The organism is Thermus caliditerrae (assembly GCF_021462525.1).
Taxonomy (GTDB): Bacteria; Deinococcota; Deinococci; order Deinococcales; family Thermaceae; genus Thermus; species Thermus caliditerrae.
In genome coordinates, this window is sequence record NZ_JAKEDT010000019.1 from 1 (window position 1) to 50,447 (window position 50,447).

The following is a 50,447-nucleotide window of genomic DNA, read 5'->3' on the forward strand; positions in this document are numbered from 1 at the left end:
GCTATTTCCTGTTCCCCCTCATCCCCAGGAGGCAAGGGATGTCCGAACTTAGAGGGAGAGCTCAGCGGGGGTGGTACCCTTCCCCCGTGGACAAACCCGCCCTGCGCCGCCGCGCTCTCAGCCTGTGGCGAAGCCTGGACCGCGAAGCCCTCTCCTCCCAGGTCCTAAAGGCGCTTCTGCCCTGGCTGAAAGTCATGGGGTTCCAGGACATCCTCCTCTACCATCCCCTCCCCCATGAGCTGGATCTTCTGGCGCTACCCCAGCGCTACCCGGCCCGCTACTACCTGCCCAAGGTGGCGGGAAAGGGGCTCACGGTCCACCCCTGGGGCCCCCTGGCCCCAGGCCCCTTCGGCCTCCTGGAGCCCACCACCCCCGCGGTGGACCCCGGGGTCTTGGACCTGGTGGTGGTGCCGGGGCTGGCCTTCGATCGGGAGGGCTACCGCCTGGGCCACGGCAAGGGGTTCTACGACCGCTTTCTGGCCTCGGTGGGGGCGGAAAGGGTGGGGGTGGTACCCGAAGCCCTGCTCTTTCCCCTTCTTCCCCACGATCCCTGGGATGTACCCGTGGAGTACCTGGCCACAGAAGGGGGGGTTCGTGGGGTTAGATGACCCAAGGAGCATGGCCCAACGGTGCTAGACTCTAGGCCATGCGGGGAGCGCTTCTGGACCGGGACGGCGTTCTCCTCCTCATGGACGAGGAGGCCCTTTACAAAAAAGCCCTGGAGCTTTCCATCCACGGGGCGGGGTTGGAAAAGGCCCTGGCCGCCCTGGCCCAGGTGGTGCACGAGATCAACGAAGCTGTGCGCCACCTCCAGGTGCGGACCCTCGAGGAGGAAGCCCGCTTCTGGCGGAAGCAGGTGTTGCGGGTTTCCCAGGAGCTTCGCGTGCCTGAAGCAAAGCTTCTTTCCCTGCGCTACTACCACTTCATGCGCCAAGCCCCTGGGGCAGAGGCGCTGCTCCGGAACCTCAAAGCCCAGGGGCTCAAGGTGGGGGTCCTCTCCAACACCCTCCCAAGCCTTCGGGAAAGCCTGGCCTACCACGGCCTAGCCCCTTACGTGGACGGCTTCTTTGCCTCCTGCGCCCTGGGGGTGGCCAAACCCGACCCCCGGGCCTTCCTCCTTGCCCTGAAAGCCCTCAGGCTCGCGCCCGAAGAGACCCTCTACCTGGACGACGACCCCGAGAACGTGGCAGTCGCCCGGAGGCTCGGCCTCCGGGCGGAAATCTACGCCCCTTACCAGAGGGCGCTGGGCAGTTGAAGCCGCAAGACCTTGCCGGCAGCAGTGGTCAGGAGGCGGTCGGGCCCCTCAGCCGCTAGCCCCTGCGCTTCCCCCAGGGGCAGTTCCGCCACGAGCACTTTGGCCACCGGCCTCACGGGAAGCGGGTTCCGCTCCTCCAGACCCCCTTCGTCCCAAGCGCTAAAGGCAATGTCTTCTCCGGCATTGAGGTTGACCCGATACACCCTTGCCTTTCCTGAAGCGCTCTCCATCACCAAGAGGTTTTTGGATTCGGGCCATGCCACGCCCGCCACGTGGGCCCCAGGTTCGTCCAGAAGATAGAGGTACTCCGCATACAGGCCCACCGGGTTGGCCATCAGCAGAACCAGACGCACCACGCGGCTGGGACAGGAGCAAAGGGGCCGGGCGTTGGCCACCACCAGGTAGTTTCCCGTGGGGTCCAGGGCCAGATGGCCCTCCTTCATGCCCTTGAAGACCGCCGGAAGCACCCCCTTACCCCCTTCCGCACCCAAGGGCACGTAGCGTTGCTTCCCATCCTCGAGGGCCCCTTCCCGGAGCACCCAGGGGGGTAGCGCCACCGCACCCGAAGGTACAGGGCCGATCTCCTTGAAGGCGCCCCCTTCCAGCACCCAGACCTTTTCCCCAACCACCACCGTGCGACCCCGTGCGGTCCCAACCCAGTGGCCGGCCATCTCCAGGGGTTCCAACCCCACCCCGGCCTGGGTGCCTCCCGTCGGCACGGAAGGCCCTGCGCCCACCGCAGGCTTAGGGCGTTTGGCCTCCACCACGGGGTGAAGAATGGCTAAAGCCTTGGCCAGCTGGTAGCGGTTCACCGGGGCCTCGAGGCCAAACGAGCCGTCAGGGTTGAGGTCCATAACCCCAGCCCCCACCACCCTGCGCACCGCGGTCGCCGCCCAGTGCCCCTGGGGCACGTCCCAAGGCAGAGCCCCTTCCTTAACCTCACCCAAACGCTCCAGCAGTTTGGACAACACCACGGCCAGCGCCGCCCTGGAAAGGGGCTCCTGCCCCCGGAAGGTGCCGTCGGGATACCCCGACACCAGCCCCCAGGCCACCGCCAACGCCAAAGGCTCCGCAGCCCAGTGCCCCTGGGGCACGTCGGGGAAGGACACCGCCCGGGCCTCCACGCCCAGCTCCTTCAGCACCCGGCCCAAGGCGGCCGCCAGCTGGTAGCGGTTAAGGGGCTCCTGTCCCCGGAAGGTGCCGTCCGGGTAGCCCTGCATCCACCCCGCGGCCACCACCCGCTCCACCTGCTCGGCCAAAGTCCCCTGGGGAAGGTCAGAAAAGGCCGCCCACGCCAAGCTCATCAGGAACAAAGCCGCTGTCCCTATCCGTTTCATAGTGAAACCCCTGCCCAGAATACAAGGGGGCCTGGACCATGTCCAGGCCCCCCTCGGCGACCCTCAGAGCACCGGTAGCTCCGCCACGGTGAGCACCTCCAGGGTGGGGCTTCCTTGACGGAAGGCGGCGAGCCGCGCCACCACCTTGCCCCCCGCCCGCTGGACCATGCGCTCCATGGCCTTCATGGTCTCACCGCTGGAAACCACGTCGGAGACCAAGGCCACCTTCTGGTTCAAAAGCTTCTCGGCGAAGCGCCGGTCCAGCCAAAGCACCTCCCCCACCCCCAGGGTCAGGGTCTGCACCTCCTGGATGATGGGGTCTTCCATGTAGGGGCGGCGGCGGCGCCGGGCCACCACGTAAGGTAGCCCCATCTCCTCCGCCAGCACGTGGGTGAGGGGAATGGGGCTTGTTTCCGTGGTGAAGAGGACCTCCGTGCCCGCGGGCACCAGGGGCCTCAGGGCCTTGGCCGCAGCCCGCACCAGTTCCGGATCCCCCAGGAACTCCACCAAGGGGATGCGCCGCCCCGGAAGGGGCTCAATGAGGGGGACGTGGCGGGTGACCCCGCCGATGGTGATGGGATAGGTCTCCATATAGACCTCCTACTCGGGTTTGAACAGGGGAAGGTGGCCCAAGGCGATCACGTCCTGGCGTGGCGTACCCTCGGTGAACACCGCCAGCACCGCCACCACCTGCCCCCCCACGCTCTCAATCAGCTCCCGGAGGCCGGAAAGGGTGGAACCGGTGGACACCACGTCGTCCACGATGGCCACCTTTTTCCCCCGAATGAGGGGGATATCCGCCCCATCCAGCACCAAGAGCTGGGGTTTGCCCGTGGTGATGGACAGCACCTGGCGGCTCACGGGGTTGATCATGTAGGGCTTCTCCGTTTTCCGAGCCACCACGTAGGGGCGCTGGGCAATGCGGGAAAGGGCGTGGGCCAAGGGCACCGCCTTGACCTCGGGGGTAACCAGGGTTTCCACCTCCGGGGGCAGGCGCCTAGCCAGCTCCTCCGCGGCGGCCTCGGTGAGCTCGGTGTCCCCCAAAAGGTTCAGTAGGGCCACAGCCACGTCTGGCCCCACCTGGACGATGGGAAGCTCGCGGCGCACCCCGGCGATCTCCACAGGGTAAGTCCTCACGCCGCCCAGTCTATACTCAAAGTATGCTCAGCGCCAAGATTGAAACCCTGGGCGTGGACCCCCAAAACGGCAGCGTGGTGGTCCTGCTCAGGACGGAGAACGACAAGCTTCTGCCCATCGTGATTGGCCCCCTCGAGGCCCATCACATCGTGGTGGCCCTGCAGGGGGAAAAGCCCCCCCGTCCCCTCACCCCCGACCTCCTCCTCTCGGTGATGGACATGCTCCAGGGCAAGCTGAAGCGGGTGGAGATCACCGACCTCCAAGACGGCACCTTCTACGCCCGCCTCATCCTGGAACACCGGGGCATCGAGCTGGAGGTGGACGCCCGCCCCTCCGACGCCATGGCCCTGGCCCTGAGGGCCCAGGCCCCCATCCTGGTGGCGGAGGAGGTGGTGGAGAAGGCCGGGGTGGAGGAAGCCACCCTCAAGCCCCACGGGGCTGCGGAAGCCTAGTGCGCCGCACCCTGGCCCTCCTCCTTCTCCTGGGCCTGGCCCAAGCGGAGCGCCTGGCGGTGATGGGGGACTGGGGGCAGGACACCCCAGGCCGGGCCCAGGTGGCCGCCCTCCTGCGCCAAGAGCACGCCCGAAGCCCCCTGGCCGCCCTCCTCACCGCTGGGGACAACTTCTATCCCAAAGGCCAGGTGGTGGAGCGCTTCCTCCAAGAGCTCCCCCCCGTGCCCCTCTACCCCGCCTTCGGAAACCACGATGCCCCCAACCTGCCCAACCAGCTGAAGCGCTTCGGCTTGGAACGACCCACCTACCGGGTGCGGCTTGGGTCCCTCGAGGCCTTCATCCTCTACACGGAAGGGGACCTCTTGGCCCAGCGGCGCTGGCTGGAAGAAGCCCTGGCCACCTCCCAAGCCCCCTGGCGGATGGTGGTCCTGCACCGCCCCCTCTACTCCTCGGGGCTCCACGGGGGAAGTCCCACCCTGCGGAGCCTCCTGGAACCCCTCCTCCTGCGCTTCCAGGTGCCCCTGGTCCTGGCCGGGCACGACCACCACTACGAGCGCCTGGAGGTGGGCCCCACCGCCCACCTGGTGGTGGGGGGCGGCGGCGCGAGCATTTACCCCACCAAACCCCCTTCCCCCCAGAGCCGGGCCGTGGCCGTGGCCCACCACGCCCTCTTTCTAGAAGTCCAGAAAGGCGCCCTGGTGGGCTATGCCCTGAGCCCCGATGGGCGGGTGCTGGACCGCTTTACCCTCAGGAAGGGCTCCCCATGACGTGGACGTGCACGTGGAAGACCTCCTGTCCCCCCTTTGCCCCCACGTGCACCTGTACCTTGTAGCCCTCCAGGCCCAGGAGCTTCGCCACGCGGTTGGCGGTGCGGAAAAGGGCCCCAAGTTGCCTTTCCCCCTCCTCGGTGTCGGGGTAGTCGGAAAGCTTCTCCACGTGCTCCTTGGGCACCACCAGGACGTGCACCGGAGCCTTGGGCCTTATGTCGTGGAAGGCCACGAAGCCCTCGTCCTCGTACACCTTCCTCGAGGGCAACTCCCCCCGGATAATCCGGCAGAAAACGCAGTCCATGGGGAAAGTCTACCCTAGAGGGAGTTCCAGGGGCAGGGAGGCCGCCTCCTTCACCCCCTCCACCCGGCCCAGGAGGACGTACCCTTCCACCCCCTCCACCTGGGCCCACACCGTCTCCCCCGGCCGGGCCGGGCCGGAGAGCTTAGCCTCGTAGTAGTCCGGGGTGTGCCCTAAGGCCAGGTTCCCCTGCACCCTTTCCACCAGCACCTCCACCCGGCTCCCGAGCTTAGGGCGGAGGCGCTCTTCCGCCAGGCGCTGGGCCAGGGCGATGAGCTCCTTGGTGCGCCGCTTCCTGACCTCAGGGGGCACCTGGGGCATGGCGGCGGCCCGGGTTTTGGGACGAGGAGTGTAGGTGAAGGCGTGGACCCGGGTGGGCCTGAGCTCCTCCAGGAAGGCCAGGGTCTCCCGGTGCTCCTCCTCGGTCTCGGTGGGAAGCCCGGCGATCACGTCGGTGGTGAGGGCGAAACCAGGAATGAGCTCGTAGGCCCTGGCCACCAGGGCGCGGTAGTAGGCCTTGTCGTAACGACGGCCCATGAGCCTGAGGAGGCGGTCGGAACCCGTCTGCAGGGAGAGGTGCAGGTGGGGCCGAACCTCAGGGGCGTGGCGGGCGAGGACCCGGAGGAGGTCTTCCCCGGTGTCCTCGGGCTCAATGGAGGAAAGACGCACCTTGGCCCCCAGGTGACGGAGGTCCTCCACCAGGCCCGCCAGGCCCCTGGGGTGGCCCCGGTAGCTGCCAAGCCGAACCCCGGTGAGCACAATCTCCTTCACCCCTACCCCTAGGAGGGCCTTGGCCTCCGCCAGGGCCTCCCGGTAGTCCCGGTGGCGCTCCTTGCCCCGGAGGCGGGGGATGATGCAGTAGGCGCATCCCGCCTGGCAGCCATCCTGCACCTTCAAAAAGGCCCTCACCCGGCTATTGAGTAGCCCCCTCTCCCCTGCCCCCCAGAACTCGTTGGGGGGAGTGGTGATGGGGTCCGCGGGGAGGCCGAAGTGCTCCAGGATCACCTTGGGAAGCTCCGCTTTGCGAGAGTTGGGCACCACGGCGTCCGCCCCCAGCTCCCGCACCGCCTCGGGGGAGAGCTCGGCGTAGCACCCCGTGACCACGATGAAGGCCTCTGGATTGGCCCGCCTGGCCCGGCGGATCTCCTTGCGTGCGTCCGCCTCGGCGGTGGTGGTCACCGCGCAGGTGTTGATGACCACCAAGTCCGCCCCCTCCTCCAGGGGAACCACCTCCGGCTCCAGGGCTTTGAGGAAGCCCAAGAGGGCTTCGGTTTCCACCTGATTTACCTTGCAACCCAAGGTGCGGAACGCCGCGCGCATCCTTCCCATTCTGGTAACCTTAAAGGGCTTCGTCAACGACCTTGGTCAGAGTGTGAGCCCCCCCACTTGCGGTGAAAACTCCATGGGTTGTAGCATTGCGAGCGTCTGCCCCAAGATATGGGGGAAAGCCCGCGGGGCAAGCGTCATTGCCCGCCCACACACCGGAGGCATTTATGGAGCATTTCTTTGACGAACACGCGCAAGCCATCGCCAAGCGCCAGTATTTGCAGGAGGGGGACGGGGACATCCTGGGCATGTTCCGCCGGGTGGCCCGGGAGATCGCCAAGGTGGAAAAACCTAAGGACCGGGCCTACTGGGAGGAGAAGTTCTACAACCTCATGGCCTCCAAGCGCTTCTCCCCCGGGGGGCGCATCCTGGCGGGGGCTGGCACCGCCCACGGCAACCTTCTGAACTGCTTCGTGCAAGGGGCCACGGAGAACCCCCCGGAAAGCTTTGAAGGCATCATGGAGGTGGCCAAGAAGCTGGCCCTGGTCACCAAGGTGGGCGGGGGCAACGGGGTCAACCTGGACCCCTACCGCTCCCGGGGCGGCCGCAAGCGCCAAGCGGTGCGGGGTGTGGCCTACCTCGCCACCGAGCACAAGGACGTGGAGGACTTCATCCGAGGCCTCATGCGTCCCCCCACCAACCCCGACGGCCCCAAGGAGGAGATCGCCCTTAAGAACTTCGTGCGGGTGGTCTACGGGGAGCTTCCCCCCGAGCTGAAGGCCCTGGCGGAACGCTACGGCGTGCTCACGGTGAAGGAACCTCCTCAGGAGCTCATCCGGGTGCCGGACGACATGGGAGGCATCATCGAGGCCGCCAAGGAGGCCGCGGACCTGGCCCGGCGGGGCCAGGAACCCCACGTGGACTTTAGCCTCCTAAGGCCGGAGGGAGCTCCCATCCGGGGCTCCGGGGGGACCAGCTCCGGGCCCGTGAGCTTCCTCTTTGAAATCTTTGACCACTTCCTGGAATGGGCCGCCCTGGGGGCAGAGGCGGCGGGCCCGGTGGCTACCTTGCGCTACGTGTACGCCCCGGTCCTCCGGGTGGTGCGCCAGGGGGGGACGCGGAGGGGTGCGGGAATGGCCACCCTCTCCATCGAGCACCCCGACCTCCTGGACTTCCTCACCGCCAAGGACCTGGACCGGGAGAAGGCCGAGGGGGACATCTCCACCTTCAACATCTCCGTCCTGGTCACGGACGCTTTCATGAAGGCCCTGGAGGCGGACGCCCTCTGGCCCGTGACCCCGGTGGAGGTGTCGGGCAAGTACTACCCCCACCCGGTGGAGGGCCCCTACACGGGGAAGGTGCCCGAACTCCCCGAGCGGGCGGACGGGGCCAAGCCCGTGCCCCTCTACAGCGGCCAGGTACCTGCCCGCTGGCTCTGGCACGAGATCGCCTGGCACGCCTGGGCCACGGGGGAGCCGGGGCTCATCTTCGTGGACCGGATCAATGAGCTTTCTGCCCTCAAGGGCTTGGGGGAGCGATACCAGATCCGCTCCACCAACCCCTGCTTCGTGGGCTCCACCCGTATCCCCACGGAACACGGCCTGGTACCCATCGCCGAACTCGCTGAGAAAGGGAGCTTTTTCCTGGTCACCGACAACCGCGCCCCCTTCGGAGGGGTGGGGCACCCCTTACCGCACACGGGCACCACGGTACGCCGGGCCGCCAAGGCCTTTTTCACCGGGGTGAAGCCTGTGGTACGCCTCAGGACCCGGGAGGGCCTCGAGCTCACCCTCACCCCCGACCACCTGGTCCTCACCCCAGAGGGTTACCGGGAAGTTGGCACGCTAAAGCCCGGAGACCGCGTTCTGGTACAAAGCGGCGAAGGGCTTTTCCCCAAGGAAGACCTCCTTCCCCCACCCGTTCTGGCGGTGGTCCGGGAACGGGTGGCCACTGCCGGAAGCCGAAGCGGGCAGGGCCGGGAGGACGTGAAGGCGCAGTATGCCCACCTGCCCACCCGTTGGAGCCAGGAGCTGGGCGTGGCCTTAGGCTGGCTCCTGGGAGACGGGTACCTGCGGGAAGACGGGGTAGGGTTCTACTTTTCGCGAAAGGACTTTGAGGAGGTGTCCTGGCTGCCCACCTTGCTCCAGGACTGGTTTGGCAGAGGAACCCTTCAGGAAACCCCCTTCAACACGTACCACCTGCACTTCAACCGAATCCCCGCGGAGTTCTTCCAAGCCCTGGGAGTCAAACCCGCCAAGGCCACGGAAAAGCGGGTCCCCGAAAGCCTCTTTCGGGCTCCTCGGGAAGCGGTGGTGGGGTTCCTGCGGGGCCTCTTCAGCGCGGACGGCTCGGTTCAGGTGAACCCAAGGAAGCAAGACGCCACCGTCCGCCTGGCCTCCTCCAGCCTGGGGCTTTTGCAGGACGTCCAGCTCCTGCTTCTCAACCTGGGTATCTACGGGAAAATCCACAGGCGGCGGGCCGCAGGGCACAAGCTCCTGCCCGACGGCCGGGGCGGGCGTAGGACCTATCCCGTGGCCGAGCAGTACGAGCTCATCCTGGGAGGACAAAACCGCGATCGCTTTACCGAGGCGGTGGGCTTTCTCCAGCCCGAAAAGCAGGAGAAGCTGCGTGCCTTTTTGCAGCAACGCTCCCGGGGTAGCTACCGCAAACCCTTTGTGGCCACGGTGGCCTCGGTGGAACCCGCTGGCACGGCACCTGTATACGACCTTACCGAGCCGGTCACCCACAGCCTGGTGGCCGAAGGCCTTGTCTGCCACAACTGCGGGGAGATCCCCCTCACCGTGGGCGAGCCCTGCGACCTGGGGGCTTTGAACCTGGCGGCCTACGTGAAGGACGGGGAGTTCCAGATGGCGGAGTTCCGGAAGGACGTCCCCACCGCCATCCGCTTCCTGGACAACGTTCTCGATGTCAACAAGTTCGCCCTTCCCGACAACGAGGAGGCGGCCAAGAAGCTCAGGAGGCTCGGCCTTGGGGTCATGGGCCTGGCGGACGCCCTCATCAAGATGGGCCTCCCCTACTCCTCGGAAAAGGCCAGGGAGAAGGTCTACGAGATCATCTCCGCCATGCGGGAGGAAGCCATCCGGGCCTCGGAGGCCCTGGCGGAGGAGCGGGGGGTCTTCCCCCTTTACGAGGAACACCGGGACTACTTCCAGGCCCTAGGGGTGAAGCCCCGGCGCAACGTGGCCGTCCTCACCGTGGCCCCCACCGGCACCACCTCCATGCTCATGGGGGTCTCTAGCGGCATCGAGCCCGTCTTCAGCCCCTTCGTCTGGCGCAGGATCGGCGGGGAGTACAAGCCCCTTCTGCACCCCCTCTTCGTGGAGCTCATGGAGGCCCACCCCCCAGCCCCCGGCTACGAGAAGGACGGCAAGTGGGACTGGGACAAGGTGATCGCCGCCATCCAGGAGGACGGGCACGGCTCGGTCAAGAACCTCCCCTTCGTGCCCGAGCCCATCCGGGAAGTCTTTGAGTGCGCCCACGACATCCACCCCTTGGACCATGTGCGCATGCAAGGGGTAGTGCAGCGGGCTTTCGACGCCGAGGGGTTGGCAGCCAACAGCCTCTCCAAGTGCATCGCCAAAGGCACCCTGATCCCCACCTCCCGCGGCCTGATACCCATAGAAGACCTCGCTCCCCCTCACCCGGAAGACACCTTTGCCCCAGTGGAGGGGCTCTACACCGCCGAAGGGTACCGCATCACGGCCCATTATGCCGCCGGGAAGAAGCGGGCGGTTAGGATCCGCCTGGATAACGGGGCGGAGCTCGTGGGGGCCTGGGAAAGCCACCGGGTGCTCACCCCCAGTGGCTGGCGGCTCATGCGGGACCTTGCTCCCGGGGACGTGGTGCTGGGCAAGCTGGTACCCTCTCACGGCCCGGGCGGCGCTCCCCTTCCGCAGGATTACCCTCTGCTGACCAACGCCAAGAACCTGCCTCTTCCCGAGCGTATGTCCCCTGATCTGGCCCTCTTCCTGGGCATGATGGCCGCGGACGGGTCCACAGTGGAGAGCACGGGCTTCGTGGGCATCGCCACCAAGAGCGAAGAGGTAGAGGCAGCCTTCCGAGATGTGGTCCAGAAGCTTTTTGCGACCCAACCCAAGTGCACTTTGGACAAGCGCACCGGGGTGCGCAACCTCTACTTGACCTCTCGGCGCCTGGCCCGCTTGGTGGAGGACTTAATCGGCAAAGGGGCCCGGAACAAGCGAACCCCCCAACAGATCCTGCAGGGCAGCCCCGAAGAGAAGCTGGCCTTCCTCAGGGGGCTCACCCTCGACGGGTACGCCCGGCCCGACCTTGGCCTGGTGGTCTATGAGGGGCGGAGCCAGCGCTTGGCCTACGAGGCAGCAGAGCTGGCCCGCAGTTTCGGCCTGCCCACGGTCTACCAAGGGCGCAAACGGGTGGAGGCGACGAAGGAAAGCTACTTCGTCTATTCCGCGGTGGTTTCGGGCCCCCTGCAGGACCTCATCGAGCCCATTGAGTCCCACAAGCGGATACCCAGGGTGGAAAAGCTCTATCGGGTCTTCGTTCCTGAAACCCTGGTAGCTGCCACCCGCGTGGGCCCGGACCATCCGGGTTACGCCAACCTGAAGTCCATACGCCACCGGGGGGTTCAGGTAGCCTACAACCGAACCGCGGATCGCCTGGGGTGGCCCACGGAGGTCCTCGCCTACCGGGTGGTGGAGGTGGAAGAGGTGGGCGAGGTGGAGATGTACGACATTGAGGTGGACGAGGTTCACAGCTATGTGGTCAACGGCATCCTCTCCCACAACACCATCAACCTCCCCAACCAGGCCACCGTGGAGGACGTGGAGGCCGCCTACGCCGAGGCCTACCGCACGGGGTGCAAGGGCATCACCGTGTACCGGGACGGCTCGAGGGAGTTCCAGGTGCTCACGGTAAGGAAGGAAACCAAAGAGGAGCAGAAGGCCGAGCCTGTCCCCGAGGCCAAAGAGGTCCAGGCGGCAGGCCCCTCGGAGGAGGCTCCCCCCGCCCCCTCCCGGCCCGGCCAGCCGGTCTACGAGCGCCCGGGGAGGCTTCTGGGCTTCACCGACATGGTCAAGCTTCTCTCCCCTGATGGGCAAAAGCGGAGCTTCCTGGTCACGGTGAACCTGCTGGGGGACAAGCCGATTGAGGTCATCCTCACCTCGGGCAAGGCGGGGGACGAGGCCAACGCCGACTCCGAGGCCCTGGGCCGGGTGGTGTCCATCGCCCTGCAGTACGGCGTGCCCCCAGAAGCCTTGGTGCGCACCCTCCGGGGCATCAACGGCGGTCTTTACGGCACCTACCAGGGCAGGCTGGTGTCCAGCAAGGCGGACCTCATCGCCGTGGCCCTGGAAACCATCCCGGAGGCCTTCAAGGGCGCACCTGCGGCCCCACCCCCACCGGTGGTGGAGCCCCTCCCAAGCCTCTCCGGAGGCGGCATCGAGCTGGCGGGCGCCAGCAAGTGCCCTTCCTGCGGGGAAAAAGCCCTGGTGCGGGAGGAAGGGTGCTGGAAATGCCAGGTCTGCGGCTATTCCAAGTGCGGGTAAGGCGCTGAGCGCCAGGGGCCGGGCCGAAGGGTCCGGCCTTATACTTCTCCCATGAGGGTCCGGGTGAAGATCTGTGGCCTCACCCGCCTCGAGGACGCCCTCCTGGCGGAGGCCCTGGGCGCCTACGCCCTGGGCTTCGTCCTCGCCCCGGGTTCCAAAAGGCGCATCTCCCCGGAAGCCGCCCGGATCATCTCCGGAGCCCTGGGACCCTTGGTGGTGCGGGTGGGGGTCTTCCGCGACCAGGAGCCAGAGGAAGTGCTAACGCTCATGGAGAAGGCCCGGCTCCAGGTGGCCCAGCTCCACGGCCAAGAGCCCCCGGAGTGGGCGGAAAGGGTGGGGCGCTTCTACCCGGTGGTTAAAGCCTTCTCCCTGGAAGGCCCGGCGAGGCCCGAGTGGGCCGATTACCCGGCCAACGCCCTCCTCCTGGACGGGAAGGCCCCCGGGAGCGGGGAGGGCTACCCCAGGGCCTGGGCCCTTCCCCTCTTGGGGACGGGAAAACTGGTCATCCTGGCGGGGGGCATTACCCCGGAGAACCTGGAGGAGGTCTTGTCCCTAGGGCCCTACGCCATCGACCTGGCCAGCGGGGTGGAGGAGGCCCCTGGGGTGAAAAGCCAGGCCAAGCTCAAGGCCTTCTTCGCCCGCTTGGAAGCGTGGAAGCCGGGGGTATGATGGGGGCGTGATCGGCAGGAAGCACCCCCTCTTTCCCTACCTCGAGGCCATGCTGGAGGCCGCCCACCTGGCCCAGGGCATCCACCGCTACTACCTGGAAAAGGGCTTCACCCAAGGCACCAAGTCCGGTCCCACCGACCTGGTAACCCAGGCGGACCGGGAGTCGGAGGAAGCCCTTAAGGCCATGCTCCTCTCCCGCTTCCCCGAGGCGGGCTTCCTGGGGGAGGAGGGGGGCAGCGAAGGCGGTAAGGCCTTGCGCTTCATCGTGGACCCCTTGGACGGCACGGTGAACTACGCCCACGGCTTTCCCTTCTATGGGGTTTCCATCGCCTTGGAGGTGGAGGGACAAGTTCAGGTGGGGGTGGTGATGGACACCAGCCGGGGGGAGGCCTTTTACGCGGTGCGGGGCGAGGGGGCTTACCTCAACGGGAGGCCCATCCGGGTCACGGAACGGAAAGAGCTTCTGGGAAGCCTCCTCGCCACCGGGTTCCCCTACGACGTGGCCAAGGACCCGGAGAACCTCACCTACTTCCAGCGGGCCCTTTCCAAAGGGCTTCTGGTGCGCCGCCCTGGGGCCGCCGCCTTGGACCTGGTCTACGTGGCCGCGGGGCGGCTGGACGGCTTCTGGGAGGTCAAGCTCAACCCCTGGGATGTGGCCGCGGGCTGGCTCATCGTGGAGGAGGCGGGGGGCCAGGTCACCGACCTGGAGGGGAAGCCTTACCGCCTGGGCCACCGCTACATCGTGGCCAGCAACGGGCGGATCCACGAGGCCCTGCGGAAGACCCTCTTGGCGGAAGGCTAGGTGCCCGCCCACGAAGCTGGCCCCATGGGCAAGGGCCGGAAGCGCCTTGTCCCGGGCCTTTCTTGGGCCTCTGTCGGGGTACTTAGGCCGCAACGGAGCGCTTAAAATGGGGGGCGGTATGGACCTCGAGGCCAAGAAGAAAGTCCTCCGGAGCTTCACCTACGGCCTGTACATCTTGACCGCCAAGGACGGCGAGGAGTACGCCGCGGGCACGGTGAACTGGGTAACCCAAGCCTCCTTTACCCCGCCCCTCATCGCCCTGGGGGTGAAGCGGGATAGCCGCCTGCACGAACTCATCGGGCGCACGGGGAAGCTCGCCCTTATGACCCTGGCCCAGGACCAGAAGGGCATCGCCCAGGACTTCTTCAAGCCCACCCAGCGGGAGGGAGACACCTTGAACGGCCACCCCTTTGCGCCCTCCCCCACCTTCGGGCTTCCCCTCCTCACCGAGCTCCCCTACTGGCTGGAAGCCGAGGTGCGCCACCTCTACGAGGGCGGGGACCACAGCCTGGTGGTGGCGGAGGTGGTGGAGGCGGGGGTGCGCTTTGAGGCCAAGCCCCTGGTCATGTGGGATACGGGTTGGTTTTACGGGGGCTAAGTACCCCGTCGTGGCTTGCGCCACGACGGGGACCCCAAAGAGGCCATGAGCAAGCCACTTTGGCTTTGACCGATGGAGCAACCTTTGGGTGCGGATGCTTAGGGCAACAAGGCCAGCGGCACCTCCTGCCCTTCTGGCAGGAGAAAAGCCCTAAAACCATCGGTGCCGAAGATGACGTAGGGCACCCGCCAGCGGGCCTCCTTGATGTCCGTGGGGCTGGGGAAGGCGGGGCCCCGGGGATGGGAGTGGTAGATGGCGAGGAGGGCAAGCCCCTCCCTCTCCAGCGCTTTCAGGGCCTTGAGGAGGGCCAAGGGCTCCGCCAGGTAGCCGGTAAGGGGCTCAGGGTGGGCGTTGGGTAGAGGGATAACCCGCTCCACCTCCCGCCTCCCCGCCCAAAGCCCCACCCCCTCCTTGGGCGCTTCCCGGGCCAAGTGGGCCCGGGTCGTCTCCAGAAGCCTTCTCGGGACGTAGAGCACTTGGGACAATCGCCCCCTCCTTGGCCCTATACTATGGGCACCTAGAAGGAGGGACCATGGCCAAGCTAGCTGCGCTGACCCGAACCGTCGCCCTGGTGGGCCACGCGGGAAGCGGCAAAACCACCCTCACCGAAGCGCTTCTCTACAAGACCGGAGCCAAGGACCGAATGGGCCGGGTGGAGGACGGCACCACCACCACCGACTACACCCCCGAGGCCAAGCTCCACCGCACCACGGTGCGCACCGGGGTAGCCCCCCTGCGCCACAAGGGGCACCGCATCTTCCTCCTGGACGCCCCCGGCTACGGGGACTTCGTGGGGGAAATACGGGGAGCCCTGGAGGCCGCGGACGCCGCCCTGGTGACGGTATCCGCGGAAAGCGGGGTACAGGTGGGCACGGAAAGGGCTTGGACCGTGGCCGAGAGGCTGGGCCTGGCCCGCATGGTGGTCATCACCAAGCTGGACAAGGGTGGGGATTACTACGCCCTTTTGGAGGACCTCCGGGCCACCCTGGGCCACATCCTGCCCATCGACCTGCCCCTTTTCGAAGGCAGGCGCTGGGTGGGGCTCATCGACGTCTTCCACGGCAAGGCCTACCGCTACCAGAACGGGGGGGAAGTGGAAGTGCCCCTGCCTGAGGGGGAGAAGGAGCGCGCCGAGCGCTTCCGCCAGGAGGTCCTCGAGGCCATCGTGGAAACCGATGAAACCCTCCTGGAGAAGTACCTGGAAGGGGAGGAGGTCACGGGGGAGGCCCTGGAGAGGGCCTTCCACGAAGCGGTGCGCAAGGGCCTCCTCTACCCGGTGGCCCTGGCTTCGGGCACGGAGGGCATCGGGGTTTTGCCCCTTCTAGACCTCATCCTGGAAGCCCTGCCCTCCCCCGAGGAGCGCTTCGGGGAAGGCCCTGCCTTGGCCAAGGTCTTCAAGGTCCAGGTGGACCCCTTCATGGGCCAGGTGGCCTACGTGCGCCTCTACCGGGGCCGGCTGAAGCCGGGGGACGCCCTCTTGAGCGAGGCGGGGTCGGTGCGCCTCCCCCACCTCTACGTGCCCATGGGCAAGGACCTCCTGGAGGTGGAGGAGGCCGAGGCGGGCTACATCCTGGGCCTGCCCAAGGCGGAGAACCTTCACCGGGGGATGGTCCTGTGGCAAGGAGAAAGGCCGGAGAGCGAGGAGGTGCCCTTCGCCCGCCTGCCCGAACCCAACGTGCCCGTGGCCATCCACCCCAAGGGCAAGACCGACGAGGCCAAGCTGGGGGAGGCCTTGAGGAAGCTTCTGGAGGAGGACCCCAGCCTCAAGCTGGAGCGCCAGGAGGAAACCGGGGAGTTCCTCCTGTGGGGCCACGGGGAGCTCCACCTCACCACCGCCAAGGAGCGCCTGTCGGACTACGGGGTGGAGGTGGACTTCAGCGTCCCCAAGGTGCCCTATCGGGAAACCATCCGCCGGGTGGCGGAAGGTCAGGGCAAGTACAAGAAGCAGACCGGGGGCCACGGCCAGTACGGGGACGTGTGGCTCCGCCTGGAACCCGCCCCCGAGTACAGCTTTGAGTGGCGCATCACCGGCGGCGTCATCCCCAGCAAGTACCAGGAGGCCATTGAAGAAGGGATCCTCGAGGCGGCCAAGAAGGGGGTCCTGGCAGGCTATCCGGTGATGGGCTTCAAGGCCATCGTCTACAACGGCTCCTACCACGAGGTGGACTCCAGTGACCTCGCCTTCCAGATCGCCGCCAGCATGGCCTTCAAAAAGGTGATGGAGCAGGCGAGCCCCGTTCTCCTGGAGCCCATCTACCAGATCAAGGTGGTGGCCCCCCAGGACCGGGTGGGGGACATCCTTTCGGACCTCCAGGCCCGGAGGGGGCGCATCCTGGGCATGGAGCAGGAGGGGGCCCTGGCCGCGGTGCGGGCCGAGGTGCCTTTGGCGGAGGTCTTGGAGTACTACAAGGCCCTCCCCAGCCTCACCGGAGGGGCCGGGGCCTACACCCTAGAGTTCAGCCACTACGCCGAGGTGCCGCCCCACCTGGCGCAGAAGATCGTGCAGGAAAGAAGGGCCGCCGAGGGGCAATAGGCCCTAGCACCGCTTCCCAAAACCCTCTAACCTGGGGAGAGGAGGCCATGGCATGGCGGAGGCTCCCCAGGCGCTTTCCCTTCTTCGGGAAGCCCTAAACCGGGTGCTCTTCGGGCAGGAGGAGGCCATAGAGGCCCTTTTGGCCACCCTCCTGGCCCGGGGGCACGCCCTTTTGGAAGGGGTGCCGGGCTTGGGCAAAACCCTCCTGGCGGAAAGCTTCGCCAAAGGAAGCGGCCTCAGCTACAAGCGCATCCAGTTCACCCCCGACCTCCTGCCCCAGGACCTCACGGGAAGCGAGGTCTTCCGCGAGGGGCGCTTCGAGTTCCTCCCAGGGCCCCTCTTCGCCCAGGTGGTGTTGGCCGATGAGGTCAACCGGGCCCCGCCCAAGGTGCAGTCGGCTCTCCTCGAGGCCATGCAGGAAAGGGCGGTGACCGCAGGGGGGGTGCGCCACCCCCTGCCGGAGCCCTTCTTCGTGGTGGCCACGCAAAACCCTTTAGAGCTCGAGGGCACCTACCCTCTGCCTGAGGCCCAGCTGGACCGCTTCACCGCCAGGATCCCCTTCCGCCCCCCCAGGCGGGAGGTGTGGCTCAAGATCCTCACGGAAGAGCCAAAGGTGCCCGAGCCCCAAAAGGTGGACTTCCTCAAGGCGCAGGCCGAGGCGCGGGAGGTGCGGGTGGCCAAGGAGGCCCTGGAGGCCATCACCCACGTGGCCTTCCTCACGGGGGAGGACCGGCGCCTCCGCATGGGCCTCTCCCCCCGGGGGGCCAAGGCCTGGCTGGCCTTGGCCAGAGCCCTGGCCTACCTGCGGGGCAAGCCCCTGGTGGACTGGAAGGAGCTCAAGGACGCCGCCTTCCTTGCCCTCCCCCACCGCCTCTTCCTCACGGAGGAGGCCCTCTACGAGGGGGAGAGCCCTGAAGGGGTGTTGAAGGAGGTTTTGCGGAAAGGAGGGATACCGTGAGGTGGGTGCGCTTTTTTACGGAAGTGGGCCTGGAGGACGTGCCCCTGGTGGGGGGAAAGAACGCCTCCTTGGGGGAGATGATCCGCGAGCTTGCCCCCTTGGGGGTCAAGGTGCCCGGAGGGTTCGCCACCACCAGCGAGGCCTACTGGCACTTCCTGGAACATAACGGCCTCCGTGAAGCCATCGCCCAGGAGCTTGCAGGGCTGGACGTGGAGAACCCCGCCGCCTTGCAAAGGGCCAGCCGCCGCCTGCGGAATCTGATCCTAAAGGGGAAGTACCCGGAGGACCTCGAGGAGGAGATCCGCCTCGCCTACCGGAAGCTTTCCGAGGAGGCTGGGGAAGAAGCCCTTCCCGTGGCGGTGCGCAGCAGCGCCACCGCCGAGGACCTCCCCACCGCCAGCTTCGCCGGGCAGCAGGAGAGCTACCTCTACGTCCAGGGGGAGGAAGACCTCCTTCTGCATGTGAAGCGGGCCATGGCCAGCCTCTTCACCGCCAGGGCCATCAGCTACCGGGCCCACATGGGCTTCGACCACCTGAAGGTGGCCCTTTCCGTGGGCGTTCAGCGCATGGTGCGGGCCGACACCGCCAGTAGCGGGGTCATCTTCACCCTGGACCCCGACACCGGCCACCCGGGCTTCGTCTACATCACCGCCATCTGGGGACTGGGGGAGAACATCGTCCAGGGGCGGGTGGGGCCGGACGGGTACTACGTGCACAAGGAGACCCTGAAGCAGGGGTACAAGGCCTTGGTCCACAAGCGCCTGGGCTCCAAGGAGCTCACCCTGGCCTTCGACCCCAGAGAGGGCCGCCTGAAAAACCGCCCCACCCCCCCCTACCTCCGGAACCAGTTCGCCTTGGCCGATGCGGAAGCCCTCCTCCTCGCGGACTGGTCCTTGAAGATCGAAGAGCACTACAGCCAAAAGCGGGGGGCTCCCACCCCCATGGACATCGAGTGGGCCAAGGATGGCCCCACCGGGGAGCTCTTCATCCTCCAGGCCCGGCCCGAAACCGTGCACTCCCAGAAGACCCCCGTCCTCAGGGTCTACCGCCTCCAGGAGCGGGGAGAGGTCCTGGCGGAGGGCTTGGCGGTGGGGGAGGCCATCGCCACGGGCAAGGCCCGGGTGCTCAAGGACCCCAAGGAGATGGACCGCTTCCAGGAGGGAGAGGTGCTGGTCACCGAGACCACCAACCCCGACTGGGAGCCCATCATGAAGCGGGCGGCGGCCATCGTCACGGAACGGGGCGGGCGCACCTCCCACGCCGCCATCGTGGCCCGGGAGCTGGGGGTGCCCGCGGTGGTGGGGGCTATGGGAGCCACGGAACGCATCCCCGACGGGGAAGCGGTCACGGTCTCCTGCGCCGAAGGAGAAACGGGCCGGATCTACCGGGGGGCGTTGCCCTTTGAGGTGGAAGAGGTGCGCCCCGACACCCTGCCCAAGACCCGCACCCAGATCCTGGTCAACGTGGGCACCCCGGACGAGGCCCTAAGGGCCAGCCTCCTCCCCACGGACGGGGTAGGGCTTTTGCGCATGGAGTTCGTCTTCGCCAGCCACGTCCGCGTCCACCCCCTGGCCCTTACCCGCTTCCCAAGCCTCCCCAAGGAGGTGCAGCGCCAGGTGGCCGAGCTCACCGAAGGCTACCCCGACAAACGGGCCTACTTCTTGGACCGCCTCGCCCAGGGCATCGCCCTCATCGCCGCCGCCTTCTACCCCAGGCCCGTCCTCCTGCGCTTTTCCGACTTCAAGACCAACGAGTACGCCCGCCTCATCGGCGGCCACCTCTTCGAGCCCAAGGAGGAAAACCCCATGCTGGGCTGGCGGGGGGCAAGCCGCTACTACCACCCGGACTACAAGGAAGGCTTCCTCCTCGAGGTGCAGGCGGTGAAGCGGGTGCGGGAGGAGATGGGCCTGAAGAACCTGATGGTGATGGTCCCCTTCTGCCGCACCCCGGAGGAGGGGAGGAAGGTGTTGGAGGTGATGGCAGAAGGGGGCCTGAGGCGGGGGGAAGACGGCCTCCAGGTCTACGTGATGGCGGAGATCCCCTCCAACATCCTGGAGGCCGAGGCCTTCTGTGAGCTCTTTGACGGCTTCTCCATCGGCTCCAACGACCTCACCCAGCTCGCCCTAGGCCTGGACCGGGACTCGGAGCGGGTGGCCGCCCTCTTTGACGAGCGCAGGCCCACAGTGCAGGCCCTGGCGGCCATGCTCATCGAGAAGGCCCACGCCAAGGGGAAGAAGGTGGGCATCTGCGGCCAGGCCCCTTCCGACTACCCTGAGTTCGCCGCCTTTTTGGTGGAAAAGGGCATCGACTCCCTAAGCCTTAACCCCGACGCCCTCCTGCGCACGGTGAAGAAGGTGGCGGAGCTGGAAGCCGCTTTGGGTCTGGTAGGCTAGGGCATGGTCCGCGAGCCCTTCAACGCCCTAAGCCACGCCCTGGGGGTGCCCCTGGCCCTTCTGGGAGGCCTCCTTCTCCTCCTTCTGGCCCCCAGGGCGTCCTGGCCCGCCCTCCTCCTCTTCGGCCTCACCATGGCCCTGATGTTTGGAGCCAGCGCCCTCTACCACGCCCTTCGCGTGGAGAAGCGGGCCTTGGCCTGGCTCAGGCGCCTGGACCACGCCGCCATCTTCCTCTTCATCGCTGGAAGCTACACCCCCTTCCTGGTGGAGGGGCTCCACGAGGGCTTCCGGCCCTTCGCCCTGGGCTTGGTCTGGGGCCTGGCCCTATTGGGCGTGGCCTTCCGCCTCTTCTTCCTCAAAGCCCCCCGCTGGCTCTACACCCTGGCCTACCTGGCCCTGGGGTGGCTTTCCGTCCTCTTCCTGCCCAGGCTCCACCTGCCCCTTTCCACCTTCGCCCTCATGGCCACCTCCGGCGCCTTCTACACCCTGGGGGCCATAGTGTACGCAGGCAAAAGGCCCAACCCCTGGCCGGAGAAGGTGGGCTTCCACGGGCTTTGGCACCTCCTGGTGCTCCTGGGGAGCCTCTTCATGTACCTGGCGGTCCTCAGCCTCTACACCTAGCTTTCTCATGAGAAAGTGAGTATCCTGGGGGGTATGGAACCCCCCCTGATCCTGATCGTGGAGGACGAGAAGGACATCGCCCGCTTCATAGAGCTAGAGTTGCAGGCGGAGGGCTACCGCACCGAGGTNCTGATGCTCCCCGTCATGGACGGGATCGAGGTGGCAAAGCGCATCCGCAAGACCTCCAACGTGCCCATCCTGATCCTCACCGCCAAGGACCGCGTCGAGGACAAGGTGGAGGGCCTGGACGCGGGGGCGGACGACTACCTGGTGAAGCCCTTCTCCATAGAGGAGCTCCTGGCCCGGGTGCGGGCCCACCTGCGCCGGGTGAGCCCGGCCATCACCGGGGAGATCCGGGTGGCGGACCTCATCATCAACCTCGAGGGCCGCGAGGTTTTCCGTTCTGGGCGGCGCATCGAGCTTTCCAACAAGGAGTTTGAGCTGTTGGAGCTCCTGGCCAAGAACCCGGGCAAGGTCTTCAGCCGCTACGAGATCGAGGAGAAGGTCTGGCCCGGCTACCAGGGCGGGAGCAACGTGGTGGACGTGTACATCGGCTACCTGCGCAAGAAGCTGGAGGCCGCGGGGGAAAGGCGCCTCATCCACACGGTGCGGGGGGTGGGCTACGTGCTCCGGGAGGACTAAGCCCCCTCCATGACCCTGCGCACCCGCATCACCCTCCTCACCGCGGGCCTCCTCCTCGCCACCCTGCTGGTTTTGGGGCTGGCCCTCGAGGGCCTTCTCCGAAGCTTCCTCTACCGCAACCTGCGCCTGGAGCTTCTGGAGGCCAGCAACCAGGTGGTGCGCCTCCTCAACCTGGGAGGGCAGGCCCTCCTGGAAGCCGGGCTTCCCGCAGGCCTCTACGCCGAGCTCCAGCTCCTCCCCGAGGAAGACCCGGCCCTTTTGGCCAGGGAGGGGGGCATCAGCCTGCAGAAGAGCCCGGCCCTGGGGAGCCAGCGCCTCCTCCTGAAGGAGGCCGACTACCACGCCCTCCTGAAGCAGGGAGAGGTCTGGGCCCACGCCGAGCTTCCCCGGGAAGGCCCGCCCCTGCGCCTTCTGGTCTACGCCCGCCGGGTGGAGGTGAACCTCTCGGGCACCACGTGGAAGGGGCTCCTCCTGGTGGGGCGCCCGGAAGACAGCCTGGAAAGCACCCTAGCCCAGTTTGCCCGCATCTACGCGGGCACGGCCCTTCTGGTCCTCCTCCTCTCCATCCTCCTGGCCCGGAACCTGGTGGCCCGGGCCCTGGAGCCCTTGGAATGGGTGGCAAGGCGGGCCGAGGCCATCTCCGAACGCCCCGAAGCCTTGCCCGAGCCCGAGGGGAAGGACGAGGTGGCGGCTTTAGTGCGGGCCTTAAACGGCATGCTCTCCCGCATGCAAAAGGCCTTTGAAGCCCAAACCCGCTTCCTCCAGGACGCCTCTCACGAGCTCCGCACCCCCCTTACCGCCATCCTGGGGCACGTGGGCTACCTCCTCCGGCGCACCCCCCTCACGGAGGCGCAGAAGGAAAGCCTGGAGGTGGTGAAGCGGGAGGCGGAGCGCATGGGGAAGCTGGTTTCCGACCTCCTGGAGCTCTCCCAAAGCGGCACCTGGCGCATGGAGCCCGTGCCCGTGCGGGTCTTGGACCTCCTGGAGGAGGTTAGGGAAGAGTTTGGCAAAAGCTTTGAGGGGAAGATAGAGGTGGAAGCCTCCCCGGAGCTTTGGGTGCAAGGCGACCCGGACCGGCTCCACCAGGTCTTGGCCAACCTTCTTTCCAACGCCATCAAGGCCAAGGCCCAGCACATCTGGCTCAGGGCCTTTGACCTGGGGGAGAAGGTGGTGGTGCGGGTGGAGGACGACGGGGAGGGCATCCCCAAGGAGCACCTCCCCCACCTCTTTGAGCGCTTCTACCGGGTGGACAAGGCCCGGGACCGGGAGCGGGGAGGCTCGGGCCTGGGCCTGGCCATCGTGAAGGCCATCCTCGAGGCCCACGGGGGGGAGATCTGGGTGGAAAGCGAGGTGGGCCAGGGCACGGCCTTCAGCTTCGCTCTCCCTTCAGCCGCGCCACCGCCTCCTCCACGGTGATCTCCCCCCGCCGCAGGGCCTCCAGCACCTCGAGGCGCTCCTCGCCCCTTTCCTCCTCCGCCTCGTAGCCCAGGGCCTTGAGGAGAGCGTCCAGCCGGGCCCGGACCGTGGGGTAGGAAACCCCAAGAACGCGTTCCACCTCCTTCAAGTTTCCCCGGGTCTTCACGAAAAGCCTAAGGAAGTCCAGGTGCTCCCTGGGCAACAGGGCGAACTCGTTCAGGGCGAACTGGCCGTGCACCTCGGTGCCGCATTGCGGGCAGAAAAGGGCCTTCACCGCCAGCGGCCCCTCGCAGGCCGGGCAACGCACGGGAACGGGCCTGATCACCATAGTCCCACCTTGACCTCCACCTCCTCGGCCGCTACCCATATCAGGGCCAGAGGCGGCAAACTCCGGAGGGCGAAAACCCCCTTCAAGGGCAGCCCCCGGAGGGGTCTCCCCCGGAGCAGGGCCTTGGTTTTGAGGAGGAAAAGCACGGCGAGGAGGGTCCACTCCAGGGCGAAGAGGGGAAGGAGCACCGGCAGGGGCCAGGGGAAAGGCCCCCGCACCACCAGGTAAAGGAACCGGGGACGCAAGGGGGGAAGCCGCCTCACACCACCTCCACCAGCACCTGCACCGGGTGGCCCTCCTCCTCGGCCTCGATCTCCACCAGCTTGCCCTCGGGCACCCCCTCCCGCACCAGGGCCAGGAGGTCCTTGAGGTTCACCCCCCGGCCCGCCAGGGCCAGCTTGGCCTCCTCGGGCAGGAACTTCTCCAGAAGCTCTACCAGGGCCAAAGGAAGGTTCACGTTCACCCGCACCGGCTTCCCCTTGTCCTGGGCATGGATGCGCACGCGCAAGAGCTTAGCCGCCGGCTTCGTGAGGGACTTGGGCCCCTCCACCGCCTCCAGGAGGGCCAGGGCCTCCTCCACCCCGATCTCCCCCGCCCTCAGCATCTCCAGGACCCGCCGCTTCTCCTGCATCTCAGGCCTCCAGTTCCAGGTTGCCCATGACCACCCGGGCCGTAAGCTGGGCCCGCCCCTCGCCCAGGAAGCCCCGGAAGCTTCCCGGGCCCGCCACCGGGCGCCAAAGACCCTCCGCCTCCACCTGCCCCAAGCGCACGTGGGCCTCCAGAAGGAGGTCCGAACCCGGCAGGAAGCGGAGCTCAGCGTTCCCCGCCCGGACCGAGAGGCGGTGCCCCCCCTCCCGGAGGAGGAGGCTTGCTTCCAGGTTGCCTCCCACCACCTCCAGGTCTAGCCCCACCAGGGCCTCGCCCTCCAGGTTGGCCCCCAGGGCCCGGCCCTTCAGGGCCACTCGGGAAAGCTCCACCTTACTCCCCTTGGCCTCCAAGACCACCCACGCCCCCTCCGGCACCCGGAGCGCCCCTTCGCCAAAGGCCACGCGGTACACGTAGCCTTCCCCTTCCCGCAGGAGGGCACCGCCCTCCGCCTCCGGCTCGGCCAAGCCCCCCAGCCCACGCACCTCCAGGTTAGCCCCCGTGGCCAGGATCCGGACCTGGGGATGGCCTGGGGCCGGGGGGGCCGCAGGCGCCTCCGGCCTTGGCTGCTTCTCGAGGACCGCCAGCAGCTCCAGGGCTTCCTCGGGGGAGAGGACCCCCTCCCGCACCATCTCCAGGATGCGCCGCTTATCCTCCATGCCGGACCTCCTCCATACCCCATCCCGCAGGCTTGGGCTCCAGCCATACGGCCAAGAGGCGGAACCAACGGGCGAGCCGCCTCCGCCAAGGGGTTCTAAGGGGCCGAAGAAGCCGCTCCCGCTGGGCTTCTGCAAGGAGCTCCCGGTACCGCTCCTTGGCCGCCTCCAGGTCCAGCCCAAACCCGCCCATGCCTCACCTCCTTACCTCAGAGTGTAAGGCATGGCTTTATAATCTGTCAAGTTTAGCTTGACATATCTAAAAGCCCAACCTCGAGGGGTGCCGGGACCCCAGGAAGGGCGCCCCCAAGAAGGCGAAGAGGAGGAGGGCGTAGGCCAGGAGGAGAAGCCCCATGCGCGGGTAGCCCCGAAGCCTTTCCTCCAAGAGGAAGTAGGCGGTGAGGAGGAGCCAGGCCAGGAGAACGGAGACCTCCTTGGGGTCCAGGGCCAGGGGGCTGCCGAAGTAGCCCCAGGCCCAGGCCATGCCGCTTCCCAGGCCCAAGGTGGTGGCCAGGTAGCCCACCTTGAGGTAGCCCTGCTCCAGGCGGCGCAGGCTCCAAAGGGGGGCAGAAAGCAGGGCCTTTTCCGGAGCGGCCCGGAGGCGCAGGTCCTGCAGGGCGCACATGGTCCCCGCCCCCACCCCCACCGCCAGGGCCAGGTAGGCCGTCAAAAAGGCCCCCGCGTGGACCAGGGTGAGGAAGAGGGGAAGGCGGCCAGCGTCGTGGGGCAGGGCCTTGAGGGCAAAAAGCCCCAGGAAAAGGGCAAGGAGGAGCAAGTAGCGACGCAAGGGGGCAAGCCTGGGCCGGAGGAGGAGGGTTTCCCCCCGTAGGGCCAGAAGCCCCCCCAGGACCAGGGCGGGCTGGGCCGGTCCAGCGAAGAACCCCTTGGCGAGGGCATCGGCCAGGGCGGCCCCCAGGTAGAAAGCGGCCCCCAGGGCCAGGCCTCGAGGCCAGAAAAGCCCCAGGGCCAAAAGGAGAAGCCCGGCGACAGCCAAGAAGGAGGGGAGGATCATGGCCTAGGTGGGCGGAAGGCCAAAAGGGGGCACTCCCTGGGGCAAGGAGGCCCCTGGAGGAAGTCCCGGCTCCTGGCCTTCAGGGCCAGGATCCAGGGATGGGCCCGGCGGCCCGCCTCCTTGTGCCAGGTGAGGGGGTCGGCGTGGGGGAGCTCCCGGGCCACTTCCCGGAAAAACCGCTCTTCCAAGGCCCGGATGGCCTCCCGCACCCGGTGGCCCGCATACCACTCCAAATAGTCTCCCAGGGCCTGCTCGATGAGGGCCTCCACCTTGGGCACCTCCCCCTGGCGGGCTTTTAGGTTCCTCTCCACCACCCTTTCCAGGTCGTCCAGGTTGTAGAGGTAGGCGTGGGGGAGCCTGCCTACCCCTGGGTGGATATTCCGGGGCAGGGCGATGTCGATGAGGAAGAGGGGCTTGGCCCTTCTGGGCAAGTCCTCCGGGCGCACCAGGTAGTGGGGCGCGGCGGCGGAGGCCACCACCAAATCCGCCTGGCGCAGGACCTCGGGGAGGGCGGTGAGGGGGTAGGCCTCCCCGCCGAAGCGCTCCGCCAGGGCCTCGGCCCTTTCGGGGGTTCGGTTCACCACCAGGACCCGGCCCACCCCTTGGGCCTTCAGGTGGGTGAGGAAGAGCTCGGCCATCTCCCCCGCCCCCAAAACGGCCACCACGAGCCCCGTGAGGTCCCCGTAGACCGCCAGGGCCAGGTCCAGGGCGGCGTAGGCCACGCTCACCGCCCCCGCCCCGATGCCCGTCTCGCTCCGGGCCCGCTTGCCCAGGGCGATGGCCGACTGGAAGGCCTTCTCCAGGAGGCTTTCCGTGGCCCCGTATTTCCGGGCCAAGAAAAGGGCCTCCCGCACCTGGCCCAGGATCTGGGCCTCTCCCACCACCAAGGAGTCCAGCCCCGCCGCCACCCGGAAGAGGTGGCGCAAGGCCTCCACCCCCTCCCTCACGTAGAGGTGGCGTCCCTCCACCCCCCGTTCCAAGAGGAGGGCCTTGGCGGCTAGCGGGCTTCCCAGTCCGTAGACCTCCGTGCGGTTGCAGGTGGAAAGGGCCACCCCCTTGCCCAGGGTCCTCAGGGCGGCGGGCAGGGCCACCACCGGGTCCAAGGCCGCCCGCTCCCGCACCTCCACGGGAGCGGTCTTGTGATTAAGGCCCACCAAGTAGAGGGGCAGGGCCATAGGCTCCCGCCAGTATACGCCATCCCAGAAGGAACGGAAATCCCTCAAGCCTTGAGGAAGCCCTTATGAAAGGGCCCGGAAGATGGCTTGAACAAGGCCCTCCAAGCCTGGGGGCTCCGCCGCCACCACGGGAAAGCCCAGCCGCCTGGCCTCTTCCGCGGTGCTGGGGCCGATGCAGGCCGCCTTGGGCCGCCTTGGGGTCCAGCGGGTGAAGGCCCTCACCCCGCTGGGGCTAAAGAAGGCCACCACCTCCGCCCGCTCCAGAAGGGCCACCTCTTCCGGGGCCAGGGCCCGCTCCCGGGTGGCGTAGACCTCGAGGCGCTCCACCGGGATGCCCCGCCCGCGGAGCCCCACCTCCAGGTCCCGCCCCGCCAGGTCCCCGGCCACAAAGAGCACCCTCTCCGCCTTCGGGAAGGCTTCTGCCAAGTCCTTGGCCGTGGCCCTTCCCGGGACGAAGGCCGGGGGGAGCCCCCCTGCCCGCAGGACCTCCCCCGTTCCCTCCCCCACCGCCGCCACCTTAAGGGGGGGCCTTCCCGCCCTTTCCCAGGCAAAAAGCAGCCGCCTGGCCCCCTCCTTGGAGGTGACGGCCACCCAGTGGGCCGCAGGGAGTTTTCCGGGTAGCTCCTTCAGCGCCGGCAGGTCCACCTGCTCCAACAGGGCCACCTCCACCGCCTCTATGCCCAAGGCGGCGAGCCTTTCCAAAAGCGCCCTATCCTTCCCCCTCGTGAGGAGCACCACGGCCCTTGAGCACCTTGTGAAAGAGCTTCATGGCGGCCAGCGCCCGGGGAAAGCCCAGGAAGAGGGCGGACTGCAGGATGGCCTCCCGCACCTCCTCCTCAGTGGCCCCCACCCGCAAGGCCCCCTCCAGGTGGGTGGCCAGCTCCTTGGGGCTACCCAGGGCGATGAGGGCGGTGATGGCGAGAAGTTCCCGGGTCTTCAGGTCCAGCCCTGGTCGGGCCAGGACCTCCTCGTAGGCGAAGTCCCGGATGTAGCGGAAGAGGTCCTCGTCCACCTCCCGCAGGGACCTCTCTATGGCCTCCTCCTTCTCCCCCCAGATGGCCCGCCGCACGCTCATGGCAGGTAGTCTAGCACCGCTTCCAGCCGGTGGAGGGCCTCCGGGTTCTCCCCCGAGGGGTCGAAGAGCAGGGGCCTGACCCCCGCCCCCCGGGCCCCCAGGAGGTCCGCCTCCGAGTCCCCCACGTGCACCGCCTCCTCCGGGGCCACGCCCAAGGCCGAAAGGGCCTCGTGGAAGAGCCTGGGATCGGGCTTGGCCGCCCCGGAAAGGGCGCTCACCGAAAGGTGCTGGAAGTAAGGTCTTAAGCCCACCACCTCCAGGATCTCCGGCAGGGTGGCGTCCCAGTTGGAAACCACCGCCAGGGCATAGCCCCGCCGCCTTAGGGCCTCCAAGGTGGCGTGGGCCCCGGGCACCACCGGCCAAAACCGCGGGTTCTTCCAGTTTTCCACCAGCTCGCGGGAGAGGGCCTCGGCGTGGGCCTCGAGGCCCATGCCCGTAAAGAGCCTGCGATGAAACTCCCGCCAAAGCCCTAGGGCCGTCTCCAGGTCGCGGGCCTCCAGGTGGTGCGCCTCGTAAAAGCGGAAAGCTTCCAAGGCCGCAGCCCTGGGGTCTTTGGCGGGTTTGAGTCCCCGCTCTTCCAGGAAGGGCAGAAGCCAGAAGCGGGGGCTGGCCAGAATGAGGGTGTTGCCCACGTCAAAGAACACGGCCCGGAGCATGGCCCAAGTCTATACCCGCCGCCTCTAACCCAAGGCTAACCAGCCCATGCTACGCTTTTCGTAGCGCCACAGGGGGTGATGGCATGCGATGGTTGGCCCTGGTTCAGGTCCTTTCCCTTACCGCCCTGGCCCAAAGTTTTGAGGTAGCCTCCGGGGAGGCTCGTTATCGGGTGCGGGAACAACTGGTGCAGATCGGCATCACCGATGCGGTGGGCACCACCAAGGCGGTGAGGGGCCAGGTGAGCCTGCAGGAGGGGCGGGCCAGCGGGGAGTTCGTGGTGGACCTGCGGGAGCTCAAAAGCGACCAAACCCGCCGGGACAACTACCTCAGGCAAAACACCTTGCAGACGGACCGCTTCCCCACCGCCATCTTCCGCCCCAAGGCGGTGGAGGGCCTGCCCAACCCCCTGCCCCAAAGCGGCAAGTTCCCCGTGCGGGTGGTGGGAGAGCTCACAATACGGGACGTTACCGAGGAGGTGGCCTGGGAGGGGGAGGCGGAGTTCAAGGGCCAGGAGGTGCGGGTGGTCCTTAGAACCGAGTTTCCCTTTGAAAAGTTCAAGCTGGTCCAGCCCAGGGTGGCGGTGGTCCTCAGCGTGGAGAACCGCATCCGGCTGGAGGTGGACCTCAGCTTGAGGCGAAAATGAAGCGGCGCTCCCTCTTAGGGCTTTTCCTTTCCCTGCCCCTGGCCCGGGCCCAGTGCCCGCCCACCCCAGCCCTCACGGAAGGGCCCTACTACCTTAGGGAGGTACCCCGGCGGAGGGACTTGAGGGAAGGGCTCCCCGGGATCCCCCTTCGGCTTACCCTCCGGGTGCAGGACCGCGCCTGCCGACCCCTCGAGGGCGCCCGGGTGGACCTCTGGCACACGGACGCCCTGGGCCGTTACTCGGGGGTGAACGCCCCCGGGGTCTTCTGCCGGGGCTGGCAGCCCACGGACAACCAGGGCCAGGCGGAGTTCCTCACCCTCTTCCCCGGCTGGTACCCAAGCCGCACCCCCCACCTGCACCTCAGGGTGGAAGCAGGAGGCCGAAGCTTCGCCACCCAGCTTTTCTTCCCCGAGGAAGCCCAGCGCCAGGTTTACGCCCAACCCCCTTACGCGGAAAGGGGAATGCCCCGCATCGGCAACCGCCAGGACGGGATTTTTCGCGCGGACCTGCTCCTTAACCTAAGGCCGGAAGGGGAAGGCTACCGGGCGGACTTCGCCCTCACCCTGCCCTTCTAGTACCCTTAGGGCATGGTGCCCCGCTACCAAACCCCGGAAATGGCCCGGCTGTGGTCGGAGGAAAGCCGCTACCGCACCTGGGCCCTGGTGGAGGCCTACGCCCTCGAGGCCTGGGAGGCCCTGGGCCAGGTGCCTAAGGGCCTGGCAGCCAGGCTCCTAAAGCGGCTTGAGGAAAAGCCCCTGGACGAAGGCTTCGCCCAGCGGGTGGCGGAAATAGAGGAAGCCACCCGCCACGACATCGTGGCCTTCACCCGGGCCCTGGTGGAGTGGACGGGAGACGAGGAGGTGGGGCGGTACCTGCACCTGGGCCTCACCAGCTCCGACGTGGTGGACACCGCCCAAAACGCCCTCCTGGTGCAGGCCCTGGACCTGATCCTGGAGGAGCTTAGGGGGGTGCAGGAGGAGCTCAAGCGCCTGGCCCTCCGCTACCGGCGCACCCCCGCCATCGCCCGCACCCACGGGGTCCACGCCGAACCCACCAGTTTCGGCCTCCGCTTCCTGAGCTTTTACGCCGCCTTTGGGAGGGACGAGGAAAGGCTAAGGCGAGCCCAGGAGGCCATCGGGGTGGCCATGCTCTCGGGCTCCGTGGGGAACTACGCCCACGTGCCCCCAGAGGTGGAAGCCCACGTGGCGAGGCGGCTCGGCCTAAAGCCCGAACCCCTTTCCACCCAGGTGGTGCCTAGGGACCGGCACGGGGAGGTGCTGGCCGCCCTGGCCCTCCTGGGAAGCAACCTGGAAAGGGTGGCGGTGGAGCTAAGGCACCTGCAGCGCACCGAGGTGCTGGAGGCGCAAGAGCCCTTCCGCGAAGGGCAGACGGGAAGCTCCTCCATGCCCCACAAGAAAAACCCCGTGGGCCTGGAAAACCTCACGGGGATGGCGAGGCTTCTCCGGGGCTACTTAGGGCCCGCCCTGGAAAACATCGCCCTCTGGCACGAGCGGGACATCTCCCACTCCTCCGTGGAGCGCGTCGTCCTCCCCGACGCCACCACCGCAGCCCACTACGCCCTGAGGCGGCTTAGGGGCATCCTGGCGGGCCTGGTGGTCTTTGAGGAAAACCTCAAGCGCAACCTGGACCTCACCCGCGGCCTCATCTACTCCCAGCAGGTGCTGAACGCCCTCATTCAGAAGGGCCTTCCCCGGGATAAGGCCTACGCCATCGTGCAACGCAACGCGCTACGGAGCTGGGAGGAGGGCCGGGACTTCCGGACGCTCCTGGAAGAAGACCCAGAAAACCCCTTGAAGGGGGAGGCCCTGAAAGCCCTCTTTGACCCGGAACCCTTCCTCAGGCACGTGGACGCCATCTACGCCCGCTTTGGCCTTTAGGGGTCTACCACAAGGCCAGCTGAAGGCTGCGACGGCCGCTTTGCCCTCCTGTGGGACTCACCCAAAGCCTCCCTTCCGGCGAAAGCTCCAGTTGATAGCCGCAATTGCGCTCCGAGAGGAGCCAAAGCTCCCTTTCCCCGATGGGGCGTAGAAGGTCCAGGGACAAGGGCATGCCTTCAGTGTAGCCCCTCCTGGGCTAAAATAGAGGCCAGACGGGACCCGAGTCCCTAAGGAGGCGCATGGAAAAGCTCTACGAGGGCAAGGCCAAGATCCTCTACCCCGAGGGGGAGGACACCTTACGGGTCTACTTCAAGGACGAGGCCACCGCCTTCAACGCCCAGAAGCGGGGCCTCATCCCGGGCAAGGGGGTGGTGAACAACAGGGTTTCCGCCGTCCTCTTCCGCTACCTGGAGGGCCACGGGGTAAAGACCCACTTCCTGGAGGAGCTCTCCGAGCGGGAGATGCGGGTCCTAAGGGTGGAGATCCTCCCCCTCGAGGTCATCCTCCGCTTCCGGGCGGCGGGGAGCTTCGCCAAGCGCTACGGGGTGCAGGAGGGCATCCCCTTGAAGAACCCCCTGGTGGAGTTCTCCCTCAAAAGCGACGCCCTGGGCGATCCCTTGATCTGCCCGGAGGCCATTTTGGCCCTGGGGCTGGCGGAGGAGGAGGAGCTCGCCCAGGTGAAGGCCACCACCCTGAGGGTGGGGGAGCTCCTTCGGGCCTTCTTCGCCCCAAGGGGCCTGGACCTCATCGACTTCAAGCTGGAGTTCGGCAAAAGGAATGGGGAGATTCTCCTCGCCGACGAGATCTCCCCCGACACCATGCGCCTTTGGGACCAGAAGACGGGGGAACCCATGGACAAAGACCGCTTCCGCAAGGACCTGGGGGGCGTGGAGGAGGCTTACCAGGAGGTGCTCAGGCGCGTTCTTTCCGAACCCGAAAAGGTCTAGCCATGCCGAGATACCAAGCCACCTTGCTCATCGAGCTGAAAGAGGGCATCCTGGACCCGCAAGGCCGGGCGGTGGAGGGCGTCCTAAAGGGCCTCGGCCACCCGGTGGAAGGGGTGCGGGTAGGAAAGGTCCTGGAGGTGGTCTTCCAGGCGGAGAACCTCCTGCAGGCCGAGGAAAAGGCCAAGGCCATGGGGAAGCTCCTCGCCAACCCGGTGATGGAGGTCTTTACCCTGGAGGCCTTAAAGGAACTCTCATGAAGTGGGCCATCGTCCGCTTCCCCGGCTCCAACTGCGACGAGGACACCCGCTTCGCCCTCACCAAGGCGGGCCTCAGGGCGGAGTACGTGTGGCACACGGAAACAAGCCTAAAGGGCTTTGACGGGGTCTTCCTCCCCGGGGGCTTCAGCTACGGGGACTACCTCAGGGCCGGGGCCTTGGCCGCCAAGAGCCCGGTGATGGCGGAGGTGGCCCGCTTCGCCCGGGAGGGGAGGCCGGTCATCGGGGTGTGCAACGGCTTCCAGGTCCTCACCGAGGCCGGGCTTTTGCCGGGGGCGTTGCTGGCCAACCTGAACCTGCACTTCACCTGCAAGGAGGTGGGGGTGCGGGTGGAGCGCACCGACCTCCCCTTCACCCGCCTCTACCAGAAGGGGCAGGTCCTGCGCCTGCCCATCGCCCACGCCGAAGGGCGCTACTACGCGGACCCCGAAACCCTGGAAAGGCTGGAAGGGGAAGGCCAGGTGGTCTTCCGCTACGCCCCCCTAAGGGGCGAAGGGGACTACAACCCCAACGGGAGCCTGAACGACATCGCCGGCATCGTGAACGAGAAGGGCAACGTCCTGGGCATGATGCCCCACCCCGAGCGGGCGGTGGACGAGGTCCTGGGCGGCACCGACGGACTGCCCCTCTTTCTGGGGCTTGTGGAGGAGGTAGCGCGATGAAACCCAAGGCCATCACCTTTGACTTCTGGGGCACCCTCTTCACCGAGGGGGAAGCGTTTTTGGAAAGGGTCATGCCCGCCCGGTACGAAATCCTCCTGGACGCCCTCTCCGAAGCGGGGCACCCCGCGGAGGAGCACGAGGTGCGGGAGGCCTACCGGCAGGCCGCTTTGGCCTTTGAGGAGGCTTGGAAGGCGGGGGAGCACATGAGCGTCTACGACCGGGTGGCCCGCATCTTCGCCCTCCTGGGAGCCCCCCACGACCCCGGGCTCATCGCCCTTACCGCCAGGAAGCTGGAGGAAAGCTCCCTCCTGGCCGACCTCAAACCCCTCCCTGGGGTAGGGGTGCTGAAGGAGCTGGCCAAGAAGTACCCCCTGGGCCTGGTCTCCGACACCGGCATGACCCCGGGCCGCCTCCTGCGGGAGCACCTGAGGCGGCAGGGCCTGGACGTGTTCCAAGCCTACAGCTTCTCCGACGAGACGGGGTTCGTGAAGCCCAAGCCCGAGGCCTTCAGGGCGGCCCTCGAGGCCCTGGGCGTGGCCCCGGAGGAGGCCCTGCACGTGGGCGACCTGCCCCAGACCGATATCCGGGGGGCCTTCGCCACCGGCTACCCCTTCGCCGTGCAGTACGTGGGCCACCGGGAGGTGAACGGGGAGGTGAAGCCCACGGCCAAGGTGCGGGACCACCGCGAGCTCCTACCCCTTCTGGAGTGATGGAAGCCTTCGCCAAGGAAATCGGCATCCCCGAGGAGGAGTACCGGGAGATCCAAAAGCGGCTCGGGCGGGAGCCCAACCGGGTGGAGCTCTTCCTCTTCAAGGTGATGTGGAGCGAGCACTGCGCCTACAAGAACTCCCGCCCCCTCCTGAAGGAGCTCCCCAAGGAGGGGGAGGCGGTCCTCCAGGGGCCCGGGGAGAACGCGGGCGTGGTGCGCCTCGGGGAGGGGTGGGCAGTGGCCTTCAAGATCGAGAGCCACAACCACCCCTCGGCGGTGGAGCCCTTCCAGGGAGCCGCCACTGGGGTGGGGGGGATCCTCCGGGACATCATGAGCATGGGGGCCCGGCCCATCGCCCTCCTGGACTCCCTGCGCTTTGGCCCCCCGGAGGAGGCCCGTAGCCGCTACCTCCTCAAGGGGGTGGTCTCCGGCATCGCCCACTACGGCAACGCCATCGGGGTGCCCACGGTGGGCGGGGACCTCTACTTCCACGAGGGCTACCGGGAAAACCCCCTGGTAAACGCCATGTGCCTCGGCCTCCTGAAGGAGGAGCACCTGCGGCGGAGCCGGGCCTCCTTGGGGCGGCCCGTCTACTACGCCGGGGCCAAGACGGGCAGGGACGGGATCGGTGGGGCGGCCTTCGCCAGCCGGGAGCTTGCCGAGGACAAGGAGGAGGACCGGCCAGCGGTGCAGGTGGGGGACCCCTTCCTGGGAAAGCTTCTCATGGAGGCCACCCTCGAGGCCATCGAGCGGGACCTGGTGGAAGGCGTGCAGGACATGGGGGCAGCAGGGCTCACCAGTAGCCTCTCGGAGCTCGCCCACAAGTCGGGCCTGGGGGTGGAGCTCCACCTGGACCAGGTCCCCACCCGGGAGGCAGGGATGGGGCCCATCGAGCTCCTCCTCTCGGAAAGCCAGGAGCGCATGGTCCTGGTGCCCAAGGAGGGGAAGGAGAAGGAGCTGGAGGCGGTCTTCCAGCGCTGGGGCCTGGACTGCGTGCCCGTGGCCAAGACCATCCCCGAGAGGGTCTTCCGCGTCCTCTTCGGGGGCGAGGTGGTGGCCGAGGTGCCCACGGAGGCCCTGGCGGAAGCCCCCACCTACGTGCGCCTGGCCCAGGAAGACCCGGAGATCCGCAGGCTCCGGGAAACCCCCCTGCCTCCCCTCGAGGCCGACCCCAAAGAAGTGCTGCCCCGGCTCCTGGCCTCTCCCAACCTCGCCAGCCGGGAGGCGGTCTACGAGCGCTACGACCACCAGGTGGGCACCCGCACCGCTCTGGTCCCAGGCAAGGGGGACGCGGCGGTCTTGTGGGTGAAGGGCACAAACCTGGGCATCGCCGCCAAGGTGGACCACAACCCCCGCTACAGCCGCCTCCACCCCCGGCTTGGGGCCATGCACGCCCTGGCGGAGGCCTGCCGCAACGTGAGCGTGGTGGGGGGAAGGCCCCTCGCCTACACCGACGGCCTCAACCTGGGAAGCCCAGAAACCCCGGAGGGCTACTTTGAGCTCCAGGAGACCATCGCCGGCCTCAGGGAGGCCAGCGAGGCCTTGGGGGTGCCGGTGGTTTCCGGGAACGTCTCCCTCTACAACGAAAGCGGCGGGCGGCGCATCCCCCCCACGGCCATGGTGGGGGTGGTGGGGGTCTTGGACATCAGGAAGCGGGCGGAGATGGGCTTTAGGCGCCCTGGGGAGGCCATCGTCCTCATCGGGGAGGAGGCGGGGGAGCTTGGGGGGAGCGAGGTGCTCTACCTCCTCACCGGGCAGGAGCTGGGCCACCCCCCCAGGCTGGACCTCCTGCGGGAGCGCCAGGTGCAGGAGGCCATCCGGGAGCTCATCGCCTTAGGCCTCACCCAGACCGCCCACGACCTGGCGGAGGGGGGCCTCCTGGTGGCCCTGGCGGAGATGACCTTCCCCTACGGCCTGGGGGGCACGGTGGAGGTGCGGGATGCAGGTCTGGCCACCCTCTTCGGCGAAGGAGCCAGCCGCGTCCTCTTCACCGTGCCCAAGGCAAGCCTCCAGGAGGCGGCCCTCCGCCTCGAGGAGCGCGGCCTCCCCTACCGCGTCCTGGGGGAGACCGGGGGAGAGACCCTCACGGTCCTGACCCCTAAAGGGGTGCTAGAGTGGGAGGTGCGCCAACTTCTCGCCGCCTGGCAGAGGCCCTTGCGGGAGGTGCTGGATGGATAAGCCACAGGAGGAGTGCGGGGTCTTAGGGGTCTGGAGCCGGACCCCCCTGGACGCGGCGGGCCTCTTGCACCTGGGTCTACTTGCCCTTCAGCACCGGGGGCAGGAGGCCGCGGGCATCGCCGTTTCCGACGGGAAGGAGTTCCTGGTGGAGAAGGACCTGGGCCTGGTGAACCAGGTCTTTACCGAGGAGCGCCTGGCCCGCTTGCGCCTCGGGGAAGCCCGGCTGGGCCTGGCCCACGCCCGCTACTCCACCACCGGCTCCAACCTCCGCTTCAACGCCCAGCCCCTCACCGCCCGCACCGCCCACGGGGTCTTGGCCATCGCCCACAACGGCAACTTCACCAACGCCAAGCCCCTCCGGGACCGCCTCCTCCTGGAGGGAGCCACCTTCCAAAGCACCTCGGACACCGAGGTGATGCTCCTCCTCATCGCCCGCCTGGCCCACCTCCCCCTCCCCCAAGCCGCAGCCGAGACCATGAAGGCCCTCGAGGGGGGGTACTCCATCCTCCTCATGGACCGCAAAACCCTGGTGGCCCTGCGCGACCCTCACGGGGTAAGGCCCCTGGCCATCGGCAAGCTGCCCCAAGGCTACGCCTTCGCCTCCGAGCCCCCGGCCCTCACCCTCATGGGGGCGGAGTACCTCAGGGACGTGCGCCCAGGGGAAATGGTCTGGGTGGAGGAAGGGGAGCTGAAAAGCCTCCAGGTCCTCCCAGCCGACCCCACCCCTTGCGCTTTTGAGTGGATCTACTTCGCCCGGCCCGACAGCCCGCTGGACGGGGTGGAGGCCTACGAGGCCCGGGTGCGCATGGGCATGGAGCTCTTCCGGGAAGCCCCTGCAGAGGCCGACATCGTGGTGCCGGTGCCGGACTCGGGCATAGGGGCGGCGGTGGGCTACGCCAAAGCCTCGGGCCTTCCCCTGGAGTACGGCCTCTACAAGAACCCCTACGCGGGGCGCACCTTCATCCAGCCCACCCAGGCCCTGCGGGATCTTAAAACGCGCCTCAAGCTCTCCCCCACCTCGGCGGTGCGGGGCCAGCGGGTGGTGCTCATCGACGACTCCATCGTGCGGGGCACCACCAGCCGCCACATCGTGGCCCTTCTGAAGGAGGCCGGGGCCAAGGAGGTCCACTTCCGCGTCAGCAGCCCCCCCATCCGCTTCCCCTGCTACTACGGCATCGACACCGCCGCCCGCAAGGAGCTCATCGCCGCGGAAAAGAGCGTGGAGGAGATCCGGGCCTACATCGGGGCGAACACCCTGGCCTTCCTCTCCGAGGAGGGGGTCAGGCGGGCCATCGGAGGACCGGTCTGCCTCGCCTGCTTTAACGGCCGCTACCCCGCCGGGGTCCCCCAGGAGGGGGAAAAGCTGGCCCTGGAAATCCTCTGAGCCCTGGGCTTACGTACCCCGTCGTGGCTTGCGCCAAGACGGGGTACTTAGCCCCGCGCCATGCCCCGGCGCAGGAGGAGCCCCGTGCCCAAGCCCAGCGCGAAGCCCAGGGCCAGGAAGGAAAACGCGAAGGCCCCGGTAGAGGCCAGGTGCCAGCCGAAGAACCAGTAGCTGCACACCGCATAGCGCTCCACCTGAACCCGCACCAGCTCCGGCAGGTCGCGGCTGGAGGTGAAGTTGATCAAGAGGATGGCCAGGAGGAGGATGGCCAGGGTCAGGAGGGCTCCCCACTTCAAAATGGTGAAGGCATTCCCTTTCATGGCCCCAGCTTACCAATCGGCGGCCCGCCCCGCCTTGGGAAGACGCCCCCCGGTCAAAGACCTATAATCGGCCTATGGTCAGCACCAGCCTGAGGGACGAGACCCTTTTCCAGCTCATCGCCCTGGAGGAAAAGCGCCAGCGGGAAGGCCTGGAGCTCATCGCCAGCGAGAACTTCGTCTCTGCCCAGGTGCGGGAGGCGGTAGGAAGCGTCCTCACCAACAAGTATGCGGAAGGGTATCCCGGGGCCCGCTACTACGGGGGGTGCGAGATCATCGACCAGGTGGAAAGCCTGGCCATAGAGCGGGCCAAAGCCCTCTTCGGCGCCGCTTGGGCCAACGTCCAGCCCCACTCCGGCTCCCAGGCCAACATGGCGGTGTACATGGCCCTCATGGAGCCGGGGGACACCCTCATGGGCATGGACCTGGCCGCGGGAGGCCACCTTACCCACGGCTCCAAGGTGAACTTCTCCGGGAAGCTCTACAAGGTGGTTTCCTACGGGGTCCGGCCCGATACCGAGCTCATCGACCTGGACGAGGTGCGCCGCTTGGCCCGGGAACACCGCCCCAAGGTGATCGTGGCCGGCTCAAGCGCCTACCCCCGCTTCTGGGACTTCCAGGCCTTCCGGGAGATCGCCGAGGAGGTGGGGGCCTACCTGGTGGTGGACATGGCCCACTTCGCCGGCCTGGTGGCGGCGGGCCTTCACCCAAACCCCCTCCCCCACGCCCACGTGGTCACCAGCACCACCCACAAGACCCTAAGGGGCCCGAGGGGCGGGCTTATTCTCTCCAACGACCTCGAGCTGGGCAAAAAGATAGACAAGCTCATCTTCCCCGGCATCCAGGGCGGCCCCCTGGAACATGTGATCGCCGGCAAGGCGGTGGCCTTCTTTGAGGCATTGCAGCCCGAGTTCAAGGAGTACAGCCGGCTGGTGGTGGCAAACGCCCGGCGCCTGGCGGAGGAGCTGGCAAATCGGGGCTACCGCATCGTCACCGGAGGCACGGACAACCACCTCTTCCTGGTGGACCTAAGGCCTAAGGGACTCACGGGAAAGGAGGCGGAAGAGCGGCTGGACGCCGTGGGCATCACCGTGAACAAAAACGCCATCCCCTTTGACCCCAAGCCCCCCCGCGTCACCTCGGGGATCCGCGTGGGCACCCCGGCCCTCACCACCCGGGGCTTCACCCCGGAGGAGATGGCCCTGGTGGCCGACCTCATGGACCGCGCCCTCACGGAAGGCCCCTCCGAGGGCCTGCGGGAGGAGGTGCGGCGGCTGGCCCTGGCCCACCCGATGCCTTAACTGCCTGGAAGTGGCGCAGGCCACAACCGGGTACTTAGTTCACCGCAGCAAGGGGCCGGAGGAGGTGCCGTCCTCTTCTCTGGCCTTTCCCGGAATTGAAGGTTGGCGCCCGGGTGGTCCTTACCCCGCCTCGGCCCTACAATGGTTGAGGATGCTCCTGCGCCTCGAGGTCCAGAACCTCGCCGTGATCCGCCAAGCCGCTTTGGAACTCGGCCCTGGGCTGAACGTCCTCACCGGGGAAACCGGGGCGGGCAAGAGCCTCTTGGTGGACGCCCTGGCCCTGCTCCTGGGGGCCAAGGCCGAGGGGCTTCTCGGGCCTTTTGGCGACAGCCTTCTCGTGACGGCCTTCTTCGCCGGGGGGGAGGAGCGGGTCCTCTCCCGCCGGGTGGGAGCCCGGTCCACCCCCCGCGTGGACGGGGAGGTGGTGAGCCTCAAGGAGCTTCAGGAGGAGGCGGAAAGGTGGCTTTCCCTCCACGCCCAGCACGCCGCCCTTGCCCTCCTCTCGCCCAAAAGGCAGCGGGAACTCCTGGACGCCCTCTTGCCCCCAAGCCTCCTCGAGGGCTACCGGGAGGCCTACGCCCACCATCAAGCCCTCCTCCAGGAGAAGCGGGCCCTGGAGGAGGCCCTGAGGTCCCGGAGCGAGCGGGAGGACCTCCTGCGCTTCCAGCTCCGGGAGATCCTGGAAGCCCGCCCCCGCCCCGGGGAGGACCAGGAGCTTGCCGAGGAAGCGGAGAAGCTCCGCCACCTAGAAGCCCTACGGGAGCGCGCGGGCAAGGCCTACACCGCCTTGGCCGAGGGGGGGACACTGGACCTCCTGCAAGGCGCCATCCGGGAACTCCGGGCAGGCGGCCGCTTTGACCGGACCCTTTTCGCCCTGGCGGAAGATCTGGAAAGCGCCCTGGAGGGGGCCAGGGCGGTGGCCCGGGAGCTGGAGGACTACCTGGAGGGGCTGGAGGGGGACCCGGAGCGCCTCGCCGCCTTGGAGGCCCGGCTCGCCCTTCTGGAAAGGCTCAAGCGCAAGTACGGGCCCAGCCTGGAGGAGGTCCTGGCCCACGCCGCCAGGGCTGAGGAGGAGCTCGCCGCATTGCAAGGGGGCGAAGAGCGCCTCGAGGAGCTAGAAAGGGCCCTAAGGGCGGCGCGGGAAGCCCTCCTGGAAAGGGGCGAAGCCCTCTCCCAAGCCCGAAGCCGGGCGGCGGAGGCCCTGGAAAGGGGCATGGAGGCGGAGCTTTCCGCCTTGGGCTTCCCCCAGGCCCGCTTCCTGGTGGACCTGAACCCCCTGCCCGAACCCAGCCCCCAGGGCCTGGAGGAGGTGGCCTTCCGCTTCTCCGCCAACGCCCACCTCCCCCCCGCCCCCCTTGCCGCCGCCAGCGGTGGGGAGCTCTCCCGCATCGCCCTGGCCCTGGCCCTCCGCACCGGGGCCGAGGCCCCCACCGTGGTCTTCGACGAGATGGACACCGGGGTGGGCGGGGAGACGGCCTGGCAGGTGGCCGAGCGCCTGGCCCGGCTGGCCGAAACCCGCCAGGTGCTGGTGGTGACCCACCTGCCCCAGATCGCCGCCCGGGCCCATCGCCACCTGCGGGTGCGGAAGGAGGGTCAGGAGGTGCGGGTGGAGGTGCTGGAGGGGGAAGAGCGGGTGCGGGAGCTGGCCCGCCTCCTTTCCGGCCAGTACACCGAAGCCGCCTTGGCCCATGCCCGGCTTCTCCTGGGCCAAGCCGCCAGCTCCTCCGGGGTCCAAGGATGAACCTCCTGGAAGCCCCTTACCCCGTATTCCTCCTGCAACCAAGCGGGGTGGTGCGCAACCCCCAGGCCCAAGGCCTGCCCCTGCCCGAGGGAGAGTTTCTCCAGGCGGGGGGAAAGACCTACCGGGTGGCCCGCCTCCCCGCCCCGGAGGGCACCTACCTCCTCCTCGTGGAGGTGAGCGACCTCTCCGTGCGCTCCCGGGCTTACGGAAGCCTTCTCTCCGTTCTCAAGGGCCTCCTGCAGCACGAGGAACCGGAGGGGCTCCTGAAAGACCTCATCCGGGAGGCGGTGGCCGTGGTGCCCGGGGCGGAGGCGGGAAGCATCCTCCTCAGGGAAGGGGGCTTCTTCTACCTGGTGGCCCAGGAGGGCTTCCACGAGAAGCTCCTGGGGGCCCGGACCTCCTTGGAGGAGGAGCTCGCCTGGTACGGCCTCGGGGTGGACAACTGGCTGAAAGGCCGACCCCGGGTATTGAAGGGAACGGAGATCCGCCACCTCTCCAGCCTGAGCACGGTGGAGGCCCGGCCCACCTTCTTTGAGCACGGCCGCCTCCTGGAGATCCAGGCCACCTTGGGCCTGCCCATCGTTTTGGAAGGGGAGGTGCTGGCGGCCATGAACCTGGACAGCTTCAGCGACCCTGAGGCCTTTACCCCCCTCTCCCTGGAGCTGGCCCAGGCCTTCGCCCTCGAGGCTGCCCTCCTCCTCAAGGCCCTCAAGGAGCGCCAATCCCTGCAGGAAGCGGCCCGCACCGACCCCCTCACGGGCCTGGGCAACCGCCGCGCCCTGGAGGAGGCTTTCCCCCATCTCTTGCAGGAGGCCCGCACCCTGGGGGAACCCCTGGCCCTCATCTACTGGGACCTGAACGACCTCAAGGCCCTGAACGACCGGGAGGGCCACGCCGCCGGGGACCGGGCCCTGAAGCGCCTGGCCCAGGGGCTGAAAAGCCTCTCCCGCCGCCGCGACCTGGCCTTCCGCGTGGGCGGGGACGAGTTCGTGAGCCTGCACCTGGGCCTGGCTGCGGAAGAGATCCCCGCCCTCATCGCCCGGCTGCAGCAGGGCCTGCCCTACGGCGTAGCCGCCGGGGGGCTCGCCGTGGAGGGCGAGGACCTCGAGGCCCTTTTGCAGGAAGCCGACCGGCGCATGTACCGGGCTAAAGGAGGCCCCTGACCCCGTCGGCCACGTACTGCACCGCCAAGGCGGCCAGAAGGAGGCCCAGGACCCGGGTGACCACGTTCACCCCCGTGCGGCCCAGAGCCCGGCGCACCCTCACCGCCGCCCCCAGGAACAGGTAGGCCAGGAAGAGGACCAAGAAAACGTTGAAGAGCACCACCGCCCAGCCCCAAGGCACCCCCCGGGCCTCCCCGCCCAGGATGAGGACGCTGGCCAAAGCCCCAGGTCCGGCGATGAGGGGAATGGCCAGGGGGAAGACGGAGATGTCCGCCCGCTCCCGGGCCTCGTCCTTCTCCTCCTCCGTTTCCCGCTCGTGGTGGGCGAAAACCATGTCGGTGGCGATGCGGAAAAGCAGGATCCCCCCGGCGATGCGCAGGGCATCCAGGCTGATGCCCAGGTACTCCAGAAGCCCCCGGCCGAAGAAGAAGAAGGAAATCAGAAGCCCCCCTGCCACCAGCACCGCTTTCCTAGCGATCTGGGCCTGCTTTCTGGGGGGACGGTCCCCGGCCAGGGCTAAAAACACAGGCACCAGCCCCACCGGGTCCATGACCACGAAGAGGGTGAGAAAGGACTTCAAAAAGAGTTCGGGCACGGCCTCAGGAGGAAGCCTGGGGCCCTGGCCTCTGGCTCCGGCCCAAAAGGAGCAACTCCCCCAGCTCCTGCTCTAAGGCCTTGGCCTCCTCCTCGCTCCGGGCCACCACCAAGAACGTATCCTCCCCGGCCAAGGTGCCCACGATCTCGTCCCGCCGGAGGCGGTCCAGGAGGAGGGCGATGCCGGAGGCGTGCCCCTCCGCCGTCTTCACCACCAGGATGTTGCCTCCCCGGTCCACGTCCTTCACGAAGAGGCCAAACTGCCGCTTGAGTTCCTCGTAAACGTCCTCGGGGAGCTCCATGGAGGGCAGGGCGTACTTGTGCCGCCCCCTGCCCAGGGCCACTCGGGCCAGGCGCAACTCGGCGATATCCCGGCTTACCGTGGCCTGGGTAACGTCAAAGCCCAGCTGCCGCAGGCGCTCCACCAGCTCCTTCTGCGTGCCGATCTCCTCGCGGCTCACGATCTCCTGGATGGCGCGGTGCCGCTCCGCTTTGCTTCGCATATGCACCCCTTACGGTTTCCAGAACTCCTTGACGAAATCCAGTATACGGTCGGCCACTTGCCGCTTGGACATACGGGGGAGTTCCTCCACCCGTCCGTCCCGCAGGAGGAGGACCACCTCGTTCTCGAGGCTGCCGAAGCCCACCCCCTGGCGGTTCACCCAGTTGAGGGCGATAAGGTCCAGGTTCTTGCGCAGGAGCTTGCCCCTAGCCCGCTCCAGCCCCTCCGCCGTCTCCATGGCGAAGCCCACCAGGACCTTCCCCCCCTTCTGCTCCCCCAGTTCCTTCAGGATGTCGGGGTTGGGGACCAGACGGAGGGTCTTTTCCGCCGCCACCTTGGGTTCCTTCTCCGCCGAAACCTCCGCCGGGCGGTAGTCGGCCACCGCCGCCGCCATGACCACCGCCTGCGCCCAAGGATAGCGCTCCAGTATGGCTTGGCGCATCTCCAGGGCGCTTTCCACCCGCACCACCTCCACCCCCCAGGGGTCGGGCAGGGCGGTGGGGCCAGCGACCAGCACCACCTCCGCCCCCCGGTCGCGGGCGGCCTCGGCCACCGCGTAGCCCATGCGCCCGGAGGAGGGGTTGGAGAGGAAGCGCACCGGGTCCAGGTACTCCCGGGTGGGCCCGGCGGACACCAGGAGCCTGAGGCCCTGGAGGTCCTTGGGGGTGAGGAAGGCTTGAAGCCGCTCCGCAAGCTCCTCGGGCTCCAGCATCCGCCCCCAGCCCTCCCCCTCGCCCACCGCCGCCAAGGGCCCGTAGGCGGGGCCGAAGAGGGCGTGGCCCAGGGCCCGAAGCCGCTCCACATGCGCCTGGGTCTGGGGGGCGAGCCACATGGCCTGGTTCATGGCCGGGGCCCAGGCCACCCGCTTGGCCCCGGCGAGGAGGGTGGCGGAGAGGAGGTCATCGGCAAGGCCCAAAGCGGCCTTGGCCATGGCGTCCGCGGTGGCGGGGGCCACCAGGACGGCATCCGCCCAGCGGGCCAGCTCAATGTGAAGCGCCCGGCCGTCGGGGCGGAACCAGGCTTCCTCCGTGGCCACCTCGCCCCCGGCGGCCACCGCCAGGGAAAGGGGGGTGATGAACGCGAGGGCCCTGGGGGTGGCCAAGACCCGCACCTCGTGGCCCCGGGCCCGGAGGAGGCGAAGCAGGTGGGGGGCCTTGATGGCCGCCACCCCCCCCGTCACCGCCACCAGGACCCGGGCCACCTAGGCCTCCTCTTCCACCACGGGGTAAAGCTTTTCCATCTCCTTCTGCAGGCGGTCTTCGGGCACCAGGTTCTCCCCGAAGACCAGCCGGCCCGTGAGGAGCTCCTTCATGGCCCAGGTAACGGCGTTGGGGTCGTCAAAGAGACCCTCGAGGGTCCGCATCTTGGGCCTTTCCTCCGGCTCCAGCACGGTGTTTTTAAAGCGGTAGCGCAGAAGCTGCTGCGCCCTCTTGGCCACCACCACCGTGAGCCGGTACTTGGAGTCCACCAGACCAAAGAGTTTGTCAATCCCGGGTTCCGCCATAGCTCCTCCGCACAATCGCATCCAGCTCCGCTTCCAGATCCGGGTCCCGTTCCAAAGCCCTCGCCAGGGCGGGGGCCATCCTCGAGGTCCGCCGCCTTTCCGCGGTGAGGATGGCCAAGAAATCGGCCACCGCCTCCTCCAGCACGTCGTTTACCACCACGTAGTCGAAGAGGTGGGCGTTCTCAATCTCCCACTCCGCCTGCTTCAGGCGCTTCTCGATCTTTTCGGGGCTGTCCTTGCCCCGGTAGACCAGGCGGCGCTTGAGCTCGGAGAGGGAGGGGGGCAGGAGGAAGATGAGCACCGCTTCCGGCACCTTGGCCTTCACCTGCAAGGCCCCCTGCACCTCGATCTCCAAAAGGACATCCTCCCCCCGCTCCAGGGCCCGCTCCACGGGAAGGCGCGGGGTGCCGTAGAGGTGGCCCACGTACTCCGCGTGCTCCAGGAAGCCGTCCTGCGCCAGAAGGGCCTCAAAGGCGGCGCGGTCCACGAAGTAGTAGTCCACCCCATCCCGCTCCCCAGGACGGGGGGACCGGGTGGTCATGGAGATGGAGTAGAAGAGCCGGGTGCGCTCCAAGACCTTGGCCCGCACCGTGCCCTTGCCCACCCCGCTGGCCCCGGTCATGACGAAGAGGCGGCCCCGCATACCCTTCACCCCGGGAGGATACCAGAAGGAGCCCGGATGGGGCAAGGATTTTTGTGATCTAGGCACACTTGGCGCGTGGTACACTTGGGCCCATGGCCTGGTACGAGGGCGCTTTCTTCTACCAAATCTTCCCCGACCGCTTTTTCCGGGCAGGCCCCTCGGGCAAGCCCGCCCCCAGCGGCCCCTTTGAGCCCTGGGACGCCCCGCCCTCCCTGCGGGGGTTCAAGGGGGGAACCCTTTGGGGTGTGGCGGAGAAAATCCCCTACCTGAAAAGTCTGGGCGTGGAGGCCCTGTACCTGAACCCCGTCTTCGCCTCCACCGCCAACCACCGCTACCACACCGCGGACTACTTCCAGGTGGACCCGGTGCTGGGGGGAAATGCCGCGTTGCGCCACCTCCTGGAGGTGGCCCACGCCCACGGGATACGGGTCATCCTGGACGGGGTCTTCAACCACACGGGACGGGGCTTCTTCGCCTTCCAGCACCTTTTGGAGAACGGGGAGAAGAGCCCCTACCGGGACTGGTACCACGTGCGGGGCTTCCCCTTAAACGCCTACGGGCCAAGCCCCAACTACGAGGCCTGGTGGGGAAACCCCGAGCTCCCCAAGCTCCGGGTGGAGGCCCCGGCGGTGCGGGAGTACCTCCTGGAGGTGGCCGAGCACTGGATCCGCTTCGGGGCCGACGGCTGGCGGCTGGACGTCCCCAACGAGATCCCAGACCCCGAGTTCTGGCGGGCCTTCCGCCGAAGGGTCAAAGGGGCCAACCCTGAGGCCTACATCGTGGGGGAGATCTGGGACGAGGCCGATTTCTGGCTCCAGGGGGACATGTTTGACGCCACCATGAACTACCCCCTCGCCCGCGCTGTCCTGGGCTTCGTGGGGGGGGAGGCCCTGGACCGGGAGCTGGCCGCCCGCTCGGGCCTGGGGCGCATCGAACCCCTGCAGGCCCTGGCCTTCAGCCACCGCCTGGAAGGGCTCTTCACCCGCTACCGGCCGGAGGTGGTGCGCGCCCAGATGAATCTCCTCACCTCCCACGACACCCCCCGCCTCCTCACCCTGATGGGGGGGAGCGTGGAGCGGGCCAGGCTCGCCCTCTCCCTGCTCTTCCTCCTGCCGGGAAGCCCCACGGTGTACTACGGGGAGGAAGTGGGCATGGAGGGCGGCCACGACCCGGAAAACCGCGGAGGGATGGTGTGGGAAGAAGCCCGCTGGAAGCGGGAAATCCTGGGGGCCATCCGCCGCATGGCCCGCCTGCGCCAGGAACACCCCCTCCTCCGCACCGCCCCCTATGGGCGGATTTATGCGGTGGACGGCCGCCTGGCCTTCACCCGCGGCCCCTATCTGGTGGTGGTGAACGCCAGCCCCGAGCCCTTCCTCCAGGACTTCCCCCTCCACGGGGCCCTGCCTCGAGGCGCCCAGGCGGTGGACCTGATCTCCGGAGCCCTCTGCGCCCCCGCGGGCGGGCGCCTTTGCGGGCCGGTGCTTCCCCCCTTCTCCCTGGCGGTCTGGGTGGAGGTCTAAGTACCCCGTCGTGGCTTGCGCCACGACAGGCACCCCAGAAAGACTTTGGGCATCGCCCCCTGCCCATTGCAGCTTAGATGCCTCTCCCATTAGGGCCAGGCGCCCTCAAAGCGGAGGAGCCAGGCCTTAAGCCCCTCCTGTCCGGCGAAGCCCCCGAGCCGCCCGTCGGCGTGGACCACCCGGTGGGCAGGCACCAGGAGGAAAAAGGGCGAGGCCCGCATCCCCGCCCCCACCGCCCGGGGGGAGAGGCCAAGCTCCCGAGCCAAGGCGCCGTAACTTTCCGTGCGCCCGTAGGGGATGCGGCGCACCCGCTCGTAGAGGGCCACCCGGACTGGGGAAAGTCCCGTGTAGTCCAAGGGAATGTCCAGGAAGTCCGGCCTTTCTCCGGCGAAGTAGGCCAGGACGCGCTCCCGCACCCTAAGGGCCAAAGCCCCTTCCGCCTCCCGCCCCCGGGAAAAGAGGGCTGGCTCCAGAAGCCGCACCCCTTCAGGGGAAACCTCGAGCCACAAAGGGGTCAGGGGCGTGGGAATGAGCACGGCCTAAGGCCACCCGGCCCAAGCCCCCTGGGCCTTCCCCAGCAGGAGGTCGGAGAGGAAGGTGCCGGGGAAGTAGTGCCCCAGGACCTCCCGGTAGCCAAACCCCGCCTCCACCATGCCTTTGGCCCCCCACTGGGAGAGGCCCACCCCGTGCCCCGCCCCCCGGCCCTCCGCCTGCCATCCCTTAAACTCCACCAAGGCCGAGGGCAGGCCCATGAGGCGCACCAGGCGCTGGGCTTCAGGCCCCTGCACCTCCACCCCCATCACCCTAAGGCGCCAGACCCGCCCCGAAGGGCTCCGCTCCAGGACCTCGGGAGGCTCCTGCCCTTTGGGGGTGCGCCCCAAGGCCTTTAGGGCCTTGGCCGCCGCCTCCGGCGCCAGGACCAGGCGCCACTCGCTCTTGGGCCCCCGGGCGTAGGGGTCGGGGCGGGGGCGCAGGTAGGGCAAGGGTTTTTGGAACACCTCCTCGCTTCCTGCGGTCATACCCCCGGAGTCCGCGTGGTAGAGGGCCGAGATGGCCTGCCCGCTGTAGCTCAACACCTGGCCCCAGGTGGCGGCCACCGCTTCCTTGTGCCTGGCGGTTTCCGCAGCGAGGCCCAGGTACACCTGGCAGAGCTCGGTGGCGCAAAGGTCATAAGGGGCCTTGGGGTTGAGCCGGTTCACGGCGAAGGTTCGGGCAACCACCGCCTGGGCCTTCAGGGCCTCGAGGGGGAAGCCCTCCGGCATCTCCGCGGGAAGCACCCCGAGGAGGTAGTCCTCCAGGAGGACCAGGTTCACCACCCAGAGCTTTCCCCCTTGGGAAAAGAGGCGCACCCCACCCCGGTAGGAACGCCCGTCCAAGGCGAAATAGGGCCCGGGAAGGTCCCAGGCAGGCTGGACCCGCCCCTCCGCCCAAACACCCTCCCCCGTTCCCCGGACCCGCACCTCCCCCGTGGGCAGAAGGAGGCGGACCTCCTGGCCCAAAGGCACCTCCTTGAGGAGGACCCGAAGCACCAGGTCCTTGGTCTGGCCCAGGCCCGGCCCCAGGGTCAGGGTGGTGGCCAAAACCAGCAGAAAGAGCCCTATCCCCCGCGCCATAGCCTTCGCCCCCATGCTACACCCAAGTACCCGCATGCGAGGGTTGCCCCATAGGCCAAAGCTAAAGCGGCGTGCCCATGGTTTCTCTGGGGCCCCTGGGGTGGCGCAAGCCACCCCAGGGTACTTAACCCAAGGTCAAGGCGGCCCGGCCCAGGGAAGGCGCCTCCCAAAGCCGCGCCAACGCCTCCGGGTGGCGCAGGGCGTACATGGCGAAGGGGTAGACCCGCTCCTGGGGCAGGGAGAGGGGCAGGAGGTGGCGCTTCAGGCGCTCCAGGTGGTGAAGGAGGACCGCATCCCGGCCCAGGCGGGCCCGCAGGAGCTTGCGCATGAGCCTTTCCCCCTCGCCCCCGACCCGGGCCCGGTAGCGGCGGAAGGGCCGCTCCAGGGTGGGCTCCAGGGCTTTGGCCCTTTCCTCCAAGGCTTCCAGCTGGCGCAGCAAGCGGACCAGCTCCTCCTCCACCTCCCTAAAGCCCTCCAGCACCCCGCGCACCGCCTCCAAGAAGGCCGCCTCCCCTCGTTCCTCAAAGGCCCAGGGGTCCAGGCCGTACCTCCGTAGGATGCGGGCCACGGGAGGCTCCAGCACCACCGCCCGCAAGCGCAGGAAGAGGGCCGGCATGGGCAGGCCGTAAAGGGCGTAGACCCGGGAAAGTTCCGCCACGTAGCGGAACTCGCTCGGCCCCACCACGAAGCCCGCGGTGGGCAGGACCCAGTCTTGGAAGACAGGCCTCAGGCCCGCCGCCGGGGTGAGGCGGGAGGGATCGGCGCGCAAGAGCTCCAAAAGCTCCTTCTGGCTGTAGCGGCGTACCCCGTCGTGGAAGGCGCCCCCCTCATAGAAGAGAAGGCGCCGGGCGTCGGTCTCCAGGAAGAGGTTGGTGGCCCCGGGCTTGCGCCTTAGGGGGGGCTTGCCCCCCAGGGCCTGGATGCGCTCCGCCTCCTGGTTGAGGGCCTCAGCGCTGGCCAGGGGGTCTTCCAGCTCCCGCTCCAGGGCTTCCTGGAAGAGGGGGCTGAGTTCCTCCGCCATGGGGTCAAAGGGCAGGAGGCCCCACTCTCCCAGAAAGGCCAGGAGGACCTTAGCGAAGAACTCGGAAAGCGTACGGCTTTCTAGGGCGTACACCAGGCGTGCGTCCTTGGCCCAGGGGCCTAGGAAGCCCACCAGGGCTTCCCGGTAGGGCGCCAACGGGATGCGCCCCGCGGGCAGTGGGGGTAAGGGCAGGGAAAGGGTGCGGAGTTCCTCGTCCAGGAGGAGGTAGAGGTGGCGCACCTCCTCCACGTCGTGGTCCTGGGAGGCCACCCAAAACACCCCCGCCGCCCCCACGCCCCGGGCCAGGGCCAGGGCGGTCTTGGCCTTATAGAAGGTGAGGGCGGGGCCGCCCAGAAGCCCCGCCTGCTGGCCCGTCACCACCGCCCCCCGCCCCAAGGCCTCCAAGGCGGCGAAGGCTTCCCGCGGAGCCCCCAGGCGCTTCAGGTAAGCCCTGAAGGCGGAAAGGAGCCTAGGGTGCCCTTGTCGGCCCAGGCGCTCCTTAAGGGCCTCCTCCCCCTGGGGCAGGCCCAGAAGGCGGGCGAGGAGCGAGGCTTCCATGCCCTCAAGCCTAAGGGGCCTCCGCCAGCCGGGCAAGGGCCTCCCGGTCGCGCACCTCCACCCGGCGGTAGCCCAGGTCCACCGCCCCCAGCAACGCCCACTCCCCCAGGAGCTTGGTCACGGTTTCCCGGGTAGCCCCCACCATATGGGCCAGGTCCAGGTGGGACAGGGCCACCTCCCCGCCCTCGGCAAGCCGCAAGAGGAGGCGGGCCAGACGCTGGGCCACGGAAAGGTGGCGCACCTCCCAAAGCCTTTCCTCTGCGGCCTTGAGCCGGGCGTAAAGGGCTTTTTGGAGAAAGCGCTCCACCTCGGGGAAGCGCTCCCTCAAACCCACCAAGGCCTCTTGGGAGGCGAAAAGGAGCTCGGCGTAGGTGAGGGCGCTGGCCCCAGCGGTGCGCCGCCCCTCCCCCACCAGGGCCTCTTCCCCCAAAAGCCCCCCGGGGCCCACCACCCCCAGGGTGGCGGGCTCTTCTCCCGAGGGGCTTTCCCCCTCCAGCCAGAAAAGCCCTTCCCGCACCAGGTACACCCCATCCACCCGGTCCCCGGGGGCGTAAAGGCGGACCCCGCGCCGCACCCGAAGGGGCTGGAAGGCCTTGGCCGCCTCTCGCCGGGCCTCGAGGGCCAGCTCCTGGAACATGCCCCGAGTTTATATCACCCTCCTGGAGGATAGAAGTCCGGATACCACGCCATTCAGGGGAATACAGGCTGACGTCCAGAACCGCAGGGCGGCCATGGGTTGAAGGGGAAAACCCCCGCCGCACCCATCCCGTTCCCTCTCCGCTACCCCTCGCACCAAGGCCACTGCCTCTCCATCCCCAGGAACAAGGAAAAACCCGCAAACCTTTCGGTTAAACTGGGAGCGTGCCCAGGCGTCCCCTTTACGATCCCGAGAAGTTCCGCGGCCTCCCCTGCTCGGCCCGCCTGGTGTGGTTCCACATCTGGGCCCTGGGGGAGGACGAGTACCCTGTGCGCAAGGTGGCCGAGGCCCTGGAGATAAGCCCCAACGCCGTGGCCATGGCCCTGAGGCTCCTCG

54 protein-coding genes are annotated in these 50,447 nt (G+C 68.0%); 27 read left to right on the plus strand and 27 right to left on the minus strand.

The genetic code is table 11. The annotated features are described in order from the left end of the window. Nucleotides 1-86 precede the first annotated feature (86 nt). Together L1088_RS09725 and L1088_RS09730 are read left to right on the plus strand one after the other, a co-directional pair. Entirely contained in the window at nt 87-608 is a 522-nt protein-coding gene (locus tag L1088_RS09725) for a 5-formyltetrahydrofolate cyclo-ligase (RefSeq protein WP_234554825.1), read from the plus strand. Between the two features lie 38 nt (nt 609-646). Further along, on the plus strand, nt 647-1,255 hold the full coding sequence (locus L1088_RS09730) for an HAD-IA family hydrolase (protein ID WP_234554826.1): 609 nt from the start codon (nt 647-649) through the stop codon (nt 1,253-1,255). Here the strand turns inward: L1088_RS09730 and L1088_RS09735 are convergent. From L1088_RS09735 to L1088_RS09745, 3 genes are all read right to left on the minus strand, one after another. After that, complete coding sequence (locus L1088_RS09735) at nt 1,231-2,559, minus strand: S-layer homology domain-containing protein (protein WP_234554827.1); 1,329 nt, start codon at nt 2,557-2,559, stop codon at nt 1,231-1,233. The two genes, L1088_RS09730 and L1088_RS09735, sit on opposite strands and share 25 nt — an antisense overlap. Nucleotides 2,560-2,655: 96 nt before the next feature. Next, complete coding sequence (locus tag L1088_RS09740; protein WP_234554828.1) at nt 2,656-3,183, minus strand: type I phosphoribosyltransferase; 528 nt, start codon at nt 3,181-3,183, stop codon at nt 2,656-2,658. Nucleotides 3,184-3,192: 9 nt separating this feature from the next. After that, nucleotides 3,193-3,729 carry a phosphoribosyltransferase family protein gene (locus tag L1088_RS09745; RefSeq protein ID WP_234554829.1) on the minus strand — a complete coding sequence of 179 codons (537 nt, stop codon included), beginning with the start codon at nt 3,727-3,729 and terminating at the stop codon, nt 3,193-3,195. Nucleotides 3,730-3,752: 23 nt separating this feature from the next. Between L1088_RS09745 and L1088_RS09750 the strand changes: the two genes are divergently transcribed. Both L1088_RS09750 and L1088_RS09755 read left to right on the plus strand, forming a co-directional pair. Next, nucleotides 3,753-4,181, plus strand: a complete 429-nt coding sequence (locus L1088_RS09750) for a bifunctional nuclease family protein (RefSeq protein ID WP_038047892.1) — start codon at nt 3,753-3,755, stop codon at nt 4,179-4,181. Next, a complete protein-coding gene (locus L1088_RS09755) occupies nt 4,181-4,948 on the plus strand; it encodes a metallophosphoesterase family protein (protein WP_234554831.1) in 768 nt (255 codons plus the stop codon). The genes L1088_RS09750 and L1088_RS09755 overlap by 1 nt, the downstream gene beginning before the upstream one ends. On the opposite strand, the gene L1088_RS09760 is transcribed toward L1088_RS09755, so the two are convergent. Both L1088_RS09760 and L1088_RS09765 read right to left on the minus strand, forming a co-directional pair. After that, nucleotides 4,929-5,252: a histidine triad nucleotide-binding protein gene (locus L1088_RS09760; protein WP_234554833.1), complete on the minus strand. Its 324-nt coding sequence runs from the start codon at nt 5,250-5,252 to the stop codon at nt 4,929-4,931. The genes L1088_RS09755 and L1088_RS09760 overlap by 20 nt on opposite strands. Nucleotides 5,253-5,261: 9 nt before the next feature. Beyond that, nucleotides 5,262-6,569, minus strand: coding sequence for a MiaB/RimO family radical SAM methylthiotransferase (locus L1088_RS09765; protein WP_234554835.1), 1,308 nt, complete (start codon nt 6,567-6,569; stop codon nt 5,262-5,264). Between the two features lie 173 nt (nt 6,570-6,742). Between L1088_RS09765 and L1088_RS09770 the strand changes: the two genes are divergently transcribed. From L1088_RS09770 to L1088_RS09785, 4 genes are all read left to right on the plus strand, one after another. Continuing rightward, nucleotides 6,743-12,061 (plus strand): ribonucleotide reductase barrel domain-containing protein, encoded by a 5,319-nt coding sequence (locus tag L1088_RS09770; protein ID WP_234554837.1) that lies wholly within the window; start codon nt 6,743-6,745, stop codon nt 12,059-12,061. A 51-nt stretch (nt 12,062-12,112) separates the two neighbouring features. Then, entirely contained in the window at nt 12,113-12,730 is a 618-nt protein-coding gene (locus L1088_RS09775; protein ID WP_234554841.1) for a phosphoribosylanthranilate isomerase, read from the plus strand. A 7-nt stretch (nt 12,731-12,737) separates the two neighbouring features. Beyond that, a complete protein-coding gene (locus tag L1088_RS09780) occupies nt 12,738-13,532 on the plus strand; it encodes an inositol monophosphatase family protein (RefSeq protein WP_234554842.1) in 795 nt (264 codons plus the stop codon). A gap of 118 nt (nt 13,533-13,650) precedes the next feature. After that, nucleotides 13,651-14,130 carry a flavin reductase family protein gene (locus L1088_RS09785; protein WP_234554843.1) on the plus strand — a complete coding sequence of 160 codons (480 nt, stop codon included), beginning with the start codon at nt 13,651-13,653 and terminating at the stop codon, nt 14,128-14,130. A 98-nt stretch (nt 14,131-14,228) separates the two neighbouring features. Here the strand turns inward: L1088_RS09785 and L1088_RS09790 are convergent, their stop codons facing one another. After that, nucleotides 14,229-14,606, minus strand: coding sequence for a M67 family metallopeptidase (locus L1088_RS09790; RefSeq protein ID WP_234554879.1), 378 nt, complete (start codon nt 14,604-14,606; stop codon nt 14,229-14,231). 74 nt (nt 14,607-14,680) lie between these two features. Here L1088_RS09790 and L1088_RS09795 point away from each other — a divergent pair, with 74 nt between their 5' ends. The 6 genes from L1088_RS09795 (at nt 14,681) to L1088_RS09820 (ending at nt 22,693) form a co-directional block, all read left to right on the plus strand. Then, entirely contained in the window at nt 14,681-16,663 is a 1,983-nt protein-coding gene (locus L1088_RS09795; protein ID WP_234554881.1) for an elongation factor G, read from the plus strand. A gap of 52 nt (nt 16,664-16,715) precedes the next feature. Continuing rightward, nucleotides 16,716-17,621 carry an AAA family ATPase gene (locus tag L1088_RS09800; protein ID WP_234554844.1) on the plus strand — a complete coding sequence of 302 codons (906 nt, stop codon included), beginning with the start codon at nt 16,716-16,718 and terminating at the stop codon, nt 17,619-17,621. After that, a complete protein-coding gene (ppsA, locus tag L1088_RS09805) occupies nt 17,618-20,014 on the plus strand; it encodes a phosphoenolpyruvate synthase (RefSeq protein ID WP_234554846.1) in 2,397 nt (798 codons plus the stop codon). Before L1088_RS09800 ends, ppsA begins: the two co-directional genes overlap by 4 nt. A 3-nt stretch (nt 20,015-20,017) precedes the next feature. Beyond that, nucleotides 20,018-20,635: a PAQR family membrane homeostasis protein TrhA gene (gene trhA / locus L1088_RS09810; protein ID WP_234554847.1), complete on the plus strand. Its 618-nt coding sequence runs from the start codon at nt 20,018-20,020 to the stop codon at nt 20,633-20,635. 33 nt (nt 20,636-20,668) lie between these two features. Next, nucleotides 20,669-21,277, plus strand: coding sequence for a response regulator transcription factor (locus L1088_RS09815; RefSeq protein WP_234554848.1), 609 nt, complete (start codon nt 20,669-20,671; stop codon nt 21,275-21,277). A gap of 9 nt (nt 21,278-21,286) precedes the next feature. Next, complete coding sequence (locus L1088_RS09820; protein WP_234554849.1) at nt 21,287-22,693, plus strand: sensor histidine kinase; 1,407 nt, start codon at nt 21,287-21,289, stop codon at nt 22,691-22,693. Here the strand turns inward: L1088_RS09820 and L1088_RS09825 are convergent. From L1088_RS09825 to L1088_RS09870, 10 genes are all read right to left on the minus strand, one after another. Beyond that, nucleotides 22,647-23,021: a DUF2089 domain-containing protein gene (locus L1088_RS09825; RefSeq protein ID WP_135259843.1), complete on the minus strand. Its 375-nt coding sequence runs from the start codon at nt 23,019-23,021 to the stop codon at nt 22,647-22,649. The genes L1088_RS09820 and L1088_RS09825 overlap by 47 nt on opposite strands. Then, nucleotides 23,015-23,284, minus strand: a complete 270-nt coding sequence (locus L1088_RS09830; RefSeq protein ID WP_234554850.1) for a hypothetical protein — start codon at nt 23,282-23,284, stop codon at nt 23,015-23,017. Before L1088_RS09830 ends, L1088_RS09825 begins: the two co-directional genes overlap by 7 nt. Beyond that, complete coding sequence (locus L1088_RS09835) at nt 23,281-23,652, minus strand: SHOCT-like domain-containing protein (RefSeq protein WP_135259845.1); 372 nt, start codon at nt 23,650-23,652, stop codon at nt 23,281-23,283. Before L1088_RS09835 ends, L1088_RS09830 begins: the two co-directional genes overlap by 4 nt. A gap of 1 nt (nt 23,653) precedes the next feature. After that, complete coding sequence (locus L1088_RS09840; protein ID WP_234554851.1) at nt 23,654-24,325, minus strand: SHOCT-like domain-containing protein; 672 nt, start codon at nt 24,323-24,325, stop codon at nt 23,654-23,656. After that, complete coding sequence (locus tag L1088_RS09845; RefSeq protein ID WP_135259846.1) at nt 24,315-24,515, minus strand: hypothetical protein; 201 nt, start codon at nt 24,513-24,515, stop codon at nt 24,315-24,317. Before L1088_RS09845 ends, L1088_RS09840 begins: the two co-directional genes overlap by 11 nt. A gap of 66 nt (nt 24,516-24,581) precedes the next feature. Continuing rightward, nucleotides 24,582-25,334, minus strand: coding sequence for a cytochrome c biogenesis protein CcsA (gene ccsA / locus L1088_RS09850; protein WP_234554852.1), 753 nt, complete (start codon nt 25,332-25,334; stop codon nt 24,582-24,584). Continuing rightward, the gene (gene hemA / locus L1088_RS09855) at nt 25,331-26,509 is read right to left on the minus strand and encodes a glutamyl-tRNA reductase (RefSeq protein ID WP_234554853.1); all 1,179 of its coding nucleotides are present in this window, start codon (nt 26,507-26,509) and stop codon (nt 25,331-25,333) included. The genes ccsA and hemA overlap by 4 nt, the downstream gene beginning before the upstream one ends. 63 nt (nt 26,510-26,572) lie before the next feature. Beyond that, complete coding sequence (locus L1088_RS09860; protein WP_234554854.1) at nt 26,573-27,247, minus strand: uroporphyrinogen-III synthase; 675 nt, start codon at nt 27,245-27,247, stop codon at nt 26,573-26,575. Further along, nucleotides 27,219-27,584, minus strand: coding sequence for a carboxymuconolactone decarboxylase family protein (locus tag L1088_RS09865; protein ID WP_234554856.1), 366 nt, complete (start codon nt 27,582-27,584; stop codon nt 27,219-27,221). Before L1088_RS09865 ends, L1088_RS09860 begins: the two co-directional genes overlap by 29 nt. Then, nucleotides 27,581-28,240: an HAD family hydrolase gene (locus L1088_RS09870; RefSeq protein ID WP_234554857.1), complete on the minus strand. Its 660-nt coding sequence runs from the start codon at nt 28,238-28,240 to the stop codon at nt 27,581-27,583. Before L1088_RS09870 ends, L1088_RS09865 begins: the two co-directional genes overlap by 4 nt. A gap of 83 nt (nt 28,241-28,323) precedes the next feature. On the opposite strand from L1088_RS09870, the gene L1088_RS09875 reads away from it, so the two are divergent. The 3 genes from L1088_RS09875 to purB are packed head-to-tail and all read left to right on the plus strand — an operon-like array spanning nt 28,324 to nt 30,782. Continuing rightward, nucleotides 28,324-28,884: a YceI family protein gene (locus L1088_RS09875; RefSeq protein ID WP_234554858.1), complete on the plus strand. Its 561-nt coding sequence runs from the start codon at nt 28,324-28,326 to the stop codon at nt 28,882-28,884. Next, entirely contained in the window at nt 28,881-29,459 is a 579-nt protein-coding gene (locus tag L1088_RS09880) for an intradiol ring-cleavage dioxygenase (RefSeq protein ID WP_234554859.1), read from the plus strand. Before L1088_RS09875 ends, L1088_RS09880 begins: the two co-directional genes overlap by 4 nt. Before the next feature lie 12 nt (nt 29,460-29,471). Then, nucleotides 29,472-30,782 (plus strand): adenylosuccinate lyase, encoded by a 1,311-nt coding sequence (gene purB, locus L1088_RS09885; RefSeq protein ID WP_234554860.1) that lies wholly within the window; start codon nt 29,472-29,474, stop codon nt 30,780-30,782. 4 nt (nt 30,783-30,786) lie between these two features. Here purB and L1088_RS09890 read toward each other — a convergent pair whose 3' ends face one another. Further along, nucleotides 30,787-30,954 carry a hypothetical protein gene (locus tag L1088_RS09890; RefSeq protein WP_234554861.1) on the minus strand — a complete coding sequence of 56 codons (168 nt, stop codon included), beginning with the start codon at nt 30,952-30,954 and terminating at the stop codon, nt 30,787-30,789. A gap of 67 nt (nt 30,955-31,021) precedes the next feature. Between L1088_RS09890 and purC the strand changes: the two genes are divergently transcribed. From purC to purF, 6 genes are read left to right on the plus strand one after another with little or no spacing between them, the layout of a single operon-like run. Then, the gene (purC, locus tag L1088_RS09895; RefSeq protein WP_038041339.1) at nt 31,022-31,729 is read left to right on the plus strand and encodes a phosphoribosylaminoimidazolesuccinocarboxamide synthase; all 708 of its coding nucleotides are present in this window, start codon (nt 31,022-31,024) and stop codon (nt 31,727-31,729) included. A 2-nt stretch (nt 31,730-31,731) separates the two neighbouring features. Beyond that, nucleotides 31,732-31,986: a phosphoribosylformylglycinamidine synthase subunit PurS gene (gene purS / locus L1088_RS09900; protein ID WP_234554862.1), complete on the plus strand. Its 255-nt coding sequence runs from the start codon at nt 31,732-31,734 to the stop codon at nt 31,984-31,986. Then, on the plus strand, nt 31,983-32,666 hold the full coding sequence (gene purQ, locus L1088_RS09905; RefSeq protein WP_234554863.1) for a phosphoribosylformylglycinamidine synthase subunit PurQ: 684 nt from the start codon (nt 31,983-31,985) through the stop codon (nt 32,664-32,666). Before purS ends, purQ begins: the two co-directional genes overlap by 4 nt. After that, nucleotides 32,663-33,376, plus strand: coding sequence for an HAD family hydrolase (locus tag L1088_RS09910; protein ID WP_234554864.1), 714 nt, complete (start codon nt 32,663-32,665; stop codon nt 33,374-33,376). The genes purQ and L1088_RS09910 overlap by 4 nt, the downstream gene beginning before the upstream one ends. Further along, a complete protein-coding gene (gene purL, locus L1088_RS09915; RefSeq protein ID WP_234554865.1) occupies nt 33,376-35,553 on the plus strand; it encodes a phosphoribosylformylglycinamidine synthase subunit PurL in 2,178 nt (725 codons plus the stop codon). The genes L1088_RS09910 and purL overlap by 1 nt, the downstream gene beginning before the upstream one ends. Beyond that, nucleotides 35,546-36,937: an amidophosphoribosyltransferase gene (purF, locus tag L1088_RS09920; protein ID WP_234554866.1), complete on the plus strand. Its 1,392-nt coding sequence runs from the start codon at nt 35,546-35,548 to the stop codon at nt 36,935-36,937. Before purL ends, purF begins: the two co-directional genes overlap by 8 nt. A 47-nt stretch (nt 36,938-36,984) precedes the next feature. Here purF and L1088_RS09925 read toward each other — a convergent pair whose 3' ends face one another. Beyond that, nucleotides 36,985-37,257, minus strand: a complete 273-nt coding sequence (locus L1088_RS09925) for a hypothetical protein (RefSeq protein WP_038047935.1) — start codon at nt 37,255-37,257, stop codon at nt 36,985-36,987. Between the two features lie 74 nt (nt 37,258-37,331). Here L1088_RS09925 and glyA point away from each other — a divergent pair, with 74 nt between their 5' ends. From glyA to L1088_RS09940, 3 genes are all read left to right on the plus strand, one after another. Beyond that, on the plus strand, nt 37,332-38,555 hold the full coding sequence (gene glyA / locus L1088_RS09930) for a serine hydroxymethyltransferase (protein ID WP_234554867.1): 1,224 nt from the start codon (nt 37,332-37,334) through the stop codon (nt 38,553-38,555). 151 nt (nt 38,556-38,706) lie between these two features. Beyond that, nucleotides 38,707-40,296 (plus strand): DNA repair protein RecN, encoded by a 1,590-nt coding sequence (locus L1088_RS09935; RefSeq protein ID WP_234554869.1) that lies wholly within the window; start codon nt 38,707-38,709, stop codon nt 40,294-40,296. Then, nucleotides 40,293-41,459, plus strand: coding sequence for a GGDEF domain-containing protein (locus tag L1088_RS09940; RefSeq protein WP_234554870.1), 1,167 nt, complete (start codon nt 40,293-40,295; stop codon nt 41,457-41,459). Before L1088_RS09935 ends, L1088_RS09940 begins: the two co-directional genes overlap by 4 nt. On the opposite strand, the gene L1088_RS09945 is transcribed toward L1088_RS09940, so the two are convergent. From L1088_RS09945 to gmk, 5 genes are read right to left on the minus strand one after another with little or no spacing between them, the layout of a single operon-like run. Then, the gene (locus tag L1088_RS09945; RefSeq protein ID WP_234554871.1) at nt 41,443-42,054 is read right to left on the minus strand and encodes a MarC family protein; all 612 of its coding nucleotides are present in this window, start codon (nt 42,052-42,054) and stop codon (nt 41,443-41,445) included. The two genes, L1088_RS09940 and L1088_RS09945, sit on opposite strands and share 17 nt — an antisense overlap. A gap of 4 nt (nt 42,055-42,058) precedes the next feature. Then, the gene (gene argR / locus L1088_RS09950; RefSeq protein ID WP_038047941.1) at nt 42,059-42,556 is read right to left on the minus strand and encodes an arginine repressor; all 498 of its coding nucleotides are present in this window, start codon (nt 42,554-42,556) and stop codon (nt 42,059-42,061) included. A 9-nt stretch (nt 42,557-42,565) separates the two neighbouring features. Continuing rightward, a complete protein-coding gene (coaBC, locus tag L1088_RS09955) occupies nt 42,566-43,756 on the minus strand; it encodes a bifunctional phosphopantothenoylcysteine decarboxylase/phosphopantothenate--cysteine ligase CoaBC (RefSeq protein WP_234554872.1) in 1,191 nt (396 codons plus the stop codon). Then, the gene (gene rpoZ, locus L1088_RS09960) at nt 43,757-44,059 is read right to left on the minus strand and encodes a DNA-directed RNA polymerase subunit omega (RefSeq protein WP_234554873.1); all 303 of its coding nucleotides are present in this window, start codon (nt 44,057-44,059) and stop codon (nt 43,757-43,759) included. Beyond that, entirely contained in the window at nt 44,040-44,702 is a 663-nt protein-coding gene (gene gmk, locus L1088_RS09965; RefSeq protein ID WP_038047948.1) for a guanylate kinase, read from the minus strand. Before gmk ends, rpoZ begins: the two co-directional genes overlap by 20 nt. A gap of 92 nt (nt 44,703-44,794) precedes the next feature. On the opposite strand from gmk, the gene L1088_RS09970 reads away from it, so the two are divergent. Then, nucleotides 44,795-46,222, plus strand: a complete 1,428-nt coding sequence (locus L1088_RS09970; protein ID WP_234554874.1) for a glycoside hydrolase family 13 protein — start codon at nt 44,795-44,797, stop codon at nt 46,220-46,222. Nucleotides 46,223-46,311: 89 nt separating this feature from the next. Here L1088_RS09970 and L1088_RS09975 read toward each other — a convergent pair whose 3' ends face one another. From L1088_RS09975 to L1088_RS09990, 4 genes are all read right to left on the minus strand, one after another. Further along, nucleotides 46,312-46,758 (minus strand): methylated-DNA--[protein]-cysteine S-methyltransferase, encoded by a 447-nt coding sequence (locus tag L1088_RS09975; protein ID WP_234554875.1) that lies wholly within the window; start codon nt 46,756-46,758, stop codon nt 46,312-46,314. A gap of 3 nt (nt 46,759-46,761) precedes the next feature. Next, a complete protein-coding gene (locus tag L1088_RS09980) occupies nt 46,762-47,835 on the minus strand; it encodes a SpoIID/LytB domain-containing protein (protein ID WP_234554876.1) in 1,074 nt (357 codons plus the stop codon). Between the two features lie 124 nt (nt 47,836-47,959). Next, nucleotides 47,960-49,414, minus strand: a complete 1,455-nt coding sequence (gene bshC, locus L1088_RS09985; protein WP_234554877.1) for a bacillithiol biosynthesis cysteine-adding enzyme BshC — start codon at nt 49,412-49,414, stop codon at nt 47,960-47,962. Nucleotides 49,415-49,424: 10 nt separating this feature from the next. Beyond that, nucleotides 49,425-50,051 (minus strand): Crp/Fnr family transcriptional regulator, encoded by a 627-nt coding sequence (locus L1088_RS09990; RefSeq protein ID WP_038047958.1) that lies wholly within the window; start codon nt 50,049-50,051, stop codon nt 49,425-49,427. Nucleotides 50,052-50,447: the final 396 nt, after the last annotated feature.

What these genes read in the sequence shown, in the direction of transcription:
- purC (WP_038041339.1), top strand. Translation starts at nt 31,022, where the DNA reads ATGGAAAAGCTCTACGAGGGCAAGGCCAAGATCCTCTACCCCGAGGGG.
- purB (WP_234554860.1), top strand. Translation starts at nt 29,472, where the DNA reads ATGGTGCCCCGCTACCAAACCCCGGAAATGGCCCGGCTGTGGTCGGAG.
- L1088_RS09740 (WP_234554828.1), bottom strand. Translation starts at nt 3,183, where the DNA reads ATGGAGACCTATCCCATCACCATCGGCGGGGTCACCCGCCACGTCCCC.
- L1088_RS09760 (WP_234554833.1), bottom strand. Translation starts at nt 5,252, where the DNA reads ATGGACTGCGTTTTCTGCCGGATTATCCGGGGGGAGTTGCCCTCGAGG.
- L1088_RS09940 (WP_234554870.1), top strand. Translation starts at nt 40,293, where the DNA reads ATGAACCTCCTGGAAGCCCCTTACCCCGTATTCCTCCTGCAACCAAGC.
- L1088_RS09875 (WP_234554858.1), top strand. Translation starts at nt 28,324, where the DNA reads ATGCGATGGTTGGCCCTGGTTCAGGTCCTTTCCCTTACCGCCCTGGCC.
- L1088_RS09775 (WP_234554841.1), top strand. Translation starts at nt 12,113, where the DNA reads ATGAGGGTCCGGGTGAAGATCTGTGGCCTCACCCGCCTCGAGGACGCC.
- L1088_RS09925 (WP_038047935.1), bottom strand. Translation starts at nt 37,257, where the DNA reads ATGAAAGGGAATGCCTTCACCATTTTGAAGTGGGGAGCCCTCCTGACC.
- L1088_RS09935 (WP_234554869.1), top strand. Translation starts at nt 38,707, where the DNA reads ATGCTCCTGCGCCTCGAGGTCCAGAACCTCGCCGTGATCCGCCAAGCC.
- purS (WP_234554862.1), top strand. Translation starts at nt 31,732, where the DNA reads ATGCCGAGATACCAAGCCACCTTGCTCATCGAGCTGAAAGAGGGCATC.
- ccsA (WP_234554852.1), bottom strand. Translation starts at nt 25,334, where the DNA reads ATGATCCTCCCCTCCTTCTTGGCTGTCGCCGGGCTTCTCCTTTTGGCC.
- L1088_RS09825 (WP_135259843.1), bottom strand. Translation starts at nt 23,021, where the DNA reads ATGGTGATCAGGCCCGTTCCCGTGCGTTGCCCGGCCTGCGAGGGGCCG.
- L1088_RS09735 (WP_234554827.1), bottom strand. Translation starts at nt 2,559, where the DNA reads ATGAGCTTGGCGTGGGCGGCCTTTTCTGACCTTCCCCAGGGGACTTTG.
- L1088_RS09785 (WP_234554843.1), top strand. Translation starts at nt 13,651, where the DNA reads ATGGACCTCGAGGCCAAGAAGAAAGTCCTCCGGAGCTTCACCTACGGC.
- gmk (WP_038047948.1), bottom strand. Translation starts at nt 44,702, where the DNA reads ATGCGGGGCCGCCTCTTCGTCATGACCGGGGCCAGCGGGGTGGGCAAG.
- L1088_RS09890 (WP_234554861.1), bottom strand. Translation starts at nt 30,954, where the DNA reads ATGCCCTTGTCCCTGGACCTTCTACGCCCCATCGGGGAAAGGGAGCTT.
- hemA (WP_234554853.1), bottom strand. Translation starts at nt 26,509, where the DNA reads ATGGCCCTGCCCCTCTACTTGGTGGGCCTTAATCACAAGACCGCTCCC.
- argR (WP_038047941.1), bottom strand. Translation starts at nt 42,556, where the DNA reads ATGCGAAGCAAAGCGGAGCGGCACCGCGCCATCCAGGAGATCGTGAGC.
- L1088_RS09835 (WP_135259845.1), bottom strand. Translation starts at nt 23,652, where the DNA reads ATGCAGGAGAAGCGGCGGGTCCTGGAGATGCTGAGGGCGGGGGAGATC.
- L1088_RS09845 (WP_135259846.1), bottom strand. Translation starts at nt 24,515, where the DNA reads ATGGGCGGGTTTGGGCTGGACCTGGAGGCGGCCAAGGAGCGGTACCGG.
- L1088_RS09980 (WP_234554876.1), bottom strand. Translation starts at nt 47,835, where the DNA reads ATGGCGCGGGGGATAGGGCTCTTTCTGCTGGTTTTGGCCACCACCCTG.
- rpoZ (WP_234554873.1), bottom strand. Translation starts at nt 44,059, where the DNA reads ATGGCGGAACCCGGGATTGACAAACTCTTTGGTCTGGTGGACTCCAAG.
- L1088_RS09840 (WP_234554851.1), bottom strand. Translation starts at nt 24,325, where the DNA reads ATGGAGGATAAGCGGCGCATCCTGGAGATGGTGCGGGAGGGGGTCCTC.
- bshC (WP_234554877.1), bottom strand. Translation starts at nt 49,414, where the DNA reads ATGGAAGCCTCGCTCCTCGCCCGCCTTCTGGGCCTGCCCCAGGGGGAG.
- L1088_RS09800 (WP_234554844.1), top strand. Translation starts at nt 16,716, where the DNA reads ATGGCGGAGGCTCCCCAGGCGCTTTCCCTTCTTCGGGAAGCCCTAAAC.
- trhA (WP_234554847.1), top strand. Translation starts at nt 20,018, where the DNA reads ATGGTCCGCGAGCCCTTCAACGCCCTAAGCCACGCCCTGGGGGTGCCC.
- purF (WP_234554866.1), top strand. Translation starts at nt 35,546, where the DNA reads ATGGATAAGCCACAGGAGGAGTGCGGGGTCTTAGGGGTCTGGAGCCGG.
- L1088_RS09880 (WP_234554859.1), top strand. Translation starts at nt 28,881, where the DNA reads ATGAAGCGGCGCTCCCTCTTAGGGCTTTTCCTTTCCCTGCCCCTGGCC.
- L1088_RS09770 (WP_234554837.1), top strand. Translation starts at nt 6,743, where the DNA reads ATGGAGCATTTCTTTGACGAACACGCGCAAGCCATCGCCAAGCGCCAG.
- L1088_RS09910 (WP_234554864.1), top strand. Translation starts at nt 32,663, where the DNA reads ATGAAACCCAAGGCCATCACCTTTGACTTCTGGGGCACCCTCTTCACC.
- purL (WP_234554865.1), top strand. Translation starts at nt 33,376, where the DNA reads ATGGAAGCCTTCGCCAAGGAAATCGGCATCCCCGAGGAGGAGTACCGG.
- L1088_RS09820 (WP_234554849.1), top strand. Translation starts at nt 21,287, where the DNA reads ATGACCCTGCGCACCCGCATCACCCTCCTCACCGCGGGCCTCCTCCTC.
- L1088_RS09990 (WP_038047958.1), bottom strand. Translation starts at nt 50,051, where the DNA reads ATGTTCCAGGAGCTGGCCCTCGAGGCCCGGCGAGAGGCGGCCAAGGCC.
- glyA (WP_234554867.1), top strand. Translation starts at nt 37,332, where the DNA reads ATGGTCAGCACCAGCCTGAGGGACGAGACCCTTTTCCAGCTCATCGCC.
- L1088_RS09765 (WP_234554835.1), bottom strand. Translation starts at nt 6,569, where the DNA reads ATGCGCGCGGCGTTCCGCACCTTGGGTTGCAAGGTAAATCAGGTGGAA.
- purQ (WP_234554863.1), top strand. Translation starts at nt 31,983, where the DNA reads ATGAAGTGGGCCATCGTCCGCTTCCCCGGCTCCAACTGCGACGAGGAC.
- L1088_RS09970 (WP_234554874.1), top strand. Translation starts at nt 44,795, where the DNA reads ATGGCCTGGTACGAGGGCGCTTTCTTCTACCAAATCTTCCCCGACCGC.
- L1088_RS09865 (WP_234554856.1), bottom strand. Translation starts at nt 27,584, where the DNA reads ATGAGCGTGCGGCGGGCCATCTGGGGGGAGAAGGAGGAGGCCATAGAG.
- L1088_RS09870 (WP_234554857.1), bottom strand. Translation starts at nt 28,240, where the DNA reads ATGCTCCGGGCCGTGTTCTTTGACGTGGGCAACACCCTCATTCTGGCC.
- L1088_RS09750 (WP_038047892.1), top strand. Translation starts at nt 3,753, where the DNA reads ATGCTCAGCGCCAAGATTGAAACCCTGGGCGTGGACCCCCAAAACGGC.
- L1088_RS09730 (WP_234554826.1), top strand. Translation starts at nt 647, where the DNA reads ATGCGGGGAGCGCTTCTGGACCGGGACGGCGTTCTCCTCCTCATGGAC.